The organism is Pseudomonas sp. P110(2024), from assembly GCF_057480795.1.
This window is the reverse complement of the sequence record NZ_JBLIYT010000003.1, coordinates 55748-111828: the sequence shown is the minus strand read 5'-3', so window position 1 is coordinate 111828 and position 56081 is coordinate 55748. Positions and strand designations below refer to the sequence as shown.

Below are 56081 nucleotides of genomic sequence, written 5' to 3'. Positions count from 1 at the left end.
GCTCACGGTGAATTTGCACGGATTCGGGGCGGGTATCTGCAGACACTTCTGTTTCCCCTCGTTGAGGTTTCCCATCCTGGTACGGGACGTCGGCTGACGCTCCATCGTCACGCCAATTTTGCCATCGGCGGTGTCGAATCGGCCGATCTGTTTCTGCATATTGCATCGGCATTTTGTGGCAAGGCGCGATGTTAACCTGACGACGCCCATGCAACGTGGGCTTTTGCGTCTATCACAACAGTATGTGCCTGCTCCGCGCCGAAGGATCGTCCGGCAGAGGAGCGGTTCGCCCCGTGCACCGAAAACAAGGAGTATCACGCCATGCATGCCATCAGCTTCATCCAGGACCTGGCGGTGATCATGCTGGTTGCCGGGGTGGTCACCATCCTCTTCCATCGCCTCAAGCAGCCGGTGGTGCTGGGCTACATCGTCGCCGGCTTCATCATCGGCCCGCACACGCCGCCGTTCGGTCTGATCCACGACGAAGACACCATCAAGACGCTGGCCGAACTTGGTGTGATCTTCTTGATGTTCTGCCTGGGCCTGGAGTTCAGCCTGCGCAAGCTGTTCAAGGTTGGCGCCACGGCTTTCATCGCGGCGTTCCTGGAAATCGTCCTGATGATCTGGATCGGGTTCGAGATCGGTCGCTGGTTCGGCTGGAACACCATGGATTCGCTGTTCCTCGGGGCAATCCTGGCGATCTCCTCGACCACCATCATCGTCAAGGCGCTCAACGACCTGAAGATGAAAAACGAGCGTTTCGCCCAGCTGATCTTCGGCGTGCTGATCGTCGAGGACATCCTCGGCATCGGCATCATCGCGCTGCTGTCGGGCATTGCCGTCAGCGGCTCGGTGAGCTCCGGCGAAGTGTTCTCTACCGTGGGCAAGCTGTCGCTGTTCATGATCGTTGCTCTGGTCATCGGCATCCTGCTGGTGCCGCGGCTGCTGGCCTACGTGGCGAAATTCGAAAGCAACGAGATGCTGCTGATCACCGTGCTGGGCCTGTGTTTTGGCTTCTGCCTGCTGGTGGTCAAGCTCGAATACAGCATGGTGCTCGGTGCCTTCCTGATCGGCGCGATCATGGCCGAGTCGCGCCAGTTGCTGAAGATCGAACGGCTGATCGAGCCAGTTCGCGACCTGTTCAGCGCCATCTTCTTCGTCGCCATCGGCCTGATGATCGACCCGTCGATCCTGGTCGAGTACGCCTGGCCGATCGTGGTCATCACCCTGGCGGTGGTACTGGGCAAGATGCTCTCCTGTGGCATGGGCGCGTTTATCGCCGGCAACGACGGGCGCACCTCGTTGCGCGTGGGGATGGGGCTTTCGCAGATCGGCGAGTTCTCCTTCATCATCGCCGCCCTGGGGGTGACCTTGCAGGTCACCAGCGACTTTCTCTATCCGGTCGCAGTGGCGGTGTCGGCCATCACCACCTTGCTGACGCCGTACCTGATCCGTGCCGCCGATCCGTTGTCTATCAGGCTGGGCAAGGTGGTGCCGAGCCGCGTGGCACGGGTGCTGTCGCTGTACGGCGAATGGTTGCGCAGCATCCAGCCGCAGGGCGAGGGGGCCATGCTGGCGGCGATGATCCGACGCATTCTGCTGCAGGTCGGGGTAAACCTGGCGTTGGTGATCGCGATCTTCTTCAGTGGCGGTTATTTCGCCGGGCGCATCGGTAACTGGTTGAGCGAGTGGGTGGCGGATGCCGGCCAGCAGAAGGCGCTGATCTGGGGAGCGGCATTGCTGCTGTCGCTGCCGTTCCTGATCGCGGCGTATCGCAAGCTCAAGGCGCTGTCGATGTTGCTGGCGGAGATGGGCGTCAAACCCGAGATGGCAGGGCGGCATACCCAGCGGGTACGGCGGGTGATCGCCGAGGTGATTCCGCTGCTGTCACTGCTGGTGATCTTCCTGCTGCTGTCGGCCTTGTCGGCAAGCATCCTGCCGACCAGCGAACTGCTGCTGGTCATCGTCGTGGTGGCGGCAGTGGTGGTGGCGCTGCTGTGGCGCTGGCTGATCCGGGTGCATACGCGGATGCAGGTGGCGTTGCTGGAGACGTTGGAGAACAGCCGCGATCATTCGCACTGAGCAGGCGGCTAACGCTTTCTGCGCAAGATTTCACCGTCGTCCGAGGGGATGGAGCGGTAGCAGTGTCGCCAGGCGCAGAGAGCCTGGCGATTCTACGAGTGATGGGTAGCGATAAGCCATCACTTTATGCGGGTATTTCTCATTCAGCTTTCCAGCCAGACATCCCGTGCCCAGTGCCAGACCGATTCCCAGCTTTCCTCGGTGACGATTTCTTCTTCGCCAGACCACAGCACCACGGTGCCGTCCTCTTCGACGCAGTAGTAGTCGTCACCGTCCTGGCAGATGGGAATGAGGTCGCGAGGCACGCCGGCGTCCCAGGCGTTGGCCGCCACTTCCGGCAGGTAGGTGTGGGATTGCGGATCGGTCACGGTCACCGGCTCGAGGCTGCCATACACCACGTCGCTGACGGTCAGCAGGTATTCCTTGAACACGAACGGGATGTTGATGAACAGCTCTTCCTCGATCTCGACCAGCTGATCCTCGTCCGGCAGTTCCAGCGGCACCGGTACCGGCTCGTTGGCTTCACGGAGTTGTTCGATCACTTCTTCCACGGTTCACATCCTCTGACCTTATGACAACGCTGCGCGTTATACCCTAGTAGGCCGCTCTGGCAAAAGCAAAAACCCCGGGACAGGCCCGGGGTTTTTTCTGCAACGTGCGACGGTTAACCGTTTTGGCGGATACCGGCCAGCAGCCAAGGCTGATTTTCGCCATGGGCGCGAACCATGTGCCAGCTTTCGCTGAAGGCTTCGCCCTGGTCGAAGCGCGAGGTCTTCGACACGCCACGGAAGGTCAGGGTGGCGTCGGTCTGGTCGGCGCGCTCGTCGACGCCGTCCAGTTGCACATCGAGGTCGTCGATGTAGGTGGACTGGAAGCCTTCACCCTGCTCGGCACGCTCGCGCTTGAGGAACTCGAGCATCTGCGGGGTGACGAACTCGGCGATCTTGTCCATCTCGTTGGCGTCCCAGTGCTGCTGCAGCGACTGGAAGTGCGAACGGGCGGCGGACAGGAAGCTGGCTTCGTTGAACCAGGCCGGAGCGTTGATCACAGGCGAGGCGACCGGCGCGGCGGAGCCGCCGAAGATCGACTGCGGGGCGGCCTGCGGCTGGGCTTCGCGCTGGTACGGGGCGTGGCCGGCGGCAGCGTGTTGCGGCTGCTGCTGGCGACGGCGCGCGGCGATGAAGCGGAAGACCAGGAAGGCGATCAGGCCCATGATCAGGAAATCGAGGATCTGCATGCCATCGAAGCCGTCGCCCATGAACATGGAGGCCAGCAGGCCACCGGCGGCGAGGCCGGCGAGTGGGCCCAGCCAGCGCGAGGCACCGCTGGCGGCGGCTGGTGCGCGACCAGGAGCGGTCGGGGCGGCGGCAGGCGTGGTCGGGGTGGCCTGGCGGGTCTGGTGGATAGGCGCGGAGCCCGAGCTCTTGCCACCACCGAAGCGCTTGGCGTTGGCGTCGAGGCTCAGCGTCAGGCCGACGCAGAGCGCCAGAGCGATGCTAAGAAAACGTTGCATAAGATGGGGATTCCCGTTTGTGTGGATTGCACGCGCGTCATGGTGCACATGAACTGACAGACATAGCCAGCGACAAGATGTTTCGAGCTTTTGCCTGACTGACCGGATCTATGCGTTCACCTGTAGGTGATCGCCCAGCCCTTTGAGCTGGGAAACTGCCCCCTGTGGGAGCGGCCTTGCGTCGCGAAAGGGCTGCGTAGCAGCCCCAGCAATTTCAATGGCGGCTCGGAATCTGGGGCCGCTGCGCGCCCCTGCCGCGACGCAAGGCTGCTCCTACAGGGGCGTTTCGTTCGATTCGGTCAGATAGCTTCCAGCTTGGCGTAGCCCAGCATTAGCCACTTGCTGCCCTCGGAGAAATTCACCTGCACCCGCGCCTGGGCGCCAGATCCTTCGAAGTTGAGGATCACGCCTTCGCCGAATACCGCATGCTGCACCCGCTGGCCGAGGCTGAAGGCGGTCTGCGGGATGCTGGCGTTGGCGAACAGGCTGCTGGCCGGCGTCTTCGCGCCGCCGAACGGACGGCTGACGGTATTCGACAGACGCACCTCCTGCACCAGCCCGGCGGGGATCTCCCGGACGAAGCGCGACACCTTGTTATAGGTCTCGCTGCCATACAGGCGGCGGGTCTCGGCGTAGGTCATGACCAGCTGGCGCATGGCCCGGGTGATGCCCACGTAGGCCAGGCGGCGCTCCTCTTCGAGGCGGCCGGGCTCTTCCAGGCTCATCTTGTGAGGGAACAGGCCTTCCTCCATGCCCACCAGGAACACGTACGGGAACTCCAGGCCCTTGGCGCTGTGCAGGGTCATCAGCTGGATGCTGTCCTCGTGCTCGTCGGCCTGGGTGTCGCCGGCCTCCAGCGAGGCGTGGCCGAGGAACGCCGACAATGGCGAGAGGTCGGCGTCTTCGTCGCTGGTTTCGAAGTTGCGCGCCGCGCTGACCAGTTCCTCAAGGTTTTCCACCCGGGCCTGGCCTTTCTCGCCCTTCTCTTCCTGGTGGTAGACGATCAGCCCGGACTGCTCGATGACCGTTTGGGTCATCAGGTGCAGCGGCATGTCCAGCACCTTGGCGGCGAGGTTCTCCAGTAGCTCGATGAACGCGCCCAGGGCGCTGGCGGCGCGGCCCTTGAGGGCCTTGGCGGCGAGCAGCTGGCACATGGCTTCCCACATCGACAGCTGGCTGTGGCGGGCGTGGTCGCGGATGGCCTCGACGGTCTTTTCGCCTATGCCCCGTGGCGGCACGTTGATCACCCGCTCCAGCGCCGCGTCGTTGCCGCGACCTTCGAGCAGGCGCAGGTAGGCCATGGCATTCTTGATCTCGGCGCGCTCGAAGAAGCGCTGGCCGCCATAGATGCGGTAGGGGATGCGTTCGCGCAGCAGGGCCTCTTCCAGCACCCGCGACTGGGCGTTGGAGCGATAGAGGATGGCGATCTCGCTGCGCGCGTTGCCCTGCTTGACCAGGCTTTCGATGGTCTCGACCACGTAGCGCGCCTCGTCGTGCTCGTTGTACGCGGCATAGAGCGTGAGCGGTTCGCCCTCGCCCATGTCGGTCCACAGCTCCTTGCCCAGGCGCCCGCTGTTGTTGGCGATCAGGGCGTTGGCAGCCTTGAGGATACCGCCGGTGGAGCGGTAGTTCTGCTCCAGGCGGATCAGCTCGGCGTCCGGGAAGTCGGCGGTGTACTGGTGGATGTTCTCGATCTTGGCGCCGCGCCAGCCGTAGATCGACTGGTCGTCGTCGCCCACCGCCATCAGGCTGTCGCCACCGGAGGCCAGCAGGCGCAACCACGCGTACTGCACGGCGTTGGTGTCCTGGAACTCGTCCACCAGCAGGTGGCGGAAGCGGCGCTGGTAGTGCTTGAGCAGGTCCGGGTGGTCGCGCCACAGGTCGAGGGCACGCAGCAGCAGCTCGGAGAAGTCGATGACCCCGGCGCGATCGCAGGCCTGCTCGTACGCGACATAGATGTCACGCATGGTGGCCAGGAACAGGTCGCCGCTGGCCTGGATGTGCCGTGGGCGCAGGCCTTCGTCTTTCTGGCCGTTGATGAACCACTGGACCTGGCGCGCCGGCCATTTCTGCTCGTCCAGGCCCATCTCGCGGATCACCCGCTTGATCAGGCGCTGCTGGTCGTCGCTGTCGAGGATCTGGAAGTTCTGCGCCAGCCCCGCTTCCTGCCAGTGCGCCCGCAACAGGCGGTGGGCCAGGCCGTGGAAGGTGCCGACCCACATGCCAGCAGGGTTGATGCCCAGCAGTTGCTCGATCCGTTGGCGCATTTCCGCCGCGGCCTTGTTGGTGAACGTCACCGACAGGATCGAGTGCGGCGAGGCCTGTTCGACCTGGATCAGCCAGGCGATGCGGTGCACCAGCACGCGGGTCTTGCCCGAGCCGGCGCCGGCCAGCACCAGTTGGCGCCCCACCGAGGCCGCCACGGCCTGGCGTTGAGCGTCGTTGAGGGAGTTCAGCAGGAGGGAGAGGTCGTCATTATGCATCCGGGCATTCTATGGCCGTGCGAAGGCAGGGGCAAACGCCCCTGACGCAAATCGCCGGATGGGCGCGCGACCGTTCATCGGTGGACTTGTCCGGTACCCGTGGTTGAGCGGTCAGACCTGGACGCAGCAGACATTTTCGAAATCATGACGCAGAGCAGTTTGGTCCGACGCGGTGCTTGTGTATGCTCCCTGCACATTTGCGGTCAGCCATAACAAGAAGACAAAAGAACCCAGCCAATATGACCCAGGATTGCGCGGCGATCGGAGCATCGCCGGAGACGACAAGGAGCGTTCGCAGGCAATTCGCCACCCAGCTGTCGATCGAGCGTACTCGCCTGCTGTACCAGGGCTCGTTGCTGCCCACCTTGTTCATGTTGCTCAACGGCCTGCTCTGCGCCTGGCTGCTGTGGAGCCCTGCGCGCTATTTGCTGGTCGGGGTTTGGATGGCCTGGCTGGTGGCGCTGGTGGCGCTTCGGGTGATCCAGGTGGCGGCCTTCGACGCGGCGACGCCGGCGCGCCAGGCCAAGCCGACCTGGCGGCGCATGTTCCTGCTCGGCTCGGCGTTCAGTGGCCTGACCTTGGCCTGCGCGGTGATCGCCCTGGCGCCGGCGGACAACTTCGTGCAGCAGGCCTGGGTCTTCGGCCTGCTCGGCGCGGCGGCGTTGTCGGCCAGTGTCGCCTACGCGGTCAGCCTGCCGGCGTTTCTCAGCTTCGCCCTGCCGTGCCTGCTGCCGCCGATCGCGTTTCTATTCGTCTATGATGCCGGACACCAGCGCGGCTGGGGCTGGCTGGGGCTGATCCTGCTGGTGGCGCTGATGGTGGTGGCCTGGCAGGTCAATCGCCTGATCGAGCGCGGCCTGCTGCGCCGCTTCCAGAACCAGGCGCTGATCGAGCACCTGCAGAACGCCCAGCGTCATGGTGAGGGCCTCAACCGTCAGCTCAATGCAGAGATCGCCCAACGGCGACGGGCCGAGGACGACCTGCGCAAGGCCCATGCCGGCCTCGAGCAGCGCGTGGCCCAACGCAGTCATGAGCTGGACCTGGCCAACCAGGCCCTGAGCAAGAGCGAGCAGCGCCTGGCCCTGGCCTTGCAGGCCAGCGAACTTGGGCTGTGGGACTGGAATCTGGAAACCGACGAGGTCCATCACACCCAGTTGCATGCGCTGTTCGGCCTGGATCCGGAGCAGGTACGCTCGGTGCGCGCCGACCTCAAGCCGCGGCTGCATCCCGACGACCTGCCCGTGCTGCGACGCACGCTGGTCGAGCACCTCAAGGGGCGCACCGAGGACTACCGGGTCGAGTACCGGGTACGCCACGCCCAGGGGCACTGGTGCTGGATCGAGGACTGCGGGCGGGCGGTGGAGTCCGATGACCAGGGCAAGGTCCTGCGCATGCTCGGCACCCGCCGCGACATCACCGCGCGCAAGGAACAGGAAGAGCAGCAGCGCCTGGCCGCGACGGTGTTCGAGGCGGCCAGCGAAGGGATCGCCATTCTCGACGCGGACTTCCAGTTGCTGGCGGTGAACCAGGCCTTCTGCGATGTCACCGGCTACGGCCGGGCCGAGCTGATCGCCCGCAACGCCCTGGAGCTGCCCTGCAGCCGCGATGCCCGCCGCCACAGCCAGGCCATCGACCAGGCGTTGGAGCAGCAGGGCCACTGGCAGGGCGAGCTGGTCGAGGCGCGTAAGAACGGCGAGCTCTACCCGCAGTGGTTGCAACTGAACAGCGTGAATGACCCTCGGGGACGAATCGTCAATATCGTCGGCTTCTTCACCGACCTGTCCGCACGCCGCGAATCCGAGGAGCGCCTGCGCTACCTGGCGCATTACGACGACCTCACCGGTTTGGCCAACCGCGCACTTTTCCGCTTGCGTTTGCACGAGGCGGCGCAGCGCATGCGCCTGAACGGCCGCAGCCTGGCGCTGCTGCATGTGGACCTGGACCGCTTCAAGCTGCTCAACGAAAGCCTGGGCCATGAACTGGCGGACCAGTTGCTCAAGAAGATGGCCCAGCGCCTGGCCAACGCGGTGCCGGAGGCCGACACCGTGGCGCGCCTGTCCGGCGACGAGTTCGCCGTGTTGTTCGACGGCTACACCAACCTGTCGAGCCTGGTGCGCGTCACCACCCGGCTGCTCGACAAGCTGCGTGTGCCTCAGCGCGTCGGCGGGCACGAGGTGGTGATCAGTGCATCGGTGGGCATCAGCCTGTTGTCCGACGCCACCCAGGACCTCAATGCCCTGGTCAGCCAGGCCGACATGGCCAAGCAGCACGCCAAGCACCTGGGCGGCGACAGCTTTCAGTTCTACACCGAGAGCCTGCGCGCCAGCACTCTGGAACGCCTGCAACTGGAGAACCAGCTGCGCAAGGCCATCGACGATCGCCAGTTACTGGTCTACTACCAACCCAAGCTGTGCCTGCGCACCGGCCAGTTGCACGCGGCCGAGGCGCTGGTGCGCTGGCAGCACCCCGAGTGGGGCATGGTGCCGCCCAGCGAGTTCATCGGGCTGGCCGAAGAGACCGGGCTGATCGCGCCCATGGGTGAGTTAGTGCTGCGCCAGGCTTGCTGGCAGGCGTGCGAATGGTTGCGCCAGGGCCTGGAGGTGCGCGTTTCGGTCAACCTGTCGGTGTATCAGCTGCGCCAAGGCAAGCTGGTCAGCCTGGTGCGCCAGGTCCTGCAGGAGTCCGGCCTGGCGCCGCACCTGCTGGAGTTGGAACTGACTGAAAGCCAGCTGCTGGACAGCGTCGAGCACATCATCACCACCTTCGAGCAGCTCCACGCGTTGGGAGTGAAGCTGGCCATCGACGACTTCGGCACCGGCTATTCGTCGCTGAGCTACCTCAAGCGCTTCCCGGTCGACTACGTGAAGATCGACCAGGCCTTCATCCGCGGCCTGCTCGAAGGCTCACAGGACGCGGCCATTACCCGGGCGATTATCGCCATGGCCAAGAGCCTGCAACTGAAAGTGGTGGCCGAAGGGGTGGAAACCCGCGAGCAGCTGCAGTTCCTGCGCGAGCATGGTTGTGATGAGGTGCAGGGCTACCTGATCAGCCGGCCGGTGGACGCGACCTCGTTCCGCGCGTTGCTTGATCGCTCGACGGCCGACCTGTTGCGCTAAAAATGCCAGGCCTGGCCTTGGCGTGTCAGCAGGCTGTTGGCTTGTTCCGGGCCATTGCTGCCGGCGGGGTAGGGGCGTGGCGCCTGGAAGTGTTCCTCCCAGCCCTGCAGGATCGGGTCGATCCAGGCCCATGCGGCCTCGACCTCGTCGCGGCGCATGAACAGCGTCGAGTCGCCTTCCAGCACATCCAGCAGCAGCCGCTCGTAGGCGTCCCAGCGGCGGGTCTGGGCAAAGGCCTGGGCGAGGTTCAGGTCCAGTTCGACCGGCGCCAGGCGCATGCCCTTGCCCGGGCTCTTGGTCATCATGCGCAGGCTGATGTGCTCCTCCGGCTGTAGCTGGATCAGCAACTGGTTGACCTGTCCGCCGCTGAACAACTCGTGGGGCACCGGCTTGAACTGGATGACGATCTGCGACGAGCGCCGTGTCATGCGCTTGCCGGTGCGCAGGTAGAACGGCACGCCGGCCCAGCGCCAGTTGTCGATGTGCGCCTGTACCGCGATGAAGGTCTCGGTGTCGCTGTCGTTGTCCACGTCCTTTTCGAAGTAGTAGGCCGGCACTTCCTGGCCGCCGATCTTGCCGGCGCCGTACTGGCCGCGCACGGTCTTGTCCTGCACGTCCTGGCCGGTGATGGGCTTGAGCGCGCGAAGGATCTTCACCTTTTCGTCGCGTACCGCCTCGGCCTCGAACTGCGCCGGCGGCTCCATCGCCACCAGGCAGAGCAATTGCAGCAGGTGGTTCTGCAGCATGTCGCGGGTGGCGCCGGCGCGGTCGTAGTAGGCGCCACGGTTCTCCACGCCAAGGGTCTCGCAGACGCTGATCTGCACATGGTCGACCTGGCCGTTGCGCCACACCGGCTCCAGCAGGGCATTGGCGAAGCGCAGGGCCATGAGGTTCTGCACGGTTTCCTTGCCCAGGTAGTGGTCGATGCGAAATACCTGCGGTTCGCTGAACACCGCGCCGATGGCCTCGTTGATCGCGGTGGCCGACTCCAGCGAATGGCCGATGGGCTTCTCCAGCACGATGCGCGCCTCGCTGTCGGCCAGGCCGGCGATGCGCAGGTGGTTGGCGATGGGCACGAACAGCTTGGGCGCGGTGGCCAGGTAGTAGATGCGGGTCAAACCGCCGGGTTCGCCCAGGTAGCGGGCCAGGCGGCCGAAGTCGGCGCTCTGCGCGGCGTCCATGGGGAAGTAGTCCAGGCGTGCGCAGAAGCGCTGCCAGACGTCCTCGTCGAAGTCCTGGCGGGCGATCTGCGCCCGGCAATGGCGCTCGGCGAGCTTGAGGTAGTCGTTGCGCGACAGGTGGCGCCGGGCCAGGGCTATGATCCGCACGGCATTGTGCAGGCGGGCCTCGCGATACAGGTGGTAAAGCGCGGGAAGCAGTTTGTGCAGGGCCAGGTCGCCCGTGCCGCCGAAAACCAGGATGTCGCAAGGAATCGTCAAACCACCACTCTCCACGTTCGTTTAGCTGGGCGGGTTGGCAAGCATGTAGTATAACTACAAGAAAGCTACATCCCGGCACGCCGATCATAACCGAGTCCAGCCCGTGAATCTGTTGCAACATATCGACCAATCGCGGCACCTGCTGCGCAAATCGGAACTCAAAGTGGCCGACCATGTGCTGCTCGATCCGGCTGCCGTCATGCACAGTTCGATGGCCGACCTGGCGCACAGCGTGGGGATCAGCGAGCCGACCATCGTGCGTTTCTGCCGGGCGATTGGCTGTTCGGGTTTCCAGGATCTCAAGCTCAAGCTGGCGCAGAGCCTGGCCGCTGGCGCCAGTTTCGGCCAGTTCGCGATTCACGAAGACGACTCGGTCGCTGACTACAGCCTGAAGATCTTCGACACCACCCTGCACACGCTGATGGAGGTGCGCGAGCACCTCGACCCGCAGGCGCTGCAGCAGGCGGTGACCGCCATGGCCCAGGCCCAGCGCGTGGAGTTCTACGGCTTTGGTGCTTCTGGCGCGGTGGCGGCCGATGCCCAGCACAAGTTCTTCCGCCTGCTGCTCAGCGCTGCGGCCTATTCCGACCCGCACATGCAGGCGATGTCGGCGGTCACCCTGAAGCCGGGCGACGTGGCGGTGTGCATTTCGCAGTCGGGGCGCTCCAAGGACCTGCTGATCACCGCAAACCTGGTGCGTGAAAGTGGCGCCAACCTGATCACCCTGTGCCCGAGCCAGACGCCGCTGGCCGAATTGTCGACGGTCAACCTGGCCATCGACGTGCATGAAGACACCGAGATCTACACCCCGCTGACCTCGCGCATCGCTCACCTTGTGGTGATCGACGTGCTGGCCATGGGCGTGGCCATGGCCCGCGGGCCGAGCCTGGTCAACCACCTCAAGAGCGTGAAGCGCAGCTTGCGCAGCCTGCGTTTGTCGCCCAAGTCGATCAAGGCCACCGACGACTGAGCGATACGCAGATTTCATCATTTCGTCACTATTTCACCGCAAAACGGTAAACCCCTGAGGCCAGTCTGAAACTCCCGCATCCTATTTGGGAGACAGGCAATGGCACATGATCACGCAGGTGTGTACCAACCCAACGCCAAGGCTCGCAAGCAGCAGGAAAAGGACCAGCGCCGCATGGAGTTCCGCCGCGCGATCGAAAGCTACTGCGACCAGCGCCAGCTGCTGCGCGAGCTGGCCGACTACCCCGACCTGCAAGCCATCACGGTGTGGCAGGTCTCGGCGGCAACTTACCCGAGAAACGCTCCACAAGCCCGCTGATCTGCGCACGTTCACCGCGGATGAACGCCTGGAACGCCAGGGCGACCGGCGACTGGCGCTTGTTTTTGGATTGCACCAGGCACCAACTGCGGTACAGCGGCAGCTCTTCCACCGGCAGTTCCCTGAGCACGCCGGTGGCCAGCTCCAGATTGACCGCGTGGCGGGTCAGCAGGGCGATGCCCAGGCCGGCCACCACGCATTCGCGCTGGGCGTCCGTGGAGGCCACCTCGACGGTCTGGGTGAAGTGCACGCGCTTGTCCTTGAAGAACTCCTCGCAGGCCTTGCGCGTGCCCGACCCTTGCTCGCGGACCAGCAGGGCATGAGGCTCGAGATCCTGCAGGCGCAGCTGTTCGAGCTTGCAAAGCGGATGGTCCGGCGGCGCCACGGCAATGATCGGGTTGTTGAGGAAGGGCAGGAACTCCAGGCCCATGTCCTGGGGCACCATGGACATGATGGTCAGGTCGTCGCGGTTGTCCGACAGGCGCCGGATCGCCTGGGCCCGGTTGACCACCGTGAGGGTGAGGTTGACCTCCGGGTGGCGCTGCTTGAAGGCGGCGAACAGGTGTGGCACGAAGTACTTGGCGCTGGATTCGATCGCCAGTTTCAGCTGCCCCTGCAATGAGCCCTGCAGGTCCGACAGCTGCATGTCGAGGTTTTCCAGGCGCCCGAAGATATCCCGGCTGGCGCGTTGCAGCGCCTCGGCTGCCTCGGTCAGGTAGAGCTTCTTGCCGACGTACTCGAACAGCGGCTGGCCGACCAGTTCCTCGAGTTGGCGGATCTGTAGACTAACGGCGGGTTGCGTCAGCGCCATCTCCTCGGCCGCCCGGCTGTAGGAGCGCAGATCACACACCTCGTTGAACACCTGCAGTTGACGCAAAGTCATACGCATCAAGGACTTACGCATTTTTCCGGGGCTCCGGCAAAACCTTGTTACCTCACTATAAGCTTTTGCTAATACTATCCCTAACAAATATTGATTTTTGTTTATTGACCTTCGGCGCTAGGGTGAATATGCGACTGGCCAGCGACGTCTGGTCACGCGCCGACCGGTAAAACCGGCTCGTCTGTTCCTACGGCTTTGGGAAGACTCCAGTGATAACAAAAATCCTGATCGCCAACCGGGGTGAGATCGCAGTTCGGATCGTGCGTGCCTGCGCCGAGATGGGCATTCGCTCCGTCGCGATCTACGCCGACGCCGACCGTCACGCCCTGCACGTCAAGCGCGCCGACGAGGCCTACAGCATCGGTGCCGAGCCCCTGGCCGGCTACCTGAACCCGCGCAAGCTGGTGAACCTTGCTGTCGAGACCGGCTGCGATGCCCTGCATCCAGGCTACGGTTTCCTGTCGGAAAACGCCGAGCTTGCGGAGATCTGCGCCGAACGCGGGATCAAGTTCATCGGCCCGGCCGCCGATGTCATTCGCCGCATGGGCGACAAGACCGAGGCACGCCGCACCATGATCGCGGCCGGTGTCCCGGTCACCCCCGGCACCGAAGGCAACGTCGCCGATATCCATGAAGCCCTGCGCGAAGGCGACCGCATCGGTTACCCGGTGATGCTCAAGGCCACCTCCGGTGGCGGCGGGCGCGGCATCCGCCGCTGCAACAGCCGTGAAGAGCTGGAGCAGAACTTCCCCCGTGTCATCTCCGAGGCCACCAAGGCCTTCGGCTCGGCGGAAGTGTTCCTGGAAAAATGCATCGTCAACCCCAAGCACATCGAGGCGCAGATCCTCGGTGACAGCTTCGGCAACGTGGTGCACCTGTTTGAACGCGACTGCTCGATCCAGCGCCGCAACCAGAAGCTGATCGAGATTGCCCCGAGCCCGCAACTGACCCCCGAGCAGCGCGCCTACATCGGCGACCTGGCGGTGCGCGCGGCCAAGGCGGTGGACTACGAGAACGCCGGTACCGTGGAGTTCCTGCTCGCCGATGGCGAGGTGTACTTCATGGAGATGAACACCCGGGTGCAGGTGGAACACACCATCACCGAGGAAATCACCGGCATCGACATCGTCCGCGAGCAGATTCGCATCGCCTCCGGCCTGCCGCTGTCGATCAAGCAGGAAGACATCCAGCACCGTGGCTTCGCGTTGCAGTTCCGCATCAACGCCGAAGATCCGAAGAACAACTTCCTGCCCAGCTTCGGCAAGATCACCCGCTACTACGCCCCCGGCGGCCCCGGCGTGCGCACCGACACGGCGATCTACACCGGCTATACCATTCCGCCGTTCTACGACTCCATGTGCCTTAAGCTCGTGGTATGGGCGCTGACCTGGGAAGAAGCCATGGACCGCGGCCTGCGGGCCCTGGACGACATGCGCGTGCAGGGGGTGAAGACCACCGCCGCGTACTACCAGGAAATCCTGCGCAATCCGGAATTCCGCAGCGGCCAGTTCAACACCAGCTTCGTCGAAAGCCACCCTGAACTGACCAACTACTCGATCAAGCGCAAACCCGAAGAGCTGGCCCTGGCCATCGCCGCCGCCATCGCCGCGCACGCAGGCCTGTGAGGAACCGAACAATGTCCAAGAAAATCTTTGTCACCGACACAATCCTGCGCGACGCCCACCAGTCCCTGCTGGCCACCCGCATGCGCACCGAAGACATGCTGCCGATCTGCGACAAGCTCGACAAAGTTGGCTACTGGTCGCTGGAAGTCTGGGGCGGCGCCACCTTCGACGCCTGCGTGCGCTTCCTCAAGGAAGACCCGTGGGAGCGCCTGCGCAAGCTGCGCGCCGCATTGCCCAACACCCGCCTGCAGATGCTCCTGCGTGGGCAGAACCTGCTGGGCTACCGCCATTACAGCGACGATGTGGTCAAGGCCTTCGTCGCCAAGGCGGCGGTCAACGGCATCGATGTGTTCCGCATCTTCGACGCCATGAACGACGTGCGTAACCTGCGCGTGGCCATCGAGGCGGTGAAGGCCGCCGGCAAGCACGCCCAGGGCACCATCGCCTACACCACCAGCCCCGTGCACACCATCGACGCCTTCGTGCAGCAGGCCAAGCAGATGGAAGCCATGGGCTGCGACTCGGTGGCGATCAAGGACATGGCCGGCCTGTTGACCCCGTTCGCCACCGGCGAGCTGGTCAAGGCACTGAAGGCCGAACAGTCGCTGCCGGTGTTCATCCACTCCCACGACACCGCTGGCCTGGCCGCGATGTGCCAGCTCAAGGCGGTGGAAAACGGCGCCGACCATATCGACACCGCCATCTCCAGCTTCGCCTGGGGCACCAGCCACCCAGGTACCGAATCGATGGTCGCCGCCCTCAAGGGCAGCGAGTTCGACACCGGCCTGGACCTGGAGCTGTTGCAGGAGATCGGCCTGTACTTCTACGCCGTGCGCAAGAAGTACCACCAGTTCGAGAGTGAATTCACCGCCGTGGACACCCGCGTGCAGGTCAACCAGGTGCCGGGCGGGATGATTTCCAACCTGGCCAACCAGCTCAAGGAGCAGGGCGCGCTCAACCGCATGAACGAAGTGCTGGCGGAGATCCCGCGGGTGCGCGAAGACCTCGGCTTCCCGCCGCTGGTGACGCCGACCTCGCAGATCGTCGGTACCCAGGCGTTCTTCAACGTGCTGGCCGGCGAGCGCTACAAGACCATCACCAACGAGGTGAAGCTGTACCTGCAGGGCGGTTACGGCAAGGCGCCGGGCGTGGTCAACGAGCAGCTGCGTCGCCAGGCGATCGGCAGCGAGGAAGTGATCGACGTGCGCCCGGCCGACCTGCTCAAGCCGGAGATGGCCAAGCTGCGTGCCGATATCGGCAGCCTGGCGCATTCCGAGGAAGACGTGCTGACCTTTGCCATGTTCCCCGACATTGGCCGCAAGTTCCTCGAGGAGCGCGAAGCCGGCTCCCTCAAGCCCGAAGCCCTGCTGCCGATTCCGGAAGCCGGCGCGGTGGGCTCGGTGGGCGGTGAGGGCGTGCCGACCGAGTTCGTCATCGACGTGCACGGCGAGACCTACCGCGTCGACATCACCGGCGTGGGCGTCAAGGCCGAAGGCAAGCGCCACTTCTACCTGTCCATCGACGGGATGCCGGAAGAAGTGGTGTTCGAGCCGCTCAACGAGTTCGTCGGCGGTGGCGGCAGCAAGCGCAAGCAGGCCAGCGAGCCGGGCCATGTCAGCACCAGCATGCCGGGCAACATCGTCGATGTGCTGGTCAAGGAAGGTGACGTGGTCAAGGCCGGTCAAGCGGTGCTGATCACCGAAGCCATGAAGATGGAGACCGAAGTGCAGGCGGCGATCGCCGGCAAGGTCGTGGCCATCCATGTGGCCAAGGGCGACCGGGTCACCCCGGGCGAGATCCTGATCGAGATCGAAGGCTGAGATAAGCCTTCATCTACAAGCGGTTAACCTCTGGGGAGCGAAATGCTCCCCTTTTTTTCGCCTGCCGCTCAGCGTTGGTAACCCTTGCCGAAATGCCGCTCCAGCCGGGCCTGCACCAGCTCCAGCAGGATCGACAGCACCCAGTAGATCACCGCCGCGGTGGTCAGCATCTCCAGGTAGCGATAGCTGGAGCGGCCGTAGGACTGGGCCAGGAACATCACTTCCCAGACACCCATCACCGAAATCAGCGACGAGTCCTTGAGCATTGAGATGAACTGGTTGGCGCTCGGCGGGATGATGGTGCGCATGGCCTGGGGCAGGGTGATGTGCCAGAAGATCGCTGCCGGACGCATGCCCAGGGCCAGGGCAGCCTGGCGCTGGCCGACGGCGACGCCGATGATGCCGGCGCGGAAGATCTCGCTCAGGTAGGCGCCGTAGTTCAGTGACAGGGCGATGATCCCGGCGGCGATGGCGCCCGGCACCAGGCCCAGCTGTGGCAGGCCCAGGTAGATCAGCAGAATCTGGATCAACAGCGGTGTGCCGCGAAAGAACGAGGTATAGAAACTCGCCAGGCCAAACAGCACCGCACTGCTGGACAGCCTTGCCAAGGCGGCGGCAAAACCCAGCAGCACCGAGGTGAACATCGAACAGATGCACAGGAACAGGGTCAGCGCGGCGCCTTGCAAAAAGCCGTTGGGGCCAAGCCGGAAGCCTGCAAGGTTGGGGAATTTCTCTACGATGATCGAAAATTTCAGATCAAAGTTTAAGAAAAAGCCCACGAACAGCAGCAACAATACCAGCCACGTCAGGTACAGCCGGCTGCGAAAGCCGAGCAGGCGCGAGCCCGTCGTTGTGGCGACGGGTTTGGGAGCAGGTTGATGTGCATTCATTTACTGATGTCGGCGCCGATCCACTTCTGCGAAAGCTTCGCCAGCGTACCCTCGGCTTTCAGCTCGGCGAACACCTGGCGCACCTTGGCATCCCATTCTGGGTCGCCTTTCTCGATGGCCACCGAGTTGGGCTCTTCATACAACGGCGCCCCGGCCAGCTTGAAACGCTTGTCCTGGTTCAGGCGGGGTTGCGCGGTCACCAGGTTGGTCAGGATTGCATCCAGGCGCACGCCGGCGCCCAGGCCGAGGTCCTGGAAGGCAACGTTGTCGGTGTCGTATGGGGCGGCCTGGACGAAGTCGAAGGGGTAGTCGATCTTGCGGTCTTCGGCGCCTTCGATCACCAGGTTTTTGTTCAGGTAGCTCTCGTAGCTGGAGGCACTGGTCAGGCCGACCTTGCGCCCGTTCAGGTCCTTGGCCGAGTGGATGCGCTCGTCCTTGGCGTTGACCACGATAACCGCCGGCGAGGCGTAGTACTGCACCGGGAAGTCGAACACTTCGGCGCGCGCCTTGCTCGGCGTCATCGAGCAGATGCAGATGTCGTAGCGGCCGCTCCAGCGGCCAGCAGCGATCACGTCCCAGGAGGGCGTTTCCAGGCGCAGTTTCACCCCCAGCTTTTCGGCGACTGCCTTGGCCACGTCCACATCGAAGCCGTCGAGCTGATTTTGCTCGTTGAGGAAAGAGAACGGCGGGTAGCTCTCCATCAACACATTGACCAGTTCCTTGCGGGTTTCCACACGTTCCAGCGTGGCGCCTGCGAAGGCTTGAGTGGCAGCGCTCAGGGCAAGGAGACCGGCGCCCAGCAAGGTTGGTAAACGCATGGAGATACCTGAAAAAGTGCTTGAATAAAGGATGTTTGATATTTAATAGTTATAAACATGTACTAACTAGTGAATTTTATTCATATCAATATAAGTGAATGGCATATGGGCGAACGGTCGTTGGTTATTCTGGATGGCGGCATGGGGCGGGAATTGCAGCGCCGGGGTGCGCCGTTTCGTCAGCCGGAGTGGTCGGCGCTGGCGCTGAGCGAGGCGCCGGAGGCCGTAGTGGCCGTCCATGCTGCCTACATCGCGGCGGGTGCCGAAGTGATCACCAGCAACAGCTATGCGGTGGTGCCGTTTCATATCGGCGAAGCGCGCTTTGCCAAAGAGGGCTACGCCCTGGCACAAACCGCAGGGCAATTGGCACGGGCGGCTGCCGATGCTGCCGGGGGCAAGGTGCGGGTTGCCGGCTCCTTGCCGCCGCTGTTCGGTTCCTATCGCCCAGACCTGTTCCAGCCGCAACAGGTCGCCGCAGTGCTGACGCCGCTGCTTGAAGGCCTGGCCGAGCATGTCGACCTGTGGCTGGCGGAAACCCAGAGTTCGATCGCGGAAGTGCGTGCCATCCACGCGCAGCTGCCGCGCGATGGCAAGCCGTTCTGGGTGTCGTTCACCCTGCGGGATGAAGACGTCGATGATGTGCCACGGCTGCGCTCGGGCGAACCGGTCGCGCAAGCCGCCGAAGCCGTTGCCGCGCTTGGTGCGCAGGTGTTGTTGTTCAACTGCAGCCAGCCCGAAGTGATCGGTGATGCCATCGATGCCGCCAAGGCAGCATTCGAGCGCCTGGGTGCCGATATCGCCATCGGTGCCTACGCCAACGCCTTCCCACCCCAGCCCAAGGATGCAACGGCCAATGATGGCCTGGACGAGCTGCGTGAAGACCTGGACCCACCGGGCTACCTGAGCTGGGCACAGAACTGGCGCCAGCGCGGTGCCAGTTTGGTCGGCGGTTGCTGCGGAATCGGCCCGGAGCACATTGCCGAGCTCAAGGCGAAGTTGGTTTGATGAGGTAGATCGTGGCCTGCCGCTGAGGGTGGGCCAATGGGACTAGTATCCCAGAAATTGATGCCTTGGCGCCCCTGATGGATCCGGAGCAGACCTTCCAGCGCCTGCGCCAGGATGCCGGCAGCCTGCTGGCATTGCCGGACATCCTGACCGATATGGGGCTCTCTGATGCGCTAATGAACCATCCGGCCATTGCCCTCGGCTCACTGCAACGGCGGCTGACCGCCTGGGGGCTGGCATGACAGTTTCCATCGATGTGCGCGGGTTGTTGATCGATGCTGTGCGCGAAGGTATCGCCGACGGCAGCCTGGAACTCGGCGCGGCAGTGCGCCGCTTGCGTGTCGAGGTGGCCAAGATGCAGCAGGCGCAGTTTGCGAAGATGTGCAAGATTTCGGTTCGCACGCTGATTCAGATCGAGCAGGGGGAAGGCAACCCCACGCTCAAGTCGTTGAATGCAGTGTTCAAGCCGTTCGGCTTGAAAATGGGTGTGGTCAGTCGTCACTGGCAGATCGGTTGACTGCATCGCGGGGCAAGTCGCAAGCGTGGGAGCGCCGATGCGCCGATGCGACTTGCCCCGCACTGCTTCAACCCAGGCGACATGCCTCCAGCGTCAGCACCTGCCCCTGAGGCTGCTGGTTTTCCTCACTCAACCAACGCTCGAACCCCACCGCCACGGCCGGCCACTCGGCATCGGTAATCGAGTACCAGGCGGTATCCCGATTGCGGTCCTTGACCACCATGTGGTTACGGAACACCCCTTCAAACACAAAGCCGAACCGCTCCGCTGCACGCTTGGAGCGATCATTGGCGTTGTTGCACTTCCATTCCAGCCGGCGGTTGCCCAGCGCGAAGCCGAGCTTGCTCAGCAGGTAGACCGCCTCGGTGCCCTTGGGCGTGCGCTGCATGGCGGCGCCGAAGGCGATGTGGCCGATTTCGAAGCGACCCTGTTCCGGGACGATCGACATGTAGCTGAGGATGCCCTGGACCTGGCCGCTGGCGCGGTCGATCACGCTGTAGAACAGCGGGTCGCGGCTGGCGGCGTTGCCTTGCAGCCAGTGGTCGAAGCCGGCGCGCTCGGCAAACGGGCCGTAGGGCAGGTAGTCCCACAGCAACGGGTCCGAGCCCGGGCCTTGCAGTACTTCCCACAGGTCATTGCCATGGCGGGCCGGGTCGAGTTTTTCCAGGCGGATGAAACGGCCTTCGAGGGGCTCGGCCTTCGGGGTGCCGGCGGGCTTCCAGTTCAATGCGTCGTTCATGTTCGGCCTACAGTGCTTTGCGGAATTGGATGAAGCCCGGCCGATCGGCGATCTGTTCGTACAGGCTGATGGCGGTGGCATTGGTCTCGTGGGTCAGCCAGTGCACCCTCGTGCAGTCGGCGGCCTTGGCCGTCGCGTAAACATGCTCGATCAGCTGTCGGCCGATACCCAGGCCGCGTTGCTCGCGGTCCACGTAGAGGTCCTGCAGGTAGCAGGAATTCTGGATGCTCCAGTTGGTGCGATGGTAGATGAAGTTGACCAGGCCCACCGCCTTGTCGTCGACCCAGGCCAGGGTCGAATGGGTGGGCTCGTTGGGGTCGAGCAGGCGCTGCCAGGTGCTGAGGTAGACCTCGTCGGCCAGCTCGGTCTGGTAGAAGCGCAGGTAGGCCTGCCACAGGGAGCGCCAGGCGGCGTGATCGTGAGTGCCGACCGGGCGCAGGGTAACGGGGGTCATGGGCTTGTCCTTCAGAGATCGCGCATGTGCGCGGCGAGTTGGTTGTCCAGGTGGTCATTGCTGGCACTGAGGCCTTTGCGCACGCCGGCAATGTCATGCGCCGAACGGTTCTGGCTCAGTTTGCGCGCACCTTGCAGGCGGCTGATGGACAGGCGGATGCCAACGATGGCGCGGAGCATGCCGTCGAGGTAGTCGCTTGGGGCGTCAGACACTTTCCAGGGCTCGTCGCGGAGTTGTTCATGGCGTTCGGTGAGGCGGGTGACAATGTCCAGTAACGACTGGGCGTTGTGGATAACTTCGACCGGGCCATAGGCGTGCACGGCCAGGTAGTTCCAGGTCGGCACCACCTTGGGGTTGTCCGCCTTGCTCGGGTAGTAGCTCGGGCTGACGTAGGCATCGGCACCGGGAAACACCAGCAGCGCCTCGCCCCCTTGCTCCAGGTCCTGCCACTGGCGGTTGGCCCGGGCCAGGTGGGCGTAGACCGTGCCGAACTCGCCTTCGCCAGCCTCGACCAGTACGGGCAGGTGGGTGGCCAGCAGGCCCTGGTCACCCTGGCTGACCAGCAGCGCCAGGCGGGTTTGCAGCATGTGCCGGTGCAGGCGGTCGAGGTCGTGTTCCTGGTGGGACGTGTTGTTGTACATGCTGGATGTCCTTGCTGAATGACCCCATGCTAGGCAGGCTATTGGCTCTAGGTAAGAGCCATTCACGGCTGTTTTCATAGGTCCAATGTCATGAGCGAACGTTGCCATCCTCTGCCTTTCGACCCCGCGGGTATTGTCCTGGACCGCCGCCGCGGGCTGAGCCAGCAGCTCTACCATGCCTTGCGCGCCAGGGTGCTGGATGGGCGCCTGGGCAGCGGCACGCGGTTGCCGGCCACCCGCGATTTGGCGGCGATGCTGATGCTGTCGCGCAACAGCGTGGTGCGAGCCTACGACCAGCTGTATGCGGAGGGCTTCATCGAGAGCCGGGTTGGCGATGGCACCTATGTGAGCCAGCTGCCGAAACTATCCACACAATTATCAACAGGGTTATCCCTGGGGTTATCAACAGACTTATCCACATATAGTGCTTCAGATACTGAGGATTTATCCAGGCAGGCAGTCATCAGCGAGCCCCTGCAACTTCTGAAGAATCATCATTTGCCGCTGCCCAGAGGCGGGGCGCCCAAGGCTTTTCGCGTCGGCGTGCCGGCGTTCGACCTGTTCCCGTTCGAGGTGTGGGCCAAGCTGCAAGCGGGTTTCTGGCGAAATCCCGACCCGGCGATGCTGGGCTATGGCGACCCGGCCGGTGAGTGGCAGCTGCGTGAATTGATTGCCACCTACCTGCGACGCTCGCGGGGGCTTAGCTGCACGGCTGAACAAATAGTGATCACCAGTGGCGCGCAGGAGGCCATCAGCCTTTGTGCACAGCTGCTGCTGCAACCGGGCGATGGCGTGGCTGTGGAAAACCCGGGCTACCGGGCTGCCGGGCATGCCTTCGCGATGGCCGGGGCCACGCTCAAGGGCGTGCCGGTGGATGCCGAGGGCATGGACTGCGCAAGGCTGACCGAGATGCCCGAGTGCCGGCTGGCCTACGTGACGCCTGCCCACCAGTACCCCACGGGCGTCACCATGAGCCTGGCCCGTCGCCTGTCGCTGCTGGATTGGGCCGAGCGCCAGGATGGCTGGATCCTCGAGGACGACTACGACGGCGAGTACCGTTACAGCGGTGTGCCGCTGGCGCCACTGGCCTCGCTGGACCGCCAGGGGCGAGTGCTGTACGTGGGGACCTTCGGCAAGATCGCGCTTCCGGCCTTGCGCCTGGGATACCTGGTGCTTCCCGGGCGTCTGGTGCAGGCGTTCAGTCGATGCCGGGCGCTGGCGGTACGCCATTCGGAGGTCGGCACCCAGTGCGTGATGGCGCAATTCATGGCCCAGGGGCATTTCCAGCGGCATATCCGCCGCATGCGCCGGGCTGCGCTGGCGCGGCGCAATGTGCTCAAGGCAGGCTGGCCGCAGGACGTGCCGGGGCTGGGGGCCATGCCCGTGGTGGCAGCGGGGCTGCATGTGAAGGTAGATGTGGATAACTTCGCGCGGGAGCAGGAGCTGGTGGCTCGGGCGGAAGCGGTGGGGGTGGAGGTCAATCCGCTGAGCAGCTACTGGCTGGAGGATAGCGAGGAGCCAGTGGATAACAGGGCAGGGTTGGTGCTGGGGTTTGCCGCGGTGCCGGAGGCGCAGATAGCGGATGCGTTGATGCGTCTGCGCAAGGCTTGGCGGCGCTGAATTGAGGTCGCTCTGCGCCCCGTCGTCGGCAAGCCGACTCCCACAGTAACTGCGCATGCCTTTGTAGGAGCCGGCTTGCCGGCGAGGGGCTGCAGAGCAGGCCCCAACCCCATCAGGTTCCCGACTTGATCTTGGTCCAGGCCCGGGTGCGTGCCCGCTCGGCATCCCGTGGCAGTGGCTTCAAGGTATACAGCTTGGCCATCGCCTCCGTTGTCGGGTACAGGTTCGGGTTGTTGCGGATCGCTGGGCTTACCTTGTCGTTCGCATCCTTGTTCGGGTTCGGGTAGCCGACGAAATCGCTGATCGGCGCGATCACCTCAGGCCGCAGCAGGTAGTTGATGAAGGCATGGGCATCCTCCGGGTTGGCCGCGTTCTTCGGGATCGCCAGCATGTCGAACCAGATCGGTGCCCCCTCCCTGGGCAGGCGCATGTCCACTGTCACGCCATTCTTTGCCTCGCGGGCGCGGTTGGCGGCCTGGGAGAAGCTGCCCGAATAACCCACTGCCACGCAGATGTCGCCGTTGGCGATGTCGGCCATGTACTTGGAAGAGTGGAAGTAGGTGACATGCGGGCGGATCTTCAGCAGCAGGTCCTGGGCTTTCTGATAGTCGGCCGGCTTGCCGCTGTTAGGGTCCAGACCCAGGTACGACAGGGCCAGCGGCAGGATCTCCGACGGTGAATCGAGCAGCGCCACGCCGCACTGCTTGAGCTTGGCGATGTTCTCCGGTTTGAAGATCAGGTCCCAGCTGTCCACCGGGGCGTTGTCGCCGAGCACCGCCTTGACCTTGTCCGGGTTGAAGCCGATCAGCACGGTGCCGTACATGTAGGGCACGGCGAACTTGTTGCCGGGATCGTTGGCCTCGATCAGCTTCATCAGCGCCGGGTCCAGGTGTTGCCAGTTGGGCAGCTTGGCGCGATCGAGCGGCTGGAACACGCCCGCTTCGATCTGCTTGGCGAGGAACACGTTGGACGGCACCACCACGTCGTAGCCGGAGTTGCCGGTCAGCAGCTTGGCCTCCAGTGCCTCGTTGGTGTCGAAGATGTCGTAGACCAGCTTCACCCCGCTGTCCTTCTGGAAGTCGGTGAGGGTCTGCGGGGTGATGTAGTCGAACCAGTTGTAGACCCGCAGGGTGCGCTGGTCGGCATGGGCCTGGAGCGCGCCGGCGAGCAGGCCGGTGGCGATGAGCGGGGCGAGCAGACGCTTGAGTCGGACCATGTTCAGGCTCCTGGCTGGGCGTGCTGGAAGCCTTCCAGCACATTGACCGCGTTGATGCCGATTTCCTCCACAGCGTAGCCACCCTCCATCACGAACAAGGTCGGCTTGCCCAACTGGGCGATGCGCTTGCCCATTTCCAGATAGTCCGGGCTGTCGAGCTTGAACTGGGAGATCGGGTCATCCTTGAAGGTGTCCACGCCGAGGGAGATCACCAGTACCTCGGCGTCGTAGGCGGCGATGCGCTGGCAAGCATCTTCCAATGCAGCGCTCCAGGCGGCCCAATCACTGCCGGCGGGCAGTGGGTAATTGATGTTGCAGCCTTCGCCCGCGCCTTCGCCGACTTCGTCGGCATAGCCCAGGAAGAACGGGAACTCGTCCTGCGGATCGCCGTGGATCGAGGCGAAAAACACATCGTTGCGGGTGTAGAAGATGTCCTGGGTGCCGTTGCCGTGGTGGTAGTCGACATCGAGGATGGCCACCTTGCGCCGGCCCTGATCAAGGAAGGCCTGGGCGGCGATGGCGGCGTTGTTCAGGTAGCAGTAGCCACCCATCACCTCGGCGGCGGCGTGGTGTCCCGGCGGGCGGCACAGGGCGAAGGCCGCGTGGGCGCCTTGCTGGATCGCGGCCTGGGCGGTCAGGGCCACTTGCGCCGCGCTGTAGGCGGCCTGCCAGGTGCCGGCGGTGATGGGTGCGCCAGCGTCGAAGCTGTAATAGCCGAGTTCACCGTGCAGGCCGGTGGGCTTGACCTGGCGCAGGGTGCGCGCCGGCCAGGTGAAGGGCAGCAGGTCGCCGTCGTGGCCGAGTGCGGCCCAGCGAGCCCAGGCGCCTTCGAAGAAGTTCAGGTAGTCGGTGCTGTGGATACGTTGCAGCGGGGCGCGACCGAAATCGGTGGGGCCTTGCACGGGGCCGAGGTTGCGCTTTTGCACCTGCTCCAGGACGTGGTCGGCGCGGGAAGGCATTTCGAAGCAGGGCATCAGTTGGCCGTCGATCAGCTCGCAGCGGCCATGGTGCAGGCGGTGGTCATCGGAATAGATCGTCAGCACGTGTTGTTCTCCGTTTATGACTGGCGTGGGCCGATTGTGCTGGCTGGCCTGATGCAGGGAGAACGGCATGAATGGCCAAAAGGGGATAGATATGGCCATCACCTGTGCCGACCGCTATCGCGGGGTGGTCAGCCGCGGAAATGGCTGGGCGCAACGCCGCTCCAGCGCTGGAAGGCATGCCTGAAACTCGCGGTCTCGCTGAATCCCAGCGATTCGGCAATGCGATAGATCGGCATCTGGTCTTCGGCCAGCAGTTGCTTGGCCCGCTCGAAGCGCAACTCGTCGAGCAGCTGTTGATAACTGCTGCCCAGCGCTTGCAGGTGCCGGCGCAAGGTGCGCGACGAGCAGTTCATTTGCCGTGCCAGCCCCTCCAGCCCGGGGGCGGCATCCAGCTGTTGGACCAGCAGCTGGCGAATGCGTCCGAGCCAGGCCTGGCGTCCGGTGAACTCAAGGTTCAGGCGCCTGCAGCGTTCGCCCATGGCCTTGTGGGTGATCGGGTCGGCCAGCGGCAGTGGCATGTCCAGCCAGCGGCGCTCGAAGGCAAAGGCGTTGTCGCTGGCCTGGAAGCCGAGCGGGCACTGGAACGCACCGTCATAGAGCGTGTGGTAGCCGGGACGCGAGTGTTCGAAGCGCGCCGCCAGCAGCGGCAGCGGGCGGCCGAGCAGGTCATCGCAGATCACCTTCAGCGACACCAGGCAGAACTCTGCGTTGAAGGCGGCAAGGCCGGGGGCGTCGTAATGGTCGGTGGCGCTGAGCCAGACTCGCTGGCCGTCATCCACCAGGCGCAGCTGGAAGACTGTTCCCAGCAGTGCCGGATAACTCAGCGCCAGGCGCAGGGCGTCACCCAAAGTGGCACTGGAGAGCAGGGCGTAACCGAGCATCCCGTAGCACGACACATGCATCCGCCGGCCCAGTTCCAGGCCGATGTCCTCACGCCGGGCCACGGCGTTGGCGCACACCTGCAGCTCCTGTTGGGTGGTGATGCGCGCATCGGCGTGGCCCAGGTCCGCCGGGCCTATGCCGCTGCCGGCGAGCAGCTGCCGCGGGTCGACGCCGGCCTCCTGGAACACCTGGAGGATCAGCGAAACCGCGTTGAGGGTGGTGAGGTGGCTGTGCAGCATGCTCGGCGTCCCATTGGGCTGAGAAGCTTTGGAGAGCAAGTTGTGTGCCGTTGGAGGGATATCGAATCCCTGGCACAAAAAAAGGGCCCGGAGCGTGCGCTCGGGCCCTTGAAAGGTTGAGAGGTGTCTAGTCCCTCGACCTGGTGAGACTGTTTGCAGCGGCCTGGGTTACGCCTTCAGCGGAACCAGACGGGGAGCGATCATGTTTTCCGGACGCAGGATGTCGTTGAGCATCGCTTCGTCCAGCAGCTTCTCCTCGCGCACCAGTTCTAGCACGCCGCGGCCGGTTTCCAGGGCGACGCGGGCGATACGGGTGGCGTTTTCGTAGCCGATGTACGGGTTCAGGGCGGTGACCAGGCCGATCGAGTGCTCGACCAGTTCACGGCAGCGCTGTTCGTTGGCGGTGATGCCGACGATGCAGTGCTCGCGCAGCATGTCCATGGCGCGTTGCAGCAGGCGGATCGAGTCGAAGATCTTGTAGGCGATCAGCGGCTCCATGACGTTCAGCTGCAGCTGGCCACCTTCGGCGGCGACGGTCAGTGCCAGATCGTTGCCCATGATGGCGAAGGCCACCTGGTTGACGGCTTCCGGGATCACCGGGTTGACCTTGCCTGGCATGATCGAGCTGCCTGGCTGACGTGCTGGCAGGTTGATTTCGTTGATGCCGGTACGTGGGCCGCTGGACAGCAGGCGCAGGTCGTTGCAGATCTTCGACAGCTTGACCGCGGTACGCTTGAGCATGCCGGAGAACAGCACGAAGGCGCCCATGTCGGAGGTGGCTTCGATCAGGTCGGCAGCTGGGACCAGCGGCTGGCCGCTGATGGTCGCCAGGCGCTGCACGGCCAGGGCCTGGTAGCCCGGGTCGGCGTTGATGCCGGTACCGATGGCGGTACCGCCCAGGTTGATTTCGGTCAGCAGTTCCGGCGCCAGCGAGCGCAGGCGCTGCAGGTCTTCGGTCATGGTGGTGGCGAAGGCGCGGAATTCCTGGCCCAGGGTCATCGGTACGGCGTCCTGCAGCTGGGTACGGCCCATCTTCAGTACGTGGTCGAACTCTTTACCCTTGGCGGCGAAGGCCTGGATCAGGCTGTCGAGGCTGGCCAGCAGGGCGTCGTGGCCCAGCAGCAAGCCCAGACGGATCGCGGTCGGATAGGCGTCGTTGGTCGACTGCGCCATGTTCACGTCGTTGTTCGGGTGCAGGTACTGGTACTCACCTTTCTGGTGGCCCATGTGCTCCAGCGCGACGTTGGCGATGACTTCGTTGGCGTTCATGTTGGTGGAGGTGCCGGCACCGCCTTGAATCATGTCCACGACGAACTGATCGTGGAAATCACCCTTGATCAGTCGGGCGCAGGCTGCAGTGATGGCAGCGTGCTTAGCATCGCTCAGGTGCCCCAGCTCACGGTTGGCGTCAGCAGCAGCCTGCTTGACCATCGCCAGGCCGACTACCAGTTTCGGGTAGTGCGACAGCGGAACGCCGGAGAGGTGGAAGTTGTTGGCAGCGCGCAGAGTCTGGATGCCGTAGTAGGCATCGGCAGGGACTTCAAGGGTACCAAGCAGATCTTTTTCGACGCGGAACGATGCAGCGGAGGACATGATGGATATCATCTCGATTTTGACCCGGCACCTGCCGGAATGGCGCCAATGCTAGGGCTGCCCGGATTTTGCGGCCAATGCTGTTGCACGCTAACCTATGCACAAACGGCATACGGTTTGATGTGACGCCGATTGACAATCGAGCGTGTTCCATTTTGGTGCACGCGTTGCGGAGTAGTCGATGAACCTCGAAAGCAAATGGCTGGAGGACTTCAGTGCCCTGGCCTCAACCCGCAGTTTCTCCCAGGCGGCCGAGCGCCGGTTCGTCACCCAGCCGGCCTTCAGCCGGCGCATACGCAGCCTGGAGGCGGCGTTGGGGCTGACCTTGGTGAATCGTTCCCGCACACCGATCGAACTGACCGAGGCCGGCCAGCTGTTTCTCGTCACCGCGCGTACCGTTGTCGACCAGTTGAGCGAAGTTCTCCGCCATTTACATCACCTTGAGGGCGGGCAGGGCGAGGTGATTCAGGTGTCGGCTGCGCACTCGCTGGCGTCGGGCTTTTTCCCGCGCTGGGTGGCGCAGCTGCGCAACGATGGCTTGAACATCGCCACGCGCCTGGTGGCCACCAACGTCGGCGATGCCGTTCATGCATTGCGCGAGGGCGGTTGCGACCTGATGCTGGCTTTCTATGATCCGGACGCCGCCTTGCAGATGGACGCCGAGATCTTCCCGTCGTTGCACATGGGCACCACCGAAATGCTTCCGGTGTGCGCCGTTAGCCCGGACGGCAAGCCGCTGTTCGACCTGGAGGGCGAGGGCAGCGTGCCGCTGCTGGCCTACAGCGCCGGTGCCTTCCTCGGCCGTTCGGTCAACCTGCTGCTGCGCCAGCGCAACCTGCGCTATACCACTGTCTATGAAACAGCGATGGCCGACAGTCTAAAGAGCATGGCCCTCGAAGGCATGGGCATCGCCTGGGTGCCGAGGCTGTCGATGCGCGGCGAGCTGGAGCGCGGCGAACTGGTGATCTGTGGCGGCAGCCAGTGGCATGTGCCGCTGGAAATCCGCCTGTACCGCTGCGCGCTGGTGCGCAAGGCCAACGTGCGGTTGCTGTGGCGCAAGCTGGAGGGTGGCTCAGTTGACCCGAAAGTCAGCCAAACCCCCGAAAAATAAGGGCGACAGTTGGTCGCCGGGGGTGCCGTGATCGCCTCGCGTTACGCTATACTGCGCGGCCCCTCGACCGGATAGATCCGGTCATGATCAGCAAACAAGCCACGCCGGTCGTCCCGCGTGGCTTGTTGTTTTTTGACGCGCCTGCGGGCGCACAAGCGAAGAGGCTCGACGATGAGTGCACTGGTTGGCGTGATCATGGGCTCCAAGTCCGATTGGTCCACCCTTAGCCACACCGCCGATATGCTGGAAAAACTCGGCATTCCCTACGAGGTGAAGGTGGTTTCCGCCCACCGTACCCCGGACCTGCTGTTCCAGTACGCCGAGGAGGCCGAAGGCCGCGGCATCGAGGTGATCATCGCCGGTGCCGGTGGCGCCGCCCACCTGCCGGGCATGTGCGCCGCCAAGACCCACCTGCCGGTGTTGGGCGTGCCGGTGCAGTCGTCGATGCTGTCGGGTGTCGATTCGCTGCTGTCGATCGTGCAGATGCCAGCTGGGGTTCCCGTGGCCACCCTGGCCATCGGCAAGGCCGGCGCGGTCAATGCCGCGCTGCTGTCGGCAAGCATCCTGGGCGCCAAGTACCCGCAGTTCCACGCGGCGCTCAAGCAGTTCCGCACCGAGCAGACCGACACCGTTCTGGACAATCCAGACCCGCGCCAGGCTTGAGGTTGACGCTATGAAGATCGGTGTAATCGGTGGCGGCCAGCTGGGCCGCATGCTGGCCCTGGCGGGCACCCCGCTGGGCATGAACTTCGCCTTCCTCGACCCGGCCCCGGACGCTTGCGCCGCGCCGCTGGGCGAGCACCTGCGCGCCGACTACGGCGACCAGGACCACCTGCGCCAGTTGGCCGACGAAGTCGACCTGGTGACCTTCGAGTTCGAGAGCGTGCCGGCCGAAACCGTCGCCTTCCTCTCGCAGTTCGTGCCGGTCTATCCGAGTGCCGAGGCCCTGCGCATTGCCCGCGATCGTCTGTTCGAAAAGAGCATGTTCCGCGACCTGGGGATTCCGACCCCGGCTTTCGCCGACATCCTCTCGCAAGCGGACCTGGATGCCGCCGTCGCCAGCATCGGTCTGCCGGCCGTGCTCAAGACCCGTACCCTGGGGTATGACGGCAAGGGCCAGAAGGTCCTGCGCAAGCCTGAGGACGTGGTGGGCACCTTCGCCGAGCTGGGCAGCGTGCCCTGCTTGCTGGAAGGTTTCGTACCGTTCACCGGCGAAGTGTCGCTGGTGGCCGTGCGTGCCCGCGATGGCGAAACCCGCTTCTACCCGTTGGTGCACAACACCCACGACAGCGGCATCCTGAAATTGTCGGTGGCCAGCGAGGCGCATCCGCTGCAGGCCCTGGCCGAAGACTACGTCGACCGCGTGCTGCAGAAGCTGGACTATGTCGGTGTCATGGCGTTCGAGTTCTTCGAGGTCGACGGCGGCCTGAAGGCCAACGAGATCGCCCCGCGCGTGCACAACTCCGGGCACTGGACCATAGAAGGCAGCGAATGCAGCCAGTTCGAGAACCACCTGCGTGCCGTCGCCGGCCTGCCGTTGGGTTCGACCGCCAAGGTGGGTGAGAGCGCCATGCTCAACTTCATCGGCGAAGTACCGCCAGTGGACAAGGTCTTGGCCATCGACGATTGCCACCTGCACCACTACGGCAAGGCGTTCAAGGTCGGACGCAAAGTCGGCCATGCCACCCTGCGCTGCGCCGACATGGCCACCCTCAAGGCCAAGATTGCCGAAGTAGAGGCCTTGATCGCCGGCTGATCGAACTTCTGCCCGGCAATGCCGCTCTGAGATGGCAACATGCCAAAGCGCTGACTAGGCTTTGGCATGTTTCATGTTCATCACAGAGGGATTGCCATGGGCATCATTGGAACCATCTTCATTGGCCTGATCGTCGGCCTGCTGGCGCGTTTCCTGAAACCGGGTGACGACAGCATGGGCTGGATCATGACCATCCTCCTCGGCATCGCCGGCTCCCTGGCTGCCACCTATGGCGGGCAAGCCCTTGGCATCTACCAGGCCGGGCAGGCCGCGGGCTTCTTCGGGGCCCTGGTCGGCGCGATCATCCTCCTGGTGATCTACGGCTTCATCAAGAAGAGCTGAACACACGTTAGAATGCCGGCAATTCAATCCCCGAGTTGCCGAGCATTCCCATGCGTGCGTTATTCCTCGTCCCCCTGCTGCTGGCCAGCGCCCTGGCCCATGCCGAATTGCCCGAGACCGACTGGCTTGAGCTGATGCCCAAGTCGGACCAGAAAGCCCTCGAGCAGATGCCCGAGATCGACCACGACTCCCCGGAAGCCCAAGGGACCTTCACTGCCAAGGGTGGCCTGAAGCAGAGCAAGGGCTTGCCGGCGGTGATGTACTCGACCAAGACCGTGGCAGCGATGAACGGCAAGCAGATCCGCCTGGGCGGGTATCCGGTGCCGTTGGAAAGCGATGCCAAGGGCAACAGCACGCTGTTCTTCCTCGTGCCGTACCCGGGCGCCTGCATCCATGTTCCGCCACCGCCACCGAACCAGCTGGTGCTGGTGCGTTATCCGAAAGGGTTGAAGATCGATGACATCTACACGCCGTTGTGGGTGACCGGCACGCTGAAGGTGGAGACGGTCAGCAATGACCTGGCGGATGCGGCGTATGCGCTGGAGGCGGGGCAGGTGAGGGTGGTGGAGGATGCCGACCTGTAACGCATCCGGGACTGCTTTGCAGCCCGTCGCGACGCAAGGCCGCGCCCACAGGGATCACGCGAATCCTGTGGGAACGGCCTTGTGTCGCGAAAGGACCGCGTAGCGGTCCTGGAAACCTCAGAGCACTTCGCTACCGATCGCCACGCTCATCGCATGACTCGCCCCCGGCTTGAGCACCACCACGTCATCCATCACATTCGCCGTCTCGATGCACAGCATGCGCTGCCAGCCATCGTCGGCCATGTCCGGCAGGTCGCGGGCCCGCTCGGTCCAGGGGTTCCAGATGACCGCGGTGCGTGAGCCGCCGGCCTGCAGGGTGATGCGTCGGTTCCAGTGCGGGTCGACGATGGCCAGGCGCTCGGGGGCGTTCAGGTAGATGCGGTCGGTCTCGCCCGCGAAACCCAGGTTGCCCTGCTGCTGGCGTTGCTCCCAGTTGGCCAGGGTTTCGATATAGGCCAACCCGTCCACGCCTTCCACCTGCACCTGGCGCACGTCGCTTACCGCGAAGTAGCTGTGCAGGGCCTGGCTCAGGGTGACGTCGGAATGGCCGAGGTTGTAGCTGGTCAGGGTCAGCTTCAGCTGGTCGCCCAGTTCCACCAGCAGCTTGAGCTGGACTTCGTGGGCCCAACCCGGCAGATCGCCCTGGGCTTCGGGTAGTTCGAATTCGATGTGCAGGTTTTCGCCGTGCTTCTCGGCCCCCAGCAATTGCCAGTCGCGCCCGCGCACCAGGCCATGGGCCGGTGGCTGCTCGCCCTTGAACATGGCTTTGACCGAATCCGGGTTGCGTTCGAAGATGCCGAACCACGGCCAGCACACCGGCGCGCCGGCGCGCACCGACTTGCCCTTGCGGAAAATGGCCTGGTCGCTCAGCCACAGCAGCGGCGGTTCGCCGATTCGCTGGTAGCTGAGGACCTGCGCGCCCTGCTGGGCGATCAATAGTTCGGCCTGCTCGCTGGTAATGCGCCAGCAATTGAGTTCGCCGTGAAGCTCGGTCTCGACCGTGAAGTTAGCCATTGCGCTCGTCTCATTGATTGTCTGTCAGGCCGTTGGACCCGGTGACGTGCAATGAGTTTACCGCTCGCTCGGCTCAGCGACGAGGCACCGAGCGGGTGCGACCGCTGCCATCGATGGCGACGAACACGAACACGGCTTCGGTGACCTTGCGCCATTCGCTGGACAGCGGGTCGTCGCTCCACACCTCGACCATCATCTGGATCGAGCTGCGGCCGATCTCCAGGGTCTGGGTATAGAAGGACAGCTGCGCGCCCACTGCCACCGGCACCAGGAATGCCATGCGGTCGATGGCCACCGTGGCCACCCGGCCACCGGCGACGCGGCTGGCCATGGCGGTGCCGGCCAGGTCCATCTGGGCGACCAGCCAGCCGCCGAAGATATCGCCGAAACCATTGGTCTCGCGTGGCAGCGCGGTGATCTGCAAGGCCAGGTCGCCCTGCGGGATAGGATCTTCTTGTTCGAGTTCAATCATGCCGTGGGGCCTCTGACCCGTGAAGCTTCGTTGGTGGCGCAATGAAGGACGCCGTAAAAACGATTCAGCATCACGCATACTACGCTGATTTCGCTTCGCGAGGCGGCCAAAGGGAATCTCTGCGAAACAGTCTGACAACAATGACCGACGTTTTCGCACAACTTCCCAAAATGGAAGCAACCTTTTCCTACGAGCGGGCAGTATATATACCTGCACAGCCAGCGACGACCGCACATTCATGAATATCTGTATGGATTTTGTACCGCTATGAGCGCGGCTCGGCAATTTGCTATCTTCGCTGCCTATCCAATCCAGAAACCGCATGCCAAGCGGTCCGCAGACCTACAAGAGAAAGAACAGCGATGACCTCCGTGCAGAGCAGTATCGAGCAGCCGTCCCGGCCGTTGTCCCGCAGTGACTACAAGACCCTCTCGCTGTCCGCCCTGGGCGGAGCTCTGGAGTTCTACGACTTCATCATCTTCGTGTTTTTCGCCACGGTGGTCGGCAAGTTGTTCTTCCCGGCCGACATGCCCGAATGGCTGCGCCTGATGCAGACCTTCGGCATCTTCGCCGCCGGCTACCTGGCGCGCCCCCTTGGCGGCATCGTCATGGCCCACTTCGGCGACCTGCTCGGGCGCAAGAAGATGTTCACCCTGAGCATCTTCCTGATGGCCGTGCCGACCCTGGTGATGGGCCTGCTGCCCACCTATGCGCAGATCGGCCTGTGGGCGCCGATCCTGCTGCTGTTGATGCGGGTGATCCAGGGCGCGGCCATCGGCGGCGAGGTGCCGGGCGCCTGGGTGTTCGTCTCCGAGCACGTGCCGGCGCGCAACACCGGCTATGCCTGCGGCACCCTGACCGCGGGCCTGACCTCGGGCATCCTGCTCGGCTCGCTGGTGGCGACGCTGATCAACACGCTCTATACCCCCGAGGAAGTGGCGGACTACGCCTGGCGTATTCCGTTCCTCCTGGGCGGGGTGTTCGGCTTCTTCGCGGTCTACCTGCGCCGCTGGCTGCATGAGACCCCTGTGTTTGCCGAGATGCAGGCGCGAAAGGCCCTGGCCGAGGAACTGCCGCTGCGCGCGGTGCTGCGCGACCACCGCGGCGCGATCATCCTGTCGATGTTGCTCACCTGGCTGCTGTCGGCCGGCATCGTGGTGATCATCCTCATGACTCCGGCATTGCTGCAAAGCCTCTATCACGTGAGCCCAACGGATTCGCTCAAGGCCAACAGCCTGGCCATCGTGCTGCTCAGCCTGGGCTGCATCGGGGCTGGCAGTCTGGCCGACCGCTTCGGCGCCGGGCGCGTGTTCATCGTCGGCAGCCTGGCGCTTCTGGCGTCGTCCTGGGCCTTCTACCACAGCCTGCCGACCCGCCCAGACCTGCTGTTCCCGCTGTACGCCCTGACCGGTCTGTGCGTGGGCATCGTCGGTGCCGTGCCGTACGTGATGGTCAAGGCGTTTCCGCCGGTGGTGCGCTTCAGCGGCCTGTCGTTCTCCTACAACCTGGCCTACGCGATCTTTGGCGGGTTGACGCCGATGGTGGTAACCGCGCTGCTCAAGTTCAGCCCGATGGCGCCAGCCTACTACGTGGCGTGCCTGTGTGCCGTTGGTCTGCTGGTGGGCACCTATTTGCTGGCTCGCAAACGCTGACACCCGCTCTAAGTTCCCCCTCTGCAACATCCTGTAAAGGCCATCCCGGTTCCCGGTGATGGCCTTTCATCCAATTGTCATATTCAAGTCATAGAGTGTTCATGCGGCCTGCAGATACTTGGGCCCGTTCCATCTCACAACCCACGATATTCCTGCTAGGAGCAAGGCATGAAACTGAAGCGTTTGATGGCGGCCCTGACCTTTGCCGCCGCTGGCGTCGCTGCCGCCAATGCGGTCGCCGCTGTCGATCCTGCAATCCCGACCTACACCAAGACCACCGGTGTATCGGGCAACCTCTCCAGCGTCGGTTCCGACACCCTCGCGAACCTGATGACCCTGTGGGCCGAGGCCTACAAGAAGGAATATCCGAACGTAAACATCCAGATCCAGGCCGCCGGCTCCTCCACCGCGCCACCCGCGCTGACCGAAGGCACCGCCAACCTGGGCCCGATGAGCCGCAAGATGAAGGACGTCGAGCTGCAGGCCTTCGAGCAGAAGTACGGCTACAAGCCGACCGCCATCCCGGTCGCCGTCGACGCCCTGGCCGTGTTCGTGCACAAGGACAACCCGATCAAGGGCCTGACCATGGCCCAGGTCGACGCCATCTTCTCCTCCACCCGCCTGTGCGGTGGCAAGAGCGAGATCAAGACCTGGGGTGACGTCGGCGTGACCGGCGACCTGGCCAACAAGCCGATCCAGCTGTTCGGCCGCAACTCGGTATCGGGCACCTACGGCTACTTCAAGGAAGAAGCCCTGTGCAAAGGCGACTTCAAGCCTAACGTCAACGAGCAGCCTGGCTCGGCCTCGGTCGTGCAGTCGATCAGCTCCTCGCTGAACGGCATCGGCTACTCGGGCATCGGCTACAAGACCGCCAGCGTCAAGACCGTGGCCCTGGCCAAGAAAGAAGGGGGCGCCTTCGTCGAAGACAACGAAGCCAACGCCCTGAACGGTACCTACCCGCTGTCGCGCTTCCTGTACGTCTACGTCAACAAGGCGCCGAACAAGCCTCTGGCCCCGCTGGAAGCCGAGTTCGTCAAGCTGGTGCTGTCGCAGGCCGGCCAGCAAGTTGTCGTGAAGGACGGTTACATCCCGCTGCCAGCCAAGGTGGTCGACAAGACCCTGGCCGACTTGGGCCTGTCCCACGCGGGTAACGTTGCAAAGAAGTAAGTAACTGAGGACGAGGCCGGTGCCAACAATGCCGGCCTCTCCCACGAATTCCCTAGTCCGAAGCCAGGGCTCCTGAGCGGCGGGCTTTTTTGCGTCACTGCACTGTCATGTTTTTGTCATACGGGACCGCTAGGGTGTGCGCATGAATGATCTGGCCAACTCCACAATGACCCAAAATTCTCCTCCCGTGCGCATTGATTTCAATACGCCCGAGTTGCAACGCAAGCGCCGCCTGCGCGCCCTCAAGGACCGTCTGACCCGCTGGTACGTCCTGGTGGGCGGCCTTGCCGTGCTGGCAGCGATCACGCTGATCTTCTTCTACCTGGCCTACGTGGTGCTGCCGCTGTTCCAGGGCGCCGAGTTGACCAGCAAAAAGGCCTTGGAGCCGACCTGGCTGCAGCAGGACGCCGGCAAACCCCTGATGATCGCCCTCGAGGAGCAGAACCTCGTGGGCATGCGTGTTTCCGACAAGGGCCAGGCGCTGTTCTTCGACACCAAGACGGGTAACGAATTGAAGCGCGTCGACCTGCCGCTGCCCGCGGGCGCCCAGGTCAGCTCGATCAGCACCGACCAGCCCGGCAGTCCGCTGGTGGTGCTGGGCCTGTCCAACGGCCAGGCGCTGGTGTTCCATCACACCTACAAGATCACCTATCCGGACAACAAGAAGACCATCGACCCGGGTATCGACTACCCCTATGGTCAGGACCTGTTCACCCTGGATGACCAGGGCCGCGCACTGGAACACGTGAGCGTCAACGTCAGTGGCGACACGTTGCTGCTGGCCGGCTCCACCGGCGCGCACCTGCAGGTGATCGAACTGTCGCGCACCGAGAACATGATGACCGACGAGGTCACCATCGAGCAGAACCGCATCGAACTGCCGCAGATGACCGAGGTGGTGAAGAACATTTTCATCGACCCGCGCCAGCAATGGTTGTACGTGGTCAACGGCCGTGCCACCGCCGACGTGTTCAGCCTGCGCGACAAGAGCCTCAATGGCCGCTACAAGCTGCTGGAAGACGGCAACGCCGAAATCACCGCGACCGCCCAGTTGGTCGGTGGCATCTCGCTGATCTTCGGTGACTCCAAGGGTGGCCTGAGCCAGTGGTTCATGGCCCGTGACCCGGATGGCGAGTCGCGCCTCAAGCTGATCCGCAGCTTCAAGTTGGGCAAGGCCCCGGTGGTGCAGATCGACGCCGAAGAGCGCCGCAAGGGCTTCATCGCCCTGGACAGCGAAGGCAAATTGGGCGTGTTCCACAGCACCGCACACCGCACCCTGCTGGTCGAGCCGGTTGCCGAAGGCGCGGGCGTGCTGGCCCTGTCGCCACGCGCCAACCGCATCATCATCGAGCAAGGCGGCAAGCTGCTCCCGCTGAGCCTGCGCAACCCGCACCCGGAGATCTCCTTCAGCGCGCTGTGGGGCAAGGTCTGGTACGAGAACTACGACGAGCCTAAATACGTCTGGCAGTCGACCGCCTCGAACACCGACTTCGAGCCCAAGCTGAGTCTGTCGCCGCTGACCTTCGGCACGCTCAAGGCCGCGTTCTACGCGATGATCCTGGCCGCGCCGCTGGCGATTGCCGCCGCCATCTACACTGCCTACTTCATGGCCCCGGGCATGCGCCGCAAGGTAAAGCCGGTGATCGAGCTGATGGAAGCGATGCCGACGGTGATCCTCGGCTTCTTCGCCGGCCTGTTCCTCGCGCCGTATCTCGAAGGCCACCTGCCGGGCGTGTTCAGCCTGTTCGTGATCATGCCGATCGGCATCCTGCTCGCCGGCTTCAGCTGGAGCCGCCTGCCTGAGTCGATCCGCCTGCGCATCCCGGATGGCTGGGAAGCGGCGATCCTGATCCCGGTGATCCTGGTGATCGGTTGGTTCGCCCTGTACATGAGCCCGTTCCTCGAGAGCTGGTTCTTCAAGGGCGACATGCGCCTGTGGATCAGCAACGACCTGGGCATCACCTACGACCAGCGCAACGCCTTGGTGGTCGGTATCGCCATGGGCTTCGCGGTCATCCCGAACATCTATTCCATCGCCGAAGACGCCGTGTTCAGCGTGCCGCGCAGCCTGACCCTGGGTTCGCTGGCGCTGGGCGCCACGCCGTGGCAGACCCTGACCCGCGTGGTCATCCTCACCGCCAGCCCGGGCATCTTCTCGGCGCTGATGATCGGCATGGGCCGTGCGGTGGGCGAGACCATGATCGTGCTGATGGCCACCGGCAACACGCCGGTGATGGAGATGAACCTGTTCGAGGGCATGCGCACCCTGGCCGCCAACGTGGCCGTGGAAATGCCCGAATCGGAAGTCGGCGGCAGCCACTATCGTGTGCTGTTCCTCGCTGCCCTCGTGCTGCTGCTGTTCACCTTCGTGATGAACACCCTGGCCGAGCTGATTCGCCAGCGCCTGCGCAAGAAATACTCGTCGCTTTGATAGAAAGGTAGAGATCCGTGAAAAAGGATTCCCTCAAAGGCTGGTTCAAGAGCGGCGCCCCCGGCGTCTGGATCAGTGGTGGCGCGGTCGCCATGGCGGTCATCATGACCGTCGGCCTGCTGGCCGTGATCGCCGTGCGCGGCCTGGGCCACTTCTGGCCGGCCGACCTGGTCCAGGCCACCTACAAGGTGCCGGGCCAGGCCGACCACGTGGTCATCGGTGAAGTGGTGCAGAAAGAAGAAGTACCGCGTGAACGCCTCAAGGGCGCCGGCCTGCCGGTGCCCGAGCAGGGCCCGGAGTTCATGACCCGAGAGCTGATCAAGGTCGGTAACCGCGACCTCAACGGCAGTGACTTCACCTGGGTGGTCGGCGAGTGGCTGGTGGACCAGCAAAAGCCTGCCGACCTGATCGCCCTGGAACGCCGTGAGTGGGGCAACTTCTACGGTTACCTGGTCAGCGTCAAGGAAGAGGGGCGCGTGGTCGCCCAGGGCCCCGAGGCCTGGAACGAGCTGCAGGCCCGCCTCAAGCGCGCCAGCGAGCTCAACGACCAGCTGGTGAAGCTGGAGAAGAAGGATATCGGCGCCATCAACCATGGCCTCGAGCGCCTGCGCCTGCACGGCCGCAAGCTGGAACTGGACGGCAAGCTGGACGCCGCCGCCCAGGCCGACATGGACGCTGAACGTGCCGAGCTGAACAACCGTTACAAGGCCATCGAGGAGCGCCTGACCGGCCTGCACCAGGCCTTTGCCCGCGACAGCCTGGTCGCCCGCGACGGCAATGGTCGCGAGGTGGAGATCAACCTGAGCAAGGTGGTCCACGCCATCCAGCCGAACGCCATGTCCGGCCTGACCAAGATGGGGGCCTACTTCGCCAAGGTGTGGGAGTTCCTCAGCGACGACCCGCGTGAGGCCAACACCGAGGGGGGGATCTTCCCGGCCATCTTCGGCACCGTGATGATGACCCTGATCATGGCCGTGATCGTCACCCCGTTCGGCGTGCTGGCCGCGGTCTACCTGCGCGAGTATGCCAAGCAGGGCCCGGTGACCCGGTTGATCCGCATCGCGGTGAACAACCTGGCCGGCGTTCCGGCGATCGTCTATGGCGTGTTCGGCCTGGGCTTCTTCGTCTACGTGCTGGGCGGCTCGATCGACCGGCTGTTCTTCCCAGAGTCGCTGCCGGCGCCGACCCTCGGCACCCCCGGCCTGCTGTGGGCCTCGCTGACCCTGGCGCTGCTGGCGGTACCGGTGGTGATCGTGGCCACCGAGGAAGGCCTGGCGCGAATTCCGCGCACCGTGCGCGAGGGCTCGCTGGCCCTGGGCGCGACCAAGGCCGAGACCCTGTGGAAGATCGTCTTGCCGATGGCCAGTCCGGCCATGATGACCGGCATGATCCTCGCCGTGGCCCGCGCCGCCGGCGAAGTGGCCCCGCTGATGCTGGTGGGTGTGGTGAAGCTGGCGCCGTCGCTGCCGGTGGACGGCAACTATCCGTACCTGCACCTGGACCAGAAGATCATGCACCTGGGCTTCCACATCTACGACGTCGGCTTCCAGAGCCCCAACGTCGAGGCCGCGCGGCCGCTGGTGTACGCCACCGCGCTGTTGCTGGTGCTGGTGATCGCCACCCTCAACCTCTCGGCGGTGTGGATCCGTAACCACCTGCGCGAGAAGTACAAGGCCCTCGACCACTGATCCTGATTGCAAGCGTGCCGCCCGAACAGCGGGCGGCCCTTTGAAACGAATTGATAGCGTATGGAGTTGACCATGCAGCATGAATCCCACGCCCACGGCATCGACATGTCGGCCCTGGGCCGCGACAAGCAGAGCCTGCGCCTGGCCGAAGAGACCGTGGCCATCGAGGTTCCCGGGCTGTCCCTGTTCTACGGCGACAAGCAAGCGCTGTTCGACGTCAGCATGAACATCCCCAAGCAGCGCGTGACAGCCTTCATCGGTCCGTCCGGCTGCGGCAAGTCCACCCTGCTGCGGACGTTCAACCGCATGAACGACCTGGTCGACGGCTGCCGCGTGGAAGGCGCCATCAACCTGTATGGCAGCAACATCTACCGCAAGGGCGAGGACGTGGCCGAGCTGCGCCGTCGCGTGGGCATGGTGTTCCAGAAGCCCAACCCGTTCCCCAAGACCATTTACGAGAACGTGGTCTATGGCTTGCGCATCCAGGGCATCAACAAGAAGCGTGTGCTCGACGAAGCCGTCGAGTGGGCGCTGAAGGGCGCGGCGCTGTGGGATGAGGTCAAGGATCGCCTGCACGACTCGGCCCTGGGCCTGTCCGGTGGTCAGCAGCAGCGTCTGGTGATTGCCCGCACCATCGCCGTGGAGCCTGAAGTGCTGCTGCTCGACGAACCGTGCTCGGCGCTGGACCCGATCTCGACCCTGAAGGTCGAGGAGCTGATCTACGAACTGAAATCCAAGTACACCATCGTCATCGTGACCCACAACATGCAGCAGGCAGCCCGCGTTTCGGACTACACCGCGTTCATGTACATGGGCAAACTGGTCGAATTCGGTGACACCGACACCCTGTTCACCAACCCGGCGAAAAAGCAGACCGAAGACTACATCACCGGTCGCTATGGCTAGGGGGCGACCCGTGGGGGCAGGCTCCCACAATGGATTCTTCTTGCCAGGGAACGATACGAACGACTAGAAGCTTGCAGCTGCTTCGCGGAGCGAAACGATGATCAACAAAGAAAGCCTTACCCACCACATCTCCCAGCAGTTCAACGCCGAACTCGAGGAGGTGCGCAGCCACCTGCTGGCCATGGGCGGCCTGGTCGAGAAACAGGTGAACGACGCCGTCACCGCGCTGATCGAGGCCGACTCGGGCCTGGCCCAGCAGGTGCGCGAGGTCGATGAGCAGATCAACCAGATGGAGCGCAACATCGACGAGGAGTGCGTGCGCATCCTCGCCCGTCGCCAGCCGGCGGCCTCCGACCTGCGCCTGATCATCAGCATCTCCAAGTCGGTGATCGACCTGGAGCGCATCGGCGACGAGTCGACCAAGATCGCCCGCCGCGCCATCCAGCTGTGCGAGGAAGGCGAGTCGCCGCGCGGCTACGTCGAAGTGCGCCACATCGGCGACCAGGTGCGCAACATGGTTCGCGACGCGCTGGACGCCTTCGCCCGTTTCGATGCCGACCTGGCGCTGTCGGTGGCGCAGTACGACAAGACCATCGACCGTGAATACAAGACCGCGCTGCGCGAGCTGGTCACCTACATGATGGAAGACCCACGCTCGATCTCCCGCGTGCTCAGCGTGATCTGGGCCCTGCGTTCGCTGGAGCGCATCGGCGATCACGCGCGCAATATCTCGGAGCTGGTGATCTACCTGGTGCGCGGCACCGACGTGCGCCACATGGGCCTTAAGCGCATGAAAGCCGAGGTGCAGGGCGAAGCGTTCGATGAGGGCGAAATCGCTAATGTTCCGGCTGAACCGGACGATAAATAGGATTGCTCCCGAGCATGAACGCCCGGCAACCGCCGGGCGTTTTCGTTTGCGGTCGAGCACCAGCAGGCACCCGCGAACCGTGTGAGAAGTCCCGGCGTGACCAGTGGTTTGGCAAATGGCCATCAGTCGGCGGTATGCTAGCCGGGATTCAAGAGGAATATCGATGAGTAAAGTGAATGTGCTGGTCGTGGACGATGCCCCGTTCATCCGCGACCTGGTGAGGAAGTGCCTGCGCAATGCCTTCCCCGGCATGGTGATCGAGGACGCGGTCAATGGCCGCAAGGCCATGGCCATGCTGAGCAAGGAACGTTTCGACCTGGTCCTGTGCGACTGGGAGATGCCGGAGATGTCCGGCCTTGAACTGCTGACCTGGTGCCGCCAGCAGGAAGAGATGAAGACCATGCAGTTCATCATGGTGACCAGCCGTGGTGACAAGGAAAACGTGATCCAGGCTATCCAGGCCGGTGTGTCCGATTTCGTCGGCAAGCCGTTCACCAACGAGCAGCTGCTGACCAAGGTGAAGAAGTCGCTGACCAAGATCGGCAAGCTCGACAGCCTGATGTCCAGCGCGCCGGCGCGAGTCAACTCGGCGTTCGCCAACGACTCGCTCAGCGCCCTGACCGGCGGTCGTCCAGACGCGGCCAAGGTAACCGCACCCGCCGCCGCGCCTGTGGCCGCGGCGGCCAAGCCTCTGATCAACGCCCCCACGCCGAAGACCGCCGCTGCGGCGGCCCAGGCTGGTCGTGGCCAAGGCCAACTGCGGCTGTCCAGCGGAACCCAGCCGTGCATGATCAAGGCCCTGAGCCTCAAGGAGGCCCTGCTGGTGGTGCGTCGCGGCACCAACCTGCCACAGGTGCTCGAAGGCGCGGTGCTGGACCTGGAGCAAGGCGAGAATGCCGAAACGGCGCGGCTAAATGGCTACCTGCACGCTATTGCGGCGCTGGAGCCCAAGCCTGAGAGCGACTGGCTGCAACTGACCTTCAAGTTCGTCGACCAGGATGCGCAGAAGCTCGACTACCTGTCGCGACTGATTGCCCGCGGCACGGCGCAGAAGCACTTCACGCCCGGGGCTTGATGGCCGCTTGAGCACCGCGACAGGTCGGAGCGGATTTTGTGGGAGCGGGCTTGCCCCGCGATAGCGATGGTATGGCCACCGTCGTCATCGCGGGGCAAGCCCGCTCCCCCGTTACCCATCCGGCACTTCGCCCGACCAACTGTCATATCCCTCTCAAATTCGGCTGCTAGGCTTCGACAGAACACAACTGTCAAAAAGCCACTATCATGCCGCCCGCCCGCCTCCTGCTGTTCTGTGCCTTGCTTACGGCCTCGGCGTCGAGCTTGGCCATGACCGTCTACAAGACCACCGACACCTTCGGCGTGGTCTCCTATTCCGATCGCCCGAGCCCTGGGGCCAAGGCCTTCGTGTTTCGTGAGCCCATGGTCGAGCGCCTGGATGGCCAGGTTCGCCTGAAAACCGAGCCCTTTGCCGGTGGCGTGCGCTTTGTCGCTCGCAATGAACTGTTCGTACCCATGGAGGTGGAGCTGCGTGTGGAGCGCCTGGCCAATGCCCAGGGCGGTAATGCCCCGCGTATCGTCCGGCGCCTGGTGCCGCCGCGCTCGACCCAGGTGCTCAGTGTGGTCCAGGCCCGTCAGGGGTGCAGCCTCAGGTACGACACCCAGTTTCGCTATGCCATGGGCGACCCGGGGCAGCGCCCGCAGGGCTATCGCTATCCCTTTCCCTGGAAGGGCGGACCGTTTCGCCTGAGCCAGGGCCCCAATGGCCGGTTCAGCCATTTCGGGCCCAAGGGCCGCTACGCCATGGACATCGCCATGCCCGAGGGCACACCGATTATCGCGGCGCGGGGTGGGGTGGTGGTGAAGATCGAGAACAACCAGAGCGGGCGGGGCAACAACCCGGCGGGCAATTTCGTCAGGATCCTGCACCCTGACGGCACCATGGGCGTGTACCTGCACCTGATGCGTGGTTCGGTGGTGGTTGGCGAGGGGCAGCGGGTGGCCCAGGGACAGGCGCTTGCCAAATCGGGCAACACCGGCAACAGCAGCGGGCCGCACCTGCATTTCGTGGTGCAGCGCAATGTGGGATTGGCGCTGGAGTCGATACCGTACCAGTTCGACCGACCGATTAACGGGTTGCCGGATTTCACTGCCGGCAACCCTTGAGGCTTTTGGGGCCGCAAAGCGGCCCCAAAGGATCAATCGAGCTTGAGCACCTTGGCCAGCACGATCTTCGGACCTTTCATCTTCTTGATGATGATGCGCAGGCCTTCGACCTCGAGTACTTCCTCTTCCTCGGGCACGCGCTTGAGGGTCTCGTAGACCAGGCCGGCAAGGGTTTCCGCTTCGATATGGTCCAGGTCGACACCCAGCAGGCGCTCGACCTTGAACAGCGGCGTATCACCGCGCACCAGCAGCTTGCCGGGTTGGTAGGCGAGGATGCCGCGCTCGGTCTTGCGGTGTTCGTCCTGGATATCGCCGACCAGTACTTCCAGCACGTCTTCCATGGTCAGGTAGCCGATCACCTTGCCATCGGCTTCCTCCACCAGCACGAAGTGCGCGCCGCCCTTGCGGAACTGCTCCAGCAACTGGGACAGCGGCATGTGCCGCGACACGCGCTCCAGCGGGCGGGCGAGGTCTTCAAGGTCGATGGTCTCGGGCAGGTGGTCCAGCTCGGCCAGCTCCAGCAGCAGGTCCTTGATGTGCAGCAGACCGGTGAATTCCTCGCGCTCGGCGTCATACAACGGGTAGCGGCTGAACTTGTGGCGGCGCAGCAGGGCGAGGATTTCCTTCAGCGGCGCATGGGCGTCGATGCTGACCATGTCCTCGCGGGAGTTGGCCCAGTCGACCACTTCCAGCTCGCCCATCTCCACGGCCGAGGCCAGCACGCGCATGCCCTGGTCGCTCGGATCCTGGCCGCGGCTGGAGTGCAGGATCAGCTTGAGCTCCTCGCGGCTGTAGTGGTGCTCGTGGTGCGGCCCGGGCTCGCCTTGGCCTGCGATGCGCAGGATGGTATTGGCGCTGGCGTTGAGCAGGTAGATGGCCGGGTACATCGCCCAGTAGAACAGGTACAGCGGCACGGCCGTCCACAGCGACAGCAGCTCGGGCTTGCGGATCGCCCAGGACTTGGGCGCCAGCTCGCCGACGACGATGTGCAGGTAGGAGATCACGAAGAAGGCGACGAAGAACGAGATCGCCTTGATCAGCTCCGGGCTGTCCACGCCCACGGCAGCCAGCAGCGGCTCGAGCAGGTGGGCGAAGGCCGGCTCGCCGACCCAGCCCAGGCCCAGGGAGGCGAGGGTGATGCCCAGCTGGCAGGCCGACAGGTAGGCGTCGAGCTGGTTGTGCACCTTGCGCAGGATGCTGCCACGCCAGCCGTGCAGCTCGGCGATGGCTTCGACTCGGGTGGAGCGCAGCTTGACCATGGCGAACTCGGCGGCAACGAAGAAGCCGTTGAGCAGCACCAGGAACAAGGCGAAGAGAATCATGCCGAAATCGGCGAACAACGAGGTGAGGCTGATACCAGGGGAAGGGTCCATGATGGAGTTTTTACGGGGTCCGTCTTTGCAATGGAGAGAAAAAAAGTGCCAGCGATGGCTGGCACGGGGGATCCAATGTAGCGGCTGGAGCCGTAAAAGCAAAGGGCTGCAAAGCAGCCCCGGTACTGTCAGGCCTTGTTTGCGACCAATTGCGCCGGCGCAAAGTGGCAGGTAAAGGTGCTGCCGTGCCCCGGCACGCTGCTGATTTCCAGCCGCCCGCGATGGCGCATCAGCACATGCTTGACGATCGCCAGCCCCAACCCGGTGCCGCCGGTGTTCGACGCTCGGCTGGAGTCGACCCGGTAGAAGCGCTCGGTCAGGCGTGGCAGATGCTTGGCCTCGATCCCCACCCCCGAGTCCTGCACGCTCAGGTGCGCGCCCTGTTCGTCGGCCCACCAGCGGATGCGGATATTGCCTTCGTCCTGGGTGTACTTGACCGCGTTGAACACCAGGTTGGAGAACGCGCTGCGCAGCTCCGACTCACTGCCCTTTAGACGAATGCCAGGCGTCGCCTCCAGGCTGATGCGCTGATTGCGCGGGCCGGACAGGGCCTGGGCATCGTTCTTGATGGCGCCGAGCAGGGTGTCGACCAACACGGGCTGGTTGTCGGAGGGGTAGTCGGTGGCCTCGAGCTTGGCCAGCAGCAGCAGGTCGTTGAGCAGGGTCTGCATGCGCGAGCCTTGCGCGCTCATCTGCTGCAGGGCGCGGTTCCAGCGCGGGTTCACGTCCTCGACGTTGTCCAGCAGCGTCTCCAGGTAACCGGTGATCACCGTCAGCGGCGTGCGCAGCTCGTGGGAAACGTTGGCGACGAAGTCCTTGCGCATCTGTTCCAGCTGGTGAATACGGGTCACATCGCGCACCAGCATCAGGTGTTCGTTGTTGCCGTAGCGGGTCAGGTGCAGTTGTACGCGCAGCCGGTCGTTGATTGGCGACGGAATCTCCAGCGGCTCGGCGTAGTTGTCCGACTCGAAATACTCCTTGAAGCGCGGATGGCGCACCAGGTTGGTCACCGGCTGGCCGCCGTCCTGCGGCGTCTTGAAGCCCAGCAGGGTCTCGGCGGCGCGGTTCCACCACTCCAGGTTGCCTTCGCTGTCGAGCATGATCACCGCGTCCCGCAGGGCGGCGGTGGACTCCTGGACCCGGTCGATCACCGCCTGCAGGCGGCCGCGCACGCGCTGGTCGCGGCGCTGCAGATGGTAGATGCTGTCGAACACCTCGCCCCACAGGCCGTAGCCGTCGGGTGGCGCCTCGTCGGGCTGGTGGTTGCGCAGCCAGTCGTGCAGACGCAGCAGTTGCTTCAACGTCCAGCCCAAATACAGGGCCAGGCCGATGGCCAGGCTCCAGCCATAGTAGCCGCTGACCAGCCCGCCGATCAGGCAGACGGTGATCAGCAGGAGCATGTGGCGAATCAGGGTCGCGTGCCAGTTCTGGTTCAATTGACAGTCCTTGTACAGCGGGCGCCGGGGCTTCGATCAGCTCTTGGTCGAGAAGCGATAGCCGGTGCCGCGGACGGTTTGTACCAGATTTTCATAGGCTTCACCCAGCGCCTTGCGCAGGCGACGGATGTGCACGTCGACGGTGCGTTCCTCGACGTAGACGTTACCGCCCCAGACCTGGTCGAGCAGTTGGCCACGGGTGTAGGCGCGCTCCTGGTGGGTCATGAAGAACTGCAGCAGGCGGTATTCGGTGGGACCCATCTCGGCCGGCTTGCCGTCGATGGTCACGCGGTGGCTGATCGGGTCGAGCAGCAGGCCACCGACTTCGATTGGCGCCTCGCTGTCGCTCGGGCCGGTGCGGCGCAGCACGGCCTTCAGGCGCGCCACCAGCTCGCGGGGCGAGAACGGCTTGGTGATGTAGTCATCGGCGCCGACCTCCAGGCCCTGGATCTTGTTGTCCTCCTCACCCTTGGCGGTGAGCATGATGATCGGGATGTCGCCGGTCAGCTCGTCGCGCTTGAGGCGGCGGGCCAGCTCGATGCCCGAGGTGCCCGGCAGCATCCAGTCGAGCAGGATCAAATCCGGCTTGCGGTCGACGATGATGGCGTGGGCCTGTTGCGAGTTCTCGGCCTCGAGGCAGTCATAGCCGGCCATTTCCAATGCAACGGCGATCATCTCGCGGATAGGCGCTTCGTCGTCGACGATCAGAATGTTTCTGCCAACCATGCTCAATTACCTCTCCCAGGAACGGTGTCTTGGCCCGCATTAGATAACGGAATTATTGCAGCTGTGTGACAGGGTGTTGGCCGTTCTGGCGACATTGCGTGACTGGACTAGGCTTCAGGGGGCCGCGAAGGCGGTGTGGACATTCAATCCAACCCCGAAACAATGGTGATTCCAATGACACGACATACGCTGAGCTGGATGGCCCTTTGCGCTGCGCTGGCAGTGCCGGGGGTGGCGTCGGCTCATCACGCCATGGAAAAGGACGGCATGTGGGTCGATCATGACGGCATGACGCTGTACACCTTCGACAAGGATGCTGGCGGCAAGTCCATGTGCAACGGCGAGTGCGCCAAGAACTGGCCGCCGTTGATGGTGAAGAAGGACGATGAGGCGCCGAAGGACAAGTGGACCCACGTCACCCGTGATGATGGCTCGATGCAGTGGGCCTATGACGGCAAGCCGCTGTACACCTTCGTCAAGGACAAGAAGGCCGGGGAGACCACCGGCGATGGCATGAAGGGCGTCTGGCATATCGCCAAGCCATGAGATTGCCAGGGTCGCTTTGCGACCCTTTCGCGGCACAGGGCCGCTCCTACAGGTAAGTGGGCCCCCTGTAGGAGCGGTCTTGTGTCGCGAAGGGCTGCAAAGCAGCCCCAAAGGCTTTCAGCGTAACGCGTAATCCAGCACCACCCCGCCAAAGATCAGCATCCCCGCCCAATGGTTGTGCAGAAACGCCTTGAAGCACGACTCCCGATCCAGCTTGCGCGTCGACCAGAACTCCCAGGCAAAGCACACCGCCGCCGCCAGCAGCCCCAAGTGGAACCAGCCGCCCAGTTCGAAGCGGTTGCCCGCCAGCAGCAGGCAGCCCAGCGACAGCAACTGCAAGGTCAGGATGATTACCCGGTCGGCCTCGCCGAACAGGATGGCGGTGGATTTCACGCCGATCTTCAGGTCGTCGTCGCGGTCGACCATGGCGTAGTAGGTGTCGTAGCCCACTGTCCACAGCAGGTTGGCGATGTACAGCAGCCAGGCACTGGCCGGCAGCTCGCCGCCCGCGGCGGTGAAGGCCATCGGGATGCCCCAAGAGTACGCCGCGCCCAGCACCACCTGCGGGTAGTAGGTATAGCGCTTCATGAACGGGTAGCAGAACGCCAGGGCGACCGCGCCGAACGACAGCCACACCGTGGTGGCGTTGGTGCACAGCACCAGCAGGAAGCTCACCCCCACCAGCAGGGCGAACAGCACCAGCGCTTCGCGGGGTTTCACCCGGCCGCTGGCCAGCGGGCGGTCGGCGGTGCGCTTGACGTGGCCGTCCACCTTGCGGTCGGCAAAATCGTTGATGCAGCAGCCTGCGGCGCGCATCAGTACCACGCCGAGGCCGAAGATCAGCACGTTGGCCAGGGTCGGCGAGCCGTTGCCGGCGATCCACACCGCCGACAGCGTCGGCCACAACAGCAAGTAAATGCCGATCGGGCGGTCCATGCGGCTCAGCTGGATGAAGTCCCAGGCTCGTGGGTGCACGCGGTTGAGCGATTTGAGCAGTTGCAGGTACATCAGCGGTTCTCCTCCTTGGCCGCATGCCACAGGGCGGGCAGGAACACCTCGGCCACCAGCAGGTCGAGGCCGTCCCGCTCGAAGCGCGAGCGGCGTCCCCACAACCCGGCGCTGGCGACCTCCACGGGCAGCCAGCCCTGTGGATAACTGCACACTTCAATCGGATGGCGGACGAACGCCTGGTCGCAGAACAGCAGTTCGCCCAGCGAGCGGCTGCCCAGGGTCTCCAGGTCCAACCCGCCGCGCTCCAGCGCCATGCGGCTGGCCACGCTGCGGGCAAACACCCACGGCTGGCCATGGCCGCGCAGGTAGACCTCGCGGACCCAGCCCTGCGCGCCGAGGGCAAGGCCCAAGGCGGCGCATTCGTCGTCGCGCAGGGGCTGCCAGCCCTCGAACAGGGGGGTGACGCTGAAGTGGTCGTGTGAGAGACGGGTGAGGCGACGGGTCAGGGAGCCTTCGTCGAACAGCCAGCCCAGGGTCGGCTGGTCGAGGGGGGGCGCCAGCTGCGGATACGCCAGCCACGCGACCGCGGCTGCTTGCGGGGTTTCGTACGGCACGTCGGTATGCTTGATACAGGCCAGAGAGGCGGCGAGCTTAGCATGTTTGCCATCGTGGCTTGCATACTGCCAGCAGGGCCAGTACAAAAGCCGACCAGAGATTGCACGGTGGTCTCCTTGCGGGCTTGCCCCGCGCCGATGCCATCAATTGCAACGCACCCTGTAGCCTGACCGAGGAACAGCAGTAAATGAAGAAGTGGCAATGTATTGTCTGTGGCCTGATCTACGACGAGGCCCAAGGCTGGCCGGACGACGGCATCGCCCCTGGCACCCGCTGGGAGGACGTACCGGAAGACTGGCTGTGCCCCGACTGCGGCGTGGGCAAGAGTGATTTCGAAATGATCGCCATCGGCTGATCGCAACCCTGGCTTGAAGAAGGAACGCACGACATGACGTCCCCCGTGGTGATCATCGGTACCGGCCTTGCCGGCTACAACCTGGCGCGAGAGTTTCGCAAGCTCGACGGCGACACGCCGCTGTTGCTGATCACCGCCGACGACGGTCGCTCCTACTCCAAGCCCATGCTGTCCACCGGCTTCGCCAAGCAGAAGGACGCCGACGGCCTGTGCATGGCCGAACCGGGTGCCATGGCCGAGCAGCTCAAGGCCGAGATTCGCACCCACACCCGCATCAGCGGCATCGACCCAGGCCACAAGCGCCTGTGGATCGGCGAGGAGGCGGTGGAATACCGCGATCTGGTGCTGGCCTGGGGCGCGCAGACCGTGCAGGTGCCGGTCGAAGGCGATGCGGGCGAGCTGATCTTCCCGATCAACGACTTGGAAGACTACGCACGCTTTCGCGCCGCCGCCGCGGGCAAGCAGCGGGTGCTGATCCTCGGGGCCGGCCTGATCGGTTGCGAATTCGCCAACGACCTCAGCCTCGGCGGCCTGCAGTGCCAGGTCGTCGCCCCCTGTGAGCAGGTGATGCCGACCCTGCTGCATCCGGCTGCCGCCGCAGCCGTGCAGGCGGGGCTGGAAGGGCTGGGCGTGCGCTTCCATATCGGTCCGGTGCTGACCCGGCTGCAACGCGCAGGCGAGGCGCTCGATGCGCACCTGTCCGATGGCAGCGTGATTCCCTGCGACCTGGTGGTATCGGCCATCGGCCTGCGCCCGCGCACCGACCTGGCGGCAGCGGCGGGGTTGCAGGTCAACCGTGGGGTGGTGGTGGACCGCCAGCTGCGCACCTCCCACGCCAATATCTTCGCCTTGGGCGACTGCGCCGAGGTCGACGGGATCAACCTGCTGTACGTCATGCCGCTGATGACCTGCGCCCGTGCCCTGGCCCAGACCCTGGCCGGCAACCCGACCGCGGTGGCCTACGGCCCGATGCCGGTTACCGTGAAGACCCCGGCCTGTCCGCTGGTGGTATCCCCGGTGCCGCCCGGCCACGAGGGCAGCTGGGTGGTCGAGGGCAGCGGCGCCGACCTGAAAGTGCTCTGCCACGGCGCCGATGGCCAGCTGCTGGGTTATGCCCTGACCGGCGGCGCGGTCATGGAGAAACTGGCGCTGAATCGCCAGTTGCCGCCCTTGATGGCGTAAATGGCGGGCGTTCTGTCGGAATTATCCTGTTCTTGCCGCGACAATGGCCGCCCAGATACTGGCGCGGCCCCGGTGGGCGTGCCATCCTCACTGGCGTCTGCCGCAGCCTAGAGCCTGCGGTGCCTTGAACGCTGCTCCCTCCGGCAGCACGGCATAACAACAAGAAATCCCGTCAAAGAGGCTTCACTATGCGTAAACCAGAACTCGCCGCCGTCATCGCCGAAAAGGCCGATCTGACCAAGGAAAAGGCCAACCAGGTCCTGAACGCGATTCTCGACAGCATCACCGGCGCGCTCGACAAGGACACCGTCACCCTGGTCGGTTTCGGCACCTTCGAAAAACGCCACCGTGGCGCCCGCACCGGCAAGAACCCGCAGACCGGCGAGCCGGTCAAGATCAAGGCCAGCAACACTGTCGCCTTCAAACCTGGCAAGGGCCTGCGTGACAGCGTCAACGTACCTGCCAAGCCTGCCAAGAAAAAGTGACCGGACAGCTTCACCCGACGGGCGCCTGGAGGCGCCCGTTGCGTTTCTGGTAAGCAAATGCGGCGAACTTGCATAAACAGGGCGAGAAACGGATAAACTGCGCTACTCAGTCACTTTTCATTCGAGGCGTGTTGATGAAGTTTCGCTTTCTTCTCTGGGCCATGGGCTTGCTGATGGCCAAGGCCAGCCGCAACAACCCGGCGTTCCAGCAGCAGCTGCAGGACAAGGACCTGGTCTTCCAGATGCAGACGCTCGACGGCAAGGTTGCCCGGCACTTCATCGTCAAGGACCTGCGCATCAGCAGCAAGGGCGGCCTGCACCCGCAGCCGACCTTCGCCATCGCGTTCAAGGACGCCGCTTATGGCTTTGCCACGCTGCAAGCCGGTAACAAGCAGCTGGCGTTCATGCAGGGGATCCAGGAGAAGAACATCCAGATCAAGGGCAATCCGGCGCTGGTAATCTGGTTCCAGGGCTTGATGAAGTACCTGAAACCAAAGAAGAAGGCCTGAAATCGCCGGACCTGCATTGGCAGCCAGTTCCCATGATGCGCAGGCTTGCACCATCCCTGTGGGAGCCGGCCTGCCGGCGAAAGGGGCGCAGGGCGCCCCACCTCTCAGTGCGGCGTGTGGAACTGCGACGCCAGCTCGCGCAGCAGGGCCTCGGCCTCCAGCACCTTGTTCACCACCTCTTCAGCCTTCTCCCGACTCAGCCCCAGGCGCTCGAGCAGGGCATCCGGGATCTCGTCCTTGGGCCCTGAACCGATCCCCCGGGCGCGCAGCAGGCGCGTCGCCAGGCACACCAGATTGGGGAATGCCGCATAATCGCCGTCGTACGCCGGATCGTGCTGGAAACGCAGGGCTGTGGACAGCTCATCGGGCATGTCCCACAGCTTCATCAGCCAGGCCCCGATCTGTTCACGGCTGATCCCCAGCAGGTGCTGTTCCACATAGCTGTGGCACAAGTGCGGGTTGACCTCCAGGTGACGGCAGATCAGCGAGAAATGCGGTGGGAAGACGTGGGCCAGCAGCAGGTAGCCAAAGTTGTGCAGCAGGCCGGCCAGGTAGGTCAGGCCCGCTTCCGGGCGCTCGGCACGTGGCATGGCGCGCGTCAGGCCCTCGATCACCGCGGCGGTGTAGATCGACTGCTGCCAGTATGGCGTGGCCTGCTGCGGGTGGTCCTTGGGTAGGCTCAGGGTCTTGCCCAACGCCAGGCCCAGGGCCAGGTTGATCACCAGGTCGAAGCCCAGCACGCGGACGATGGCGTCTTCCACCGAGCGAATCTTGCCGGGTGAGGCGTAGTACGGGGATGCAGCCCAGCTGACCACCTGCGCGGCCAGGGCCGGATCGGTTTCCACCACGCCGGTGATGTCGTCGATGCTGGCATTGGGGTCGACGCGCAGCTTGATGATCTTTTGCGCGGTGTCGGCCAGCGGCGGAATCTCGATGGTCTGTTCCAGGCGTTGCTGGATGCGACGGGCGGTGAAGGCCTGGACGGCGCGGATGACTTCCTTGGGAGGGCCGTCCAACTGGTCGAAACTGAGGCGAATCTCGCTGATCTGCTGGCCGAACGTGCTGGCGCTGGCCTTGAACAGCATCTTCTTGAAGGCGGTTCTGCCGATTTCCAGGAGCAGGCCGGTTTCGCCGGACTGGATCAGCAGCGTCTCGTTGTCGAGCAGGCTCTTCTCGTACTGGCATGGCGAGCTGGTCAGGGCGGGAATCGCCGGCAGCGCCTTGAGGTGATGCTTGTCGAGCATCTGCTTCAGGCGCTCCAGCGGCACGGCCTTGAGCTTGCGCCCGGTCAGTTCCTCGAGGCGCTTGAGGTCCAGCAACTGGCTTTGCGGGAACAGCACCATCAAGGCACCGATCTCGTCATCGAGCAGCACGGCCTGCACCCGCGAGGCGGCCGGCAGCCCCGGGTGCTCGGGCACCTCGCGGAAGCTGACGCCGAGCTTGTCGAGCAACAGCCGGATGACAGACGGTGCGTGTAGGGTTGCGGTATCCAGGGCAACTTCAGTCATGGCCTGTATCCAATCATTCTTTAAACGCGAAGTATAACCAGCCTGGCCGCCAAGCTGGATCCATTATGGGACGGACGTCACACCTGGCCATATTGTTGACCGTGGCGCAGCCAGCGGTCGAGCAACGGGCTGACGTGGTCGGGCCAGCGTGCCAGCAGGGCCTGGGCGGCGTCGCGCACGGCTGGCAGCAGGTCGGCGTCGCGCATCAGGTCGGCGACCTTGAACTGTAGCAGGCCGGTCTGGCGGGTCCCGAGCATCTCGCCCGGGCCGCGCAACTCCAGGTCCTTCTCTGCTATGACGAATCCGTCGTTGGTTTCCCGCATGATGCCCAGGCGCTCACGGCCGATCTGCGACAGCGGCGGGTGGTAGAGCAGCACGCAGTGGCTCACCGCGCTGCCCCGACCGACCCGGCCGCGCAACTGGTGCAACTGGGCCAGGCCCAGGCGCTCGGGGTTCTCGATGATCATAAGGCTGGCATTGGGCACGTCGACGCCGACCTCGATCACCGTGGTGGCCACCAGCAGTTGCAGGTCGCCGGCCTTGAACTCGGCCATCACCGCGGCCTTTTCTGCGGGCTTCATGCGTCCGTGGATCAGGCCCACGCGCAGCTCGCCCAGGGCGCTGCCCAGTTCCTCGAAGGTGCTTTCGGCGGCCTGGCAGGTGAGTTCCTCGGACTCTTCGATCAGGGTGCATACCCAATAGGCCTGGCGGCCTTCGGCGCAGGCGGCGCGGACCCGCTCGACCACCTCGAAGCGACGGCTGTCGGCGACCAGCACGGTGTTCACCGGGGTGCGCCCGGGCGGCAGCTCGTCGAGGATCGAGGTGTCCAGGTCGGCATAGGCGCTCATCGCCAGGGTGCGCGGGATTGGCGTGGCGGTCATGATCAGCTGGTGCGGGCACAGCTGGCCCATGACGCCCTTTTTGCGCAGGGCCAGGCGCTGCTGCACGCCGAACCGGTGCTGTTCGTCGATGATCGCCAGGGCCAGGTGCTTGAACTGCACCTCCTCCTGGAACAGTGCGTGGGTGCCGACCACCATGGGCGCACCATTGGCGATCTGCTCCAGGGCGCTGGCGCGGGCCTTGCCCTTGAGCTTGCCGGCCAGCCATGCCACCTCGATGCCCAGCGGTTCGAGCCAGCGCTTGAAGGTGAGGTAGTGCTGTTCGGCGAGGATCTCGGTGGGCGCCATCAGGGCGACCTGGTAACCCGCTTCCAGAGCCTGCAGGGCGGCCAGCGCGGCGACCACGGTCTTGCCGGCGCCCACGTCGCCTTGCACCAGGCGCATCATTGGCTCGTGCTGGCTGAGATCGTAGGCAATTTCGTTGCCCACCCGCTGCTGGGCGCCGGTCGGGCTGAAGCCGAGATTCGCCAGGTACTGTGCCGGCAGGCGCGTAGCCTTGGGCAGTACCGGCGCGCGCAGGGCTCGCTGGCTTTCGCGCAGGCGCTGTTGCGACAGCTGGTGGGTCAGCAGTTCTTCGAAGGCCAGGCGGTGCTGGGCCCAGTGATGGCCTTCGGCGAGTTCGTCGAGATCGGCGTCGGCCGGCGGGTTGTGCAGGTAGCGGATCGCGTCGCTCAGCGGCGCCAGCTGATAGTCGCGGGCCAGCTCGTCGGGCAGCCAGTCGGGCAGGCTGCGTGGGCCGAGCAGGCCAAGGCTCTGCTGGCAGAGCAGGCGCAGGCGCTGTTGGGTCAGGCCTTCGGTGGTCGGGTAGATCGGTGTCAGCGTCTGTTCGACCGGCGGCGGTGCTTCGTCGCCGTTCAGCGCCCGGTATTCCGGGTGGTAGATCTCCAGCCCCGAGGCGCCGGGGCGGGCTTCACCATAGCAGCGCAGGTGGGTGCCACGCTTGAGGCCCTCCTTCTGCGCATTGCTGAAATGGTAGAAGCGCAGGCTCAGCGTGCCGCTGCCGTCGCCTAGGCGCACCACCAGGCTGCGGCGCTTGCCCATGGTCACGTCGGCCCCACTGACCACGCCCTCGATCACCGCGTCCTGGCCCGGACGCAGTTGGCCGATGGGCACCACGCGGGTGCGGTCCTGGTAGCGCAGCGGCAGGTGGAACAGCAGGTCCTGCAGGTTCTCCAGGCCGACCTTGGCGAGTTTTTCCGCCATGGCATCGCCTACGCCCTTGAGCGTGGTGACCGGGACGTTCGACAGCTCGGTCATGGGTTCAGGCCGGTTGTTCCACCGGCGGCTTGGCCACCGAGCAGAGGCGGATCGAGTCGGCGAGGATCTCGATGGCCTTCGGCCGCGGGAAGCTGGCGCGCCAGGCGATGGCCACGGTGCGGAACGGTGCGGGCGCGGTCAGCGGGCGGACTTCGATGACG

General features: G+C 64.3%; 52 protein-coding genes (1 of these 52 cut by a window edge). 28 read left to right on the top strand and 24 right to left on the bottom strand.

Features of this window, described 5'->3' with window-relative positions; all coding sequences use genetic code 11:
- Positions 1 to 321 precede the first annotated feature (321 nt).
- The gene (locus AC25ND_RS05640) at positions 322 to 2082 is read left to right on the top strand and encodes a cation:proton antiporter (RefSeq protein WP_028690000.1); all 1761 of its coding nucleotides are present in this window, start codon (positions 322 to 324) and stop codon (positions 2080 to 2082) included.
- Positions 2083 to 2225: 143 nt separating this feature from the next.
- Here AC25ND_RS05640 and AC25ND_RS05635 read toward each other — a convergent pair whose 3' ends face one another.
- The 3 genes from AC25ND_RS05635 to uvrD form a co-directional block, all read right to left on the bottom strand.
- On the bottom strand, positions 2226 to 2633 hold the full coding sequence (locus AC25ND_RS05635) for an SMI1/KNR4 family protein (RefSeq protein WP_028689999.1): 408 nt from the start codon (positions 2631 to 2633) through the stop codon (positions 2226 to 2228).
- A 113-nt stretch (positions 2634 to 2746) separates the two neighbouring features.
- Positions 2747 to 3595, bottom strand: coding sequence for a Tim44 domain-containing protein (locus AC25ND_RS05630; RefSeq protein WP_062360080.1), 849 nt, complete (start codon positions 3593 to 3595; stop codon positions 2747 to 2749).
- A 299-nt stretch (positions 3596 to 3894) separates the two neighbouring features.
- The gene (uvrD, locus tag AC25ND_RS05625; protein WP_028689997.1) at positions 3895 to 6078 is read right to left on the bottom strand and encodes a DNA helicase II; all 2184 of its coding nucleotides are present in this window, start codon (positions 6076 to 6078) and stop codon (positions 3895 to 3897) included.
- A 239-nt stretch (positions 6079 to 6317) separates the two neighbouring features.
- On the opposite strand from uvrD, the gene AC25ND_RS05620 reads away from it, so the two are divergent.
- A complete protein-coding gene (locus AC25ND_RS05620) occupies positions 6318 to 9194 on the top strand; it encodes a putative bifunctional diguanylate cyclase/phosphodiesterase (protein ID WP_486976159.1) in 2877 nt (958 codons plus the stop codon).
- On the opposite strand, the gene zwf is transcribed toward AC25ND_RS05620, so the two are convergent.
- Positions 9191 to 10633 carry a glucose-6-phosphate dehydrogenase gene (gene zwf, locus AC25ND_RS05615; RefSeq protein WP_028689995.1) on the bottom strand — a complete coding sequence of 481 codons (1443 nt, stop codon included), beginning with the start codon at positions 10631 to 10633 and terminating at the stop codon, positions 9191 to 9193. The genes AC25ND_RS05620 and zwf overlap by 4 nt on opposite strands.
- Positions 10634 to 10736: 103 nt before the next feature.
- On the opposite strand from zwf, the gene hexR reads away from it, so the two are divergent.
- Both hexR and AC25ND_RS05605 read left to right on the top strand, forming a co-directional pair.
- On the top strand, positions 10737 to 11603 hold the full coding sequence (hexR, locus tag AC25ND_RS05610) for a transcriptional regulator HexR (RefSeq protein ID WP_023630201.1): 867 nt from the start codon (positions 10737 to 10739) through the stop codon (positions 11601 to 11603).
- Positions 11604 to 11702: 99 nt separating this feature from the next.
- Positions 11703 to 11921, top strand: coding sequence for a PA3496 family putative envelope integrity protein (locus AC25ND_RS05605; RefSeq protein ID WP_069015985.1), 219 nt, complete (start codon positions 11703 to 11705; stop codon positions 11919 to 11921).
- Here AC25ND_RS05605 and AC25ND_RS05600 read toward each other — a convergent pair.
- Complete coding sequence (locus AC25ND_RS05600) at positions 11863 to 12810, bottom strand: LysR family transcriptional regulator (protein ID WP_162175253.1); 948 nt, start codon at positions 12808 to 12810, stop codon at positions 11863 to 11865. The two genes, AC25ND_RS05605 and AC25ND_RS05600, sit on opposite strands and share 59 nt — an antisense overlap.
- 203 nt (positions 12811 to 13013) lie before the next feature.
- On the opposite strand from AC25ND_RS05600, the gene AC25ND_RS05595 reads away from it, so the two are divergent.
- On the top strand, positions 13014 to 14429 hold the full coding sequence (locus tag AC25ND_RS05595; protein ID WP_050707570.1) for an acetyl-CoA carboxylase biotin carboxylase subunit: 1416 nt from the start codon (positions 13014 to 13016) through the stop codon (positions 14427 to 14429).
- A gap of 11 nt (positions 14430 to 14440) precedes the next feature.
- Positions 14441 to 16249, top strand: coding sequence for a sodium-extruding oxaloacetate decarboxylase subunit alpha (gene oadA / locus AC25ND_RS05590; RefSeq protein ID WP_028689991.1), 1809 nt, complete (start codon positions 14441 to 14443; stop codon positions 16247 to 16249).
- Positions 16250 to 16317: 68 nt separating this feature from the next.
- On the opposite strand, the gene AC25ND_RS05585 is transcribed toward oadA, so the two are convergent.
- Positions 16318 to 17139 carry an amino acid ABC transporter permease gene (locus AC25ND_RS05585; protein ID WP_028689990.1) on the bottom strand — a complete coding sequence of 274 codons (822 nt, stop codon included), beginning with the start codon at positions 17137 to 17139 and terminating at the stop codon, positions 16318 to 16320.
- A complete protein-coding gene (locus tag AC25ND_RS05580) occupies positions 17136 to 17957 on the bottom strand; it encodes an ABC transporter substrate-binding protein (protein WP_028689989.1) in 822 nt (273 codons plus the stop codon). The genes AC25ND_RS05585 and AC25ND_RS05580 overlap by 4 nt, the downstream gene beginning before the upstream one ends.
- 105 nt (positions 17958 to 18062) lie before the next feature.
- On the opposite strand from AC25ND_RS05580, the gene AC25ND_RS05575 reads away from it, so the two are divergent.
- From AC25ND_RS05575 to AC25ND_RS05565, 3 genes are all read left to right on the top strand, one after another.
- Complete coding sequence (locus tag AC25ND_RS05575) at positions 18063 to 18962, top strand: homocysteine S-methyltransferase family protein (RefSeq protein ID WP_028689988.1); 900 nt, start codon at positions 18063 to 18065, stop codon at positions 18960 to 18962.
- A gap of 65 nt (positions 18963 to 19027) precedes the next feature.
- A complete protein-coding gene (locus AC25ND_RS05570) occupies positions 19028 to 19204 on the top strand; it encodes a hypothetical protein (RefSeq protein WP_486976158.1) in 177 nt (58 codons plus the stop codon).
- Positions 19201 to 19479, top strand: coding sequence for a helix-turn-helix transcriptional regulator (locus AC25ND_RS05565; protein WP_486976157.1), 279 nt, complete (start codon positions 19201 to 19203; stop codon positions 19477 to 19479). Before AC25ND_RS05570 ends, AC25ND_RS05565 begins: the two co-directional genes overlap by 4 nt.
- Positions 19480 to 19546: 67 nt before the next feature.
- On the opposite strand, the gene AC25ND_RS05560 is transcribed toward AC25ND_RS05565, so the two are convergent.
- The 3 genes from AC25ND_RS05560 to AC25ND_RS05550 are packed head-to-tail and all read right to left on the bottom strand — an operon-like array spanning position 19547 to position 21313.
- The gene (locus AC25ND_RS05560) at positions 19547 to 20218 is read right to left on the bottom strand and encodes a GNAT family N-acetyltransferase (RefSeq protein ID WP_028689986.1); all 672 of its coding nucleotides are present in this window, start codon (positions 20216 to 20218) and stop codon (positions 19547 to 19549) included.
- 7 nt (positions 20219 to 20225) lie between these two features.
- Positions 20226 to 20672 carry a GNAT family N-acetyltransferase gene (locus AC25ND_RS05555; RefSeq protein WP_486976156.1) on the bottom strand — a complete coding sequence of 149 codons (447 nt, stop codon included), beginning with the start codon at positions 20670 to 20672 and terminating at the stop codon, positions 20226 to 20228.
- An 11-nt stretch (positions 20673 to 20683) separates the two neighbouring features.
- Positions 20684 to 21313, bottom strand: a complete 630-nt coding sequence (locus AC25ND_RS05550) for an FMN-binding negative transcriptional regulator (protein ID WP_028689984.1) — start codon at positions 21311 to 21313, stop codon at positions 20684 to 20686.
- 90 nt (positions 21314 to 21403) lie between these two features.
- Between AC25ND_RS05550 and pdxR the strand changes: the two genes are divergently transcribed.
- Positions 21404 to 22933 carry a MocR-like pyridoxine biosynthesis transcription factor PdxR gene (gene pdxR / locus AC25ND_RS05545; protein ID WP_486976155.1) on the top strand — a complete coding sequence of 510 codons (1530 nt, stop codon included), beginning with the start codon at positions 21404 to 21406 and terminating at the stop codon, positions 22931 to 22933.
- Positions 22934 to 23045: 112 nt separating this feature from the next.
- On the opposite strand, the gene AC25ND_RS05540 is transcribed toward pdxR, so the two are convergent.
- From AC25ND_RS05540 to aspA, 4 genes are all read right to left on the bottom strand, one after another.
- The gene (locus AC25ND_RS05540; RefSeq protein ID WP_028689982.1) at positions 23046 to 24149 is read right to left on the bottom strand and encodes an extracellular solute-binding protein; all 1104 of its coding nucleotides are present in this window, start codon (positions 24147 to 24149) and stop codon (positions 23046 to 23048) included.
- A 2-nt stretch (positions 24150 to 24151) separates the two neighbouring features.
- Positions 24152 to 25192, bottom strand: a complete 1041-nt coding sequence (locus tag AC25ND_RS05535) for a histone deacetylase family protein (protein WP_207851223.1) — start codon at positions 25190 to 25192, stop codon at positions 24152 to 24154.
- A gap of 128 nt (positions 25193 to 25320) precedes the next feature.
- Positions 25321 to 26313, bottom strand: coding sequence for an AraC family transcriptional regulator (locus tag AC25ND_RS05530; protein ID WP_028689980.1), 993 nt, complete (start codon positions 26311 to 26313; stop codon positions 25321 to 25323).
- 168 nt (positions 26314 to 26481) lie between these two features.
- Positions 26482 to 27906 (bottom strand): aspartate ammonia-lyase, encoded by a 1425-nt coding sequence (aspA, locus tag AC25ND_RS05525; protein WP_028689979.1) that lies wholly within the window; start codon positions 27904 to 27906, stop codon positions 26482 to 26484.
- 181 nt (positions 27907 to 28087) lie between these two features.
- Here aspA and AC25ND_RS05520 point away from each other — a divergent pair, with 181 nt between their 5' ends.
- The 5 genes from AC25ND_RS05520 (at position 28088) to AC25ND_RS05500 (ending at position 31699) form a co-directional block, all read left to right on the top strand.
- Complete coding sequence (locus AC25ND_RS05520) at positions 28088 to 29017, top strand: LysR substrate-binding domain-containing protein (protein ID WP_028689978.1); 930 nt, start codon at positions 28088 to 28090, stop codon at positions 29015 to 29017.
- Between the two features lie 171 nt (positions 29018 to 29188).
- Positions 29189 to 29680, top strand: coding sequence for a 5-(carboxyamino)imidazole ribonucleotide mutase (gene purE / locus AC25ND_RS05515; RefSeq protein WP_028689977.1), 492 nt, complete (start codon positions 29189 to 29191; stop codon positions 29678 to 29680).
- A gap of 10 nt (positions 29681 to 29690) precedes the next feature.
- Positions 29691 to 30773 (top strand): 5-(carboxyamino)imidazole ribonucleotide synthase, encoded by a 1083-nt coding sequence (locus tag AC25ND_RS05510; protein ID WP_486976154.1) that lies wholly within the window; start codon positions 29691 to 29693, stop codon positions 30771 to 30773.
- Between the two features lie 96 nt (positions 30774 to 30869).
- Positions 30870 to 31115, top strand: coding sequence for a GlsB/YeaQ/YmgE family stress response membrane protein (locus AC25ND_RS05505; RefSeq protein ID WP_011536441.1), 246 nt, complete (start codon positions 30870 to 30872; stop codon positions 31113 to 31115).
- Between the two features lie 50 nt (positions 31116 to 31165).
- Positions 31166 to 31699: a DUF3299 domain-containing protein gene (locus tag AC25ND_RS05500; RefSeq protein ID WP_028689975.1), complete on the top strand. Its 534-nt coding sequence runs from the start codon at positions 31166 to 31168 to the stop codon at positions 31697 to 31699.
- Between the two features lie 117 nt (positions 31700 to 31816).
- Here AC25ND_RS05500 and AC25ND_RS05495 read toward each other — a convergent pair whose 3' ends face one another.
- Positions 31817 to 32713, bottom strand: a complete 897-nt coding sequence (locus tag AC25ND_RS05495; protein WP_069015982.1) for a D-hexose-6-phosphate mutarotase — start codon at positions 32711 to 32713, stop codon at positions 31817 to 31819.
- A 73-nt stretch (positions 32714 to 32786) separates the two neighbouring features.
- Positions 32787 to 33185 (bottom strand): acyl-CoA thioesterase, encoded by a 399-nt coding sequence (locus AC25ND_RS05490; RefSeq protein WP_003253317.1) that lies wholly within the window; start codon positions 33183 to 33185, stop codon positions 32787 to 32789.
- A 362-nt stretch (positions 33186 to 33547) separates the two neighbouring features.
- Here AC25ND_RS05490 and AC25ND_RS05485 point away from each other — a divergent pair, with 362 nt between their 5' ends.
- The 8 genes from AC25ND_RS05485 (at position 33548) to AC25ND_RS05450 (ending at position 44078) form a co-directional block, all read left to right on the top strand.
- Positions 33548 to 34837, top strand: a complete 1290-nt coding sequence (locus tag AC25ND_RS05485; protein ID WP_062360101.1) for an MFS transporter — start codon at positions 33548 to 33550, stop codon at positions 34835 to 34837.
- A 168-nt stretch (positions 34838 to 35005) separates the two neighbouring features.
- Entirely contained in the window at positions 35006 to 36004 is a 999-nt protein-coding gene (locus AC25ND_RS05480) for a phosphate ABC transporter substrate-binding protein PstS (RefSeq protein ID WP_011536436.1), read from the top strand.
- A gap of 142 nt (positions 36005 to 36146) precedes the next feature.
- Positions 36147 to 38435: an ABC transporter permease subunit gene (locus AC25ND_RS05475; RefSeq protein WP_062360103.1), complete on the top strand. Its 2289-nt coding sequence runs from the start codon at positions 36147 to 36149 to the stop codon at positions 38433 to 38435.
- A gap of 17 nt (positions 38436 to 38452) precedes the next feature.
- Positions 38453 to 40123 (top strand): phosphate ABC transporter permease PstA, encoded by a 1671-nt coding sequence (gene pstA / locus AC25ND_RS05470; RefSeq protein WP_062575621.1) that lies wholly within the window; start codon positions 38453 to 38455, stop codon positions 40121 to 40123.
- 72 nt (positions 40124 to 40195) lie between these two features.
- Positions 40196 to 41029 (top strand): phosphate ABC transporter ATP-binding protein PstB, encoded by an 834-nt coding sequence (gene pstB / locus AC25ND_RS05465; protein ID WP_028689970.1) that lies wholly within the window; start codon positions 40196 to 40198, stop codon positions 41027 to 41029.
- 97 nt (positions 41030 to 41126) lie between these two features.
- Positions 41127 to 41897, top strand: coding sequence for a phosphate signaling complex protein PhoU (gene phoU / locus AC25ND_RS05460; protein ID WP_023630537.1), 771 nt, complete (start codon positions 41127 to 41129; stop codon positions 41895 to 41897).
- A 163-nt stretch (positions 41898 to 42060) separates the two neighbouring features.
- A complete protein-coding gene (locus tag AC25ND_RS05455; protein WP_028689969.1) occupies positions 42061 to 42972 on the top strand; it encodes a response regulator in 912 nt (303 codons plus the stop codon).
- 206 nt (positions 42973 to 43178) lie between these two features.
- A complete protein-coding gene (locus tag AC25ND_RS05450; protein WP_486976153.1) occupies positions 43179 to 44078 on the top strand; it encodes a peptidoglycan DD-metalloendopeptidase family protein in 900 nt (299 codons plus the stop codon).
- Between the two features lie 32 nt (positions 44079 to 44110).
- On the opposite strand, the gene AC25ND_RS05445 is transcribed toward AC25ND_RS05450, so the two are convergent.
- The 3 genes from AC25ND_RS05445 to phoB all read right to left on the bottom strand — a co-directional run bounded on the left by AC25ND_RS05445 (position 44111) and on the right by phoB (position 47613).
- Entirely contained in the window at positions 44111 to 45451 is a 1341-nt protein-coding gene (locus AC25ND_RS05445) for a hemolysin family protein (protein ID WP_028689967.1), read from the bottom strand.
- 128 nt (positions 45452 to 45579) lie between these two features.
- Entirely contained in the window at positions 45580 to 46851 is a 1272-nt protein-coding gene (gene phoR, locus AC25ND_RS05440; RefSeq protein ID WP_232108952.1) for a phosphate regulon sensor histidine kinase PhoR, read from the bottom strand.
- Between the two features lie 72 nt (positions 46852 to 46923).
- Positions 46924 to 47613, bottom strand: a complete 690-nt coding sequence (gene phoB / locus AC25ND_RS05435; RefSeq protein ID WP_003253341.1) for a phosphate regulon transcriptional regulator PhoB — start codon at positions 47611 to 47613, stop codon at positions 46924 to 46926.
- A gap of 174 nt (positions 47614 to 47787) precedes the next feature.
- Here phoB and AC25ND_RS05430 point away from each other — a divergent pair, with 174 nt between their 5' ends.
- A complete protein-coding gene (locus tag AC25ND_RS05430; protein ID WP_062360107.1) occupies positions 47788 to 48159 on the top strand; it encodes a COG4315 family predicted lipoprotein in 372 nt (123 codons plus the stop codon).
- Positions 48160 to 48276: 117 nt separating this feature from the next.
- Here AC25ND_RS05430 and ubiA read toward each other — a convergent pair whose 3' ends face one another.
- Positions 48277 to 49167, bottom strand: coding sequence for a 4-hydroxybenzoate octaprenyltransferase (gene ubiA, locus AC25ND_RS05425; RefSeq protein ID WP_062575616.1), 891 nt, complete (start codon positions 49165 to 49167; stop codon positions 48277 to 48279).
- Positions 49167 to 49724, bottom strand: a complete 558-nt coding sequence (locus AC25ND_RS05420; protein WP_062360145.1) for a chorismate--pyruvate lyase family protein — start codon at positions 49722 to 49724, stop codon at positions 49167 to 49169. The genes ubiA and AC25ND_RS05420 overlap by 1 nt, the downstream gene beginning before the upstream one ends.
- A gap of 188 nt (positions 49725 to 49912) precedes the next feature.
- On the opposite strand from AC25ND_RS05420, the gene AC25ND_RS05415 reads away from it, so the two are divergent.
- The 4 genes from AC25ND_RS05415 (at position 49913) to AC25ND_RS05400 (ending at position 52256) form a co-directional block, all read left to right on the top strand.
- A complete protein-coding gene (locus AC25ND_RS05415; RefSeq protein ID WP_028689962.1) occupies positions 49913 to 50080 on the top strand; it encodes a rubredoxin in 168 nt (55 codons plus the stop codon).
- A gap of 33 nt (positions 50081 to 50113) precedes the next feature.
- Positions 50114 to 51262, top strand: coding sequence for an NAD(P)/FAD-dependent oxidoreductase (locus AC25ND_RS05410; RefSeq protein WP_062360108.1), 1149 nt, complete (start codon positions 50114 to 50116; stop codon positions 51260 to 51262).
- A 188-nt stretch (positions 51263 to 51450) separates the two neighbouring features.
- On the top strand, positions 51451 to 51747 hold the full coding sequence (locus tag AC25ND_RS05405) for an HU family DNA-binding protein (protein ID WP_028689960.1): 297 nt from the start codon (positions 51451 to 51453) through the stop codon (positions 51745 to 51747).
- A 134-nt stretch (positions 51748 to 51881) separates the two neighbouring features.
- Complete coding sequence (locus AC25ND_RS05400; protein ID WP_062360110.1) at positions 51882 to 52256, top strand: hypothetical protein; 375 nt, start codon at positions 51882 to 51884, stop codon at positions 52254 to 52256.
- A gap of 104 nt (positions 52257 to 52360) precedes the next feature.
- Here AC25ND_RS05400 and AC25ND_RS05395 read toward each other — a convergent pair whose 3' ends face one another.
- The 3 genes from AC25ND_RS05395 to AC25ND_RS05385 form a co-directional block, all read right to left on the bottom strand.
- Positions 52361 to 53764, bottom strand: coding sequence for an aminoacyl-tRNA deacylase and HDOD domain-containing protein (locus AC25ND_RS05395; protein ID WP_028689958.1), 1404 nt, complete (start codon positions 53762 to 53764; stop codon positions 52361 to 52363).
- A 77-nt stretch (positions 53765 to 53841) separates the two neighbouring features.
- Entirely contained in the window at positions 53842 to 55920 is a 2079-nt protein-coding gene (recG, locus tag AC25ND_RS05390) for an ATP-dependent DNA helicase RecG (RefSeq protein ID WP_028689957.1), read from the bottom strand.
- A gap of 4 nt (positions 55921 to 55924) precedes the next feature.
- Positions 55925 to 56081, bottom strand: partial view of a hydrogen peroxide-inducible genes activator gene (locus tag AC25ND_RS05385; protein ID WP_028689956.1) — the end only. The gene runs 770 nt beyond the window's last position; only the last 157 of its 927 coding nucleotides appear in the window; the start codon falls outside the window, past its right edge; it ends in the stop codon at positions 55925 to 55927.

Coding starts and splice junctions, on each gene's coding strand:
- AC25ND_RS05490 (WP_003253317.1), bottom strand. CDS start 33,185: ATGATTGAACTCGAACAAGAAGATCCTATCCCGCAGGGCGACCTGGCC.
- AC25ND_RS05605 (WP_069015985.1), top strand. CDS start 11,703: ATGGCACATGATCACGCAGGTGTGTACCAACCCAACGCCAAGGCTCGC.
- AC25ND_RS05395 (WP_028689958.1), bottom strand. CDS start 53,764: ATGACTGAAGTTGCCCTGGATACCGCAACCCTACACGCACCGTCTGTC.
- AC25ND_RS05415 (WP_028689962.1), top strand. CDS start 49,913: ATGAAGAAGTGGCAATGTATTGTCTGTGGCCTGATCTACGACGAGGCC.
- AC25ND_RS05410 (WP_062360108.1), top strand. CDS start 50,114: ATGACGTCCCCCGTGGTGATCATCGGTACCGGCCTTGCCGGCTACAAC.
- oadA (WP_028689991.1), top strand. CDS start 14,441: ATGTCCAAGAAAATCTTTGTCACCGACACAATCCTGCGCGACGCCCAC.
- AC25ND_RS05620 (WP_486976159.1), top strand. CDS start 6,318: ATGACCCAGGATTGCGCGGCGATCGGAGCATCGCCGGAGACGACAAGG.
- phoR (WP_232108952.1), bottom strand. CDS start 46,851: ATGCTCCTGCTGATCACCGTCTGCCTGATCGGCGGGCTGGTCAGCGGC.
- phoB (WP_003253341.1), bottom strand. CDS start 47,613: ATGGTTGGCAGAAACATTCTGATCGTCGACGACGAAGCGCCTATCCGC.
- AC25ND_RS05455 (WP_028689969.1), top strand. CDS start 42,061: ATGAGTAAAGTGAATGTGCTGGTCGTGGACGATGCCCCGTTCATCCGC.
- AC25ND_RS05500 (WP_028689975.1), top strand. CDS start 31,166: ATGCGTGCGTTATTCCTCGTCCCCCTGCTGCTGGCCAGCGCCCTGGCC.
- AC25ND_RS05555 (WP_486976156.1), bottom strand. CDS start 20,672: ATGACCCCCGTTACCCTGCGCCCGGTCGGCACTCACGATCACGCCGCC.
- AC25ND_RS05505 (WP_011536441.1), top strand. CDS start 30,870: ATGGGCATCATTGGAACCATCTTCATTGGCCTGATCGTCGGCCTGCTG.
- AC25ND_RS05550 (WP_028689984.1), bottom strand. CDS start 21,313: ATGTACAACAACACGTCCCACCAGGAACACGACCTCGACCGCCTGCAC.
- AC25ND_RS05475 (WP_062360103.1), top strand. CDS start 36,147: ATGAATGATCTGGCCAACTCCACAATGACCCAAAATTCTCCTCCCGTG.
- AC25ND_RS05480 (WP_011536436.1), top strand. CDS start 35,006: ATGAAACTGAAGCGTTTGATGGCGGCCCTGACCTTTGCCGCCGCTGGC.
- AC25ND_RS05630 (WP_062360080.1), bottom strand. CDS start 3,595: ATGCAACGTTTTCTTAGCATCGCTCTGGCGCTCTGCGTCGGCCTGACG.
- aspA (WP_028689979.1), bottom strand. CDS start 27,906: ATGTCCTCCGCTGCATCGTTCCGCGTCGAAAAAGATCTGCTTGGTACC.
- AC25ND_RS05445 (WP_028689967.1), bottom strand. CDS start 45,451: ATGGACCCTTCCCCTGGTATCAGCCTCACCTCGTTGTTCGCCGATTTC.
- AC25ND_RS05495 (WP_069015982.1), bottom strand. CDS start 32,713: ATGGCTAACTTCACGGTCGAGACCGAGCTTCACGGCGAACTCAATTGC.
- ubiA (WP_062575616.1), bottom strand. CDS start 49,167: ATGTACCTGCAACTGCTCAAATCGCTCAACCGCGTGCACCCACGAGCC.
- AC25ND_RS05510 (WP_486976154.1), top strand. CDS start 29,691: ATGAAGATCGGTGTAATCGGTGGCGGCCAGCTGGGCCGCATGCTGGCC.
- pdxR (WP_486976155.1), top strand. CDS start 21,404: ATGAGCGAACGTTGCCATCCTCTGCCTTTCGACCCCGCGGGTATTGTC.
- AC25ND_RS05600 (WP_162175253.1), bottom strand. CDS start 12,810: ATGCGTATGACTTTGCGTCAACTGCAGGTGTTCAACGAGGTGTGTGAT.
- AC25ND_RS05560 (WP_028689986.1), bottom strand. CDS start 20,218: ATGAACGACGCATTGAACTGGAAGCCCGCCGGCACCCCGAAGGCCGAG.
- phoU (WP_023630537.1), top strand. CDS start 41,127: ATGATCAACAAAGAAAGCCTTACCCACCACATCTCCCAGCAGTTCAAC.
- purE (WP_028689977.1), top strand. CDS start 29,189: ATGAGTGCACTGGTTGGCGTGATCATGGGCTCCAAGTCCGATTGGTCC.
- AC25ND_RS05580 (WP_028689989.1), bottom strand. CDS start 17,957: ATGCGTTTACCAACCTTGCTGGGCGCCGGTCTCCTTGCCCTGAGCGCT.
- AC25ND_RS05430 (WP_062360107.1), top strand. CDS start 47,788: ATGACACGACATACGCTGAGCTGGATGGCCCTTTGCGCTGCGCTGGCA.
- AC25ND_RS05450 (WP_486976153.1), top strand. CDS start 43,179: ATGCCGCCCGCCCGCCTCCTGCTGTTCTGTGCCTTGCTTACGGCCTCG.
- AC25ND_RS05640 (WP_028690000.1), top strand. CDS start 322: ATGCATGCCATCAGCTTCATCCAGGACCTGGCGGTGATCATGCTGGTT.
- AC25ND_RS05485 (WP_062360101.1), top strand. CDS start 33,548: ATGACCTCCGTGCAGAGCAGTATCGAGCAGCCGTCCCGGCCGTTGTCC.
- AC25ND_RS05575 (WP_028689988.1), top strand. CDS start 18,063: ATGGGCGAACGGTCGTTGGTTATTCTGGATGGCGGCATGGGGCGGGAA.
- AC25ND_RS05565 (WP_486976157.1), top strand. CDS start 19,201: ATGACAGTTTCCATCGATGTGCGCGGGTTGTTGATCGATGCTGTGCGC.
- AC25ND_RS05400 (WP_062360110.1), top strand. CDS start 51,882: ATGAAGTTTCGCTTTCTTCTCTGGGCCATGGGCTTGCTGATGGCCAAG.
- recG (WP_028689957.1), bottom strand. CDS start 55,920: ATGACCGAGCTGTCGAACGTCCCGGTCACCACGCTCAAGGGCGTAGGC.
- AC25ND_RS05530 (WP_028689980.1), bottom strand. CDS start 26,313: ATGCTGCACAGCCACCTCACCACCCTCAACGCGGTTTCGCTGATCCTC.
- uvrD (WP_028689997.1), bottom strand. CDS start 6,078: ATGCATAATGACGACCTCTCCCTCCTGCTGAACTCCCTCAACGACGCT.
- AC25ND_RS05405 (WP_028689960.1), top strand. CDS start 51,451: ATGCGTAAACCAGAACTCGCCGCCGTCATCGCCGAAAAGGCCGATCTG.
- AC25ND_RS05585 (WP_028689990.1), bottom strand. CDS start 17,139: ATGAATGCACATCAACCTGCTCCCAAACCCGTCGCCACAACGACGGGC.
- AC25ND_RS05540 (WP_028689982.1), bottom strand. CDS start 24,149: ATGGTCCGACTCAAGCGTCTGCTCGCCCCGCTCATCGCCACCGGCCTG.
- AC25ND_RS05520 (WP_028689978.1), top strand. CDS start 28,088: ATGAACCTCGAAAGCAAATGGCTGGAGGACTTCAGTGCCCTGGCCTCA.
- pstB (WP_028689970.1), top strand. CDS start 40,196: ATGCAGCATGAATCCCACGCCCACGGCATCGACATGTCGGCCCTGGGC.